Below are 56,813 nucleotides of genomic sequence, written 5' to 3' on the forward strand. Positions count from 1 at the left end.
CACCAGACCCGGGGCGATCCACCGTGATCGGGCACGGTTGTCCGTGGCTCCTGGTTGACTGTGAGCATGGATGCACTCACGATCTTCATCACCGTCCTCGTCCTCCTCATCGGAGCGGTCGCAGGCTTCTTCCTCGGTGCGACAGTGGCGCGTTCGCGCATGGCAGCAGCCCTCGCGCAGGCGCAGACTGCCGAGCGGCTGCACTCCGAGCGCGTCCAGGCCCTGGAGGCCGATGCCGGGATGACGCATGAGCTCGCCGAACTCATGGGTCCCTTGGCCGCCCAGGTGAATCGCCTGCACAGCGATGTCACCGGCTTCGAGCGCGAGCGCACCGACCAGTTCGCCCGTCTCGATGCCCGGCTCGGGCATATGAGCCAGGTCGATGCGCAGCTGCAGGCCTCGACGTCGAACCTGCTGACCGCGCTCAATGCCTCCGGCACCCGCGGGTCGTGGGGTGAGCTGCAGCTCAAACGCGTCGTCGAGGCCGCCGGGATGCTCGAACACGTCGACTTCGACTCCCAGGTCACCGTCCAGGGCCGCAACGGCGAGCGGTTGCGCCCGGATATGGTCGTCCATCTCCCCGGTGACCGGCAGATCGTCATCGACGCCAAGGCCCCGCTCGACCCCGGCCAGGACACCAGTGCCGGCAACGGCTCCGGTCCGGCAGGGCGGCTGCGCTCCCACATCCGCACATTGGCGTCGAAGGCATACTGGAACGCCTTCGACCAGACGCCGGACTTCGTTGTGTGCTTCGTGCCGAATGAGGGTGCGCTCTCGGCTGCGCTTAAGGAGGATCCGCGGCTGTTCGAAGAGGCCTTTGCCGTCAATGTCATCCCCGCCTCCCCTGCCACCCTCGTCGCACTGCTGCGCACAGTCGCATTGGGCTGGCGGCAGTACGAACTCGCCCGCTCAGCCCGTGAGCTGCTGGCAACCGCACAGGAGCTGCACGAGCGCATCGGCACGATGGCCGGCCATCTCGTGCAGCTCGGCAAGTCGATGAACCGCAGTGTGGAGGACTACAACCGGTTCGTCGGCTCAGTTGAGAGCCGCCTGCTCGTCACCGCGCGGCGGCTGACCGACATGGGGGCTGGCGCCACGGAGATCCCGGTCGCCGAACCGCTCGATGCCTATGCCCGCAGTCTGACGGCACCCGAGTTCCAGGAGGTGCAGCGACAGGACACGTGACAGGTCAGCGACGGGCGCGGCGGATGGCCAGAATCGCAAGCAGCCCGGCGATCGCGAGGAACACCGAACCCAGGCCCAGACCGCCGATGCGCACCCACGTCCCGAGCTCCATGCCCAGGTAGGACGGGGCTGCCCCGGCGCCTTCCACCTCGGGCGCGGAGTCGAAGGGCTCGCCTTGGGACTCCCAGGACAGGCGCACCTGGTGCGTTCCCGTGGCAGGGTCGTCGATGAGGGGTGGCTCGATGGTGACGACAATGTAGTAGTCGCCTGCGATCGAGGAGGCTTTGGCGTCGTCGAACTCGACGAACTCGTGGCGCGGGTTGACCGGGTAGCGGGTCGTGAGCGCAGTCGTGCCGCCGCTGTCGGCGATCGAGATGGAGGCATCCGTGCCGGTGCCGTTGGCATCGGGCATATCCGAGGCTGGTGCACCTTCATCACCGGGCCGGGCGACTGCGACCGGGCGCAGGTTCGGGTCGAAGACCCGCAGGGTGAGCGTGTGGTCTGCCGGGCTGGCAGCGCGGGCGCGCAGGCTCAGCTGCTGGCCGGTCGACAGCGGGGCGCGGAAGAACAGCGGCCGGCCGACCTCGGCGTCGACGATGGCGTCGGCTTCGGTGAGTTCGGTGGCGGTGTTGAAGCTCCAGCCGGGACTGAGCGTTTCGGCCTCTCCGCGGGATTCGGGAAGGAACTCAGCGAACGCCGGATTCTCCTCGGGTTCAGGCAGCTGCGACCAGGCAGTCGCTGCCTGGCGCACGTACTGCAGCTCCAGCGGCAGGGTCTGAGGCAGCCCGTCATAGGTCTCGGACCAGGCGACGGAGACGATGAAGCTGCCGCCGCGCTGGAAGCAGGAGTCGTTGGGGTTGTTCCCATCGAGCACTCCAGTGCTGATGGACACCGACACCGGGCCGGTCTCATTGCCGGAGACCCGGCTGCTCTGACTGACCGAGCAGGACGGGTCCGCCGGCGCGGCAACCGTGATCTCCAGCTCCGCAGCACCGAAGGCGTCGCTACCTGCGTCCTCGGGCCGGAGCATGCTCGCTGACACATAACCGGACTCGCCGTCTTCGAGGCTGATCCGGTAGGTGCTGGCCGGATGGTTCTCCCCGAAGTCCACGTCTTCGTAGCTGATCTCATCGGCGTAGCTGCCCGGTTCGATCTCAGCGGCATCATCGACACTGTTGCCGCCGGTGACCTCGGTGCCGCCGGGCTCACCACGCTCAGTGGCGAGTGCCGGGGCCGGCAGGGTCGTCCCGCCTGCCAGGGCGAGCACGGCGACGAGGCCGGCGCTGGCGATGCCTGCTGCCAGCCGCTGTGCCAGCGGTGCGCGTGTCATGCCTGTCCCCTCCTCGGTGCTCCTGGCGGCAGGTGTCCGTCGTCTCAGCTGGCGCCCTGAGCAGGACACGACTGGCCGGCCGGGTTCTGGCTACAGTAGGCACCATGAGTGACACTATCGCAGGCCGGTTCACGCTGCTCGATCCCATCGCCAGCGGTGGTTCGGGCACTGTGTGGATCGCCCGCGATGAGCGCTTCGGCAATCTGTGCGCGGCCAAGGTGCTGCGCCAGCGCGATTCGGGTGACCTGCTGCGCTTCGTGCGCGAGAACACGGTGCGCCTGAATCATCCGCACGTGCTCGCCCCGTATGCGTGGGCGGCTGAGGATGCCCACGTCGTCATCGCGATGCCGCTGGTGACCGGCGGGACGCTGGCTGACATCCTGCGCTCGGGGCGCCGGTTCTCAGCTGCAGCCACGGCCGAGGCGGTCCGCCAGATCCTCGACGGACTCACCGCCGTGCATGCCGCCGGCTGGATCCACCGTGACATCAAACCGGCGAACATCATGATCGATGCTGAGCAGCCGGATCTGCACCTGCTGCTCGCCGACTTCGGCATCGCCGTCGACACGAACGCCCCGCGCCTGACGCAGTCGGGCATTGTCCACGGCACGCCGGGCTTCGTCGCCCCGGAGATCATGATGGGCGGGGACATCTCCCCTGCTCAGGATGTGTGGGCGACCGGGCAGATCGGCAAGCGGATGCTCGGGATGGACGATGACGCCGTCGCCGAGGCGGTGCGCGCCAGCACTGATCCGCTCACCCAGGGCCTCGTCCACCTGCTCGATGACCTCACTGCCGCTGACGCCCGCAAGCGGCCGAGTCCGGAGATCGCGGCGGCAGCACTCAGCCGGCTGGGTCTGCGCGGGCCGTTTCACTTCGCTGATGGCACGCCGTGGCATCCGCAGCGTGAGATCGCTTCACCGGCCCTTCCCCAGAATCCGGCACCCACACTCATTCTCGTGCCCCAGGCCGATCCGACGCAGGTCGACTTCCGGCGCTCCCCTTCAGGTGGGCCACCGCAGCCGGGCAGCCAGCCGGGCAGTCAGCCCGCTGCGCAGGCAGCGCACGCGGCTCCGGTGCTCGGCAGCGGCCCCGCCCCGGGATTCGCACCGACGCAGGTCGATCAGGTGCGCCCAGACAGAGGCAAGCGGAAGCCTGCCAAGGGGCTGGCCGCCTCGGCGGCGGTGTTCGCGTTCATCGGTGCGCTGCTCATCCTCGTGGGGATCTTCGCACCGGGCTATCTCGGCTGAGCCGAGGGCGCAGACGGGTCAGACGATCTCGTGCTGGCGGTCAGCGCCGTCGCGCTTGTTCGAGGTCTTCTGTCCGGCGGCCTTGAGGTCCTTGCGCAGCTCGCGCGGCAGCGAGAACATCAGGTCCTCCTCTGCGGTGCGGACCTCGTCGACCTCGCCGTAGCCGTATTCGGCCAGGAGCTTGAGCACGTCCTCGACCAGTGTCTCCGGAACCGAGGCGCCGGAGGTGACGCCGATGGTGGCGACGTCGTTGAACCACTCCTCGTCGACCTCGCGGGCGAAGTCGACGCGGTAGGCGGCCTTCGCGCCGTGCTCGAGGGCGACTTCGACAAGACGCACGGAGTTCGAGGAGTTCGCCGAGCCGACGACGATGACGAGGTCAGCGTCCGGGGCGATCTTCTTGACCGCGACCTGGCGGTTCTGGGTGGCGTAGCAGATGTCGTCGCTCGGGGGCGCGACGAGCTGCGGGAAGCGCTCCTTGAGGATGTCGACGGTCTCCATCGTCTCGTCGACGCTGAGCGTGGTCTGCGAGATCCACACCATCTTGTCCGATTCCGGGATGTCGAGGGTGCGGGCCTCCTCGGGATTCTGGATGAGGGTGATGTGATCAGGTGCCTCGCCCATCGTGCCCTCGACCTCTTCGTGCCCGGCGTGGCCGACGAGCAGGATCGAGTAGCCGTCGCGGGCGAACCGGATCGCCTCGCGGTGGACCTTGGTCACCAGTGGGCAGGTCGCATCGATGGTGTCGAGGCTGCGTTCGGCGGCCTCAGCGTGGACCTGCGGGGACACGCCGTGAGCGGAGAACACGACACGCGCGCCCTCGGGCACCTCGGAGGTCTCGTCAACGAAGATCGCGCCGCGTTCGGCGAGCGTGTCGACGACGTGGCGGTTGTGCACGATCTCCTTGCGCACGTAGATCGGGGCACCGTAGTGCTCGAGGGCGCGTTCGACGGCGATGACGGCGCGATCGACGCCGGCGCAGTAGCCGCGCGGGGCGGCCAGCAGCACCTTCTTCTCGCCTGCCGGCTGGCGGATCTCAGACGGATCCTTGCGCACACGAGGAACGGACGGGACCGGGAGATTCACTGCAGTAGTCACGTCTCCCATGGTAGGCGGCTTGGCTGAACACCACCACAAAGGCCGCACTGCCCTTCACCTGAGGCGGTGTCCATGCCTCCCGTTAGACTGCACAGCAGTACATGGAAGGAGTCCCCGGCGTGGCACAGCGCATCAGCGGCACCCCCGGCACCCTCGGCCAGAAACCGATCGAGGAGCTGCCGCGCAAGGCAGCCGAGACGACCCCGGACAACCCGTGGCCGCTCAGCCTGCTCAGCCGCAACATCAAAAGCTACATCGACCGGATGTCAGCGGTGTGGATCGAAGCGCAGGTCATCGAGTTCAACCGCCGCGGCAAGGCCAGCTACCTCACCCTGCGCGACACCGATGAGGAGATGTCACTGCCGGTGCAGGTGTTCAGCAGCGTCCTCGACCGGGTCGACACCCCGCTGAGTGAGGGCTCGCGTGTCGTCGTCAACGTCAAGGCGGACTTCTGGCTCAAGGCCGGACGGATGATGATGCGCGCCAATGACATCAGGCCCGTCGGCCTCGGTGAGCTGCTCGCCCGGCTGGAGAAGCTGCGCCGCACCCTGGCTGAGGAGGGGCTCTTCGACCCGGACCTCAAGCAGCCGTTGCCGTTCCTGCCGAACCGGATCGGGCTCATCACCGGCCGCAATTCCGATGCGGAGAAGGACGTGGTGCGCAACGCCCACCTGCGCTGGCCGGCTGCCGAGTTCGAGATCCGCAACACCGCAGTCCAGGGCCCGGATGCCGTCCCGCAGGTGCGTGCCGCCCTGGCTGAGCTCGATGCTGATCCCGCTGTCGATGTCATCGTCATCGCCCGCGGCGGCGGCAGCCTGGAGGATCTGCTGCCGTTTTCAAACGAATCGCTCATCCGCGCCGTGTTCGCCGCCCGCACCCCGGTGGTCTCCGCGATCGGGCATGAGGCCGACCGGCCAATCCTCGACGATGTCGCCGATCTGCGCGCTTCCACCCCGACCGACGCGGCCAAGCGCCTGGTGCCCGATATCCACGAAGAGCGCATGGACTTACTCCAGGCGCGCGCCAGCCTCGACGGCGCGCTCGACCGCCTGCTGCGCAGCGAGCAGGCAGGGCTCGACAGTGTCCGCTCCCGGCCGGTCATGGCCCAGCCGATGACGATGGTGAGTGCGCGTGAGGAGGAGCTCACGGCCCTCATCACCCGCGCCCGGCAGGCCCAGCGCAGCGCGCTGACCCATGGCGCCGCCCAAGTCGAGCACCTGCGCGCCCAGGTGCGCGCGCTCTCACCTTTGAGCACCCTGGAGCGCGGCTACGCCGTCGTGCAGACCGCAGACGGTTCGGCTGTACGTGATGCCGCTGAGCTATCCACCGGCGACGGCGTCCATGTGCGTCTGGCCCGCGGCCGCTTCGACGCCGATGTCACCACCATCCACGCAGACGCACCCGGACCCGACACCCTCGACTGAGATGACCCTCGTGCGGCAGACCGCACCCTGACTGACGAAGCATCCTGAAAGGACCGCAATGGCAGAGAAGAAGACGACCACCGCAGAGGCCACCGCCGAGCACCTCGACGTTTCCGGGCTGTCCTATGAGCAGGCACGCGAAGAGCTCGTCTCCACGGTGCGCTCACTGGAGGCGGGAAACCTGCCGCTGGAGGAGTCGCTGCGACTGTGGGAGCGCGGAGAAGCGCTGGCCGATCACTGCCAGGCGTGGCTTGATGGAGCCCGCAAGAAGCTGGAGCAGGCGCAGGCGGCCCGCGAGGAGAAGGCCGAGGCCTGAACTGAACTCCGTCCGGCAGGTGATGCGGTTTCAGGCCGAGTGCCTCAGCCCTGCTTGCCGGCCTGTTCGACGGCCTGCTTGGCGAAGAACTCATACGTCTGCGGATCGGCACGGCCGATGAGCACCGCGGTGCTGCCATCGAGCTGGCCGACCATCGCCTGCTTGCCGTCAGACCCGTCATAGGAGGTGAAGGTGACACCGTCGATGTCATTGGTGCTGACCTCGACGAAGCCGTCGAGCTCTGATTCCACCCAGCGCTCATCGCCATCGGCCTGGCGCAAGGTCATCCAGCCGCGCTGCGGACCGACCGAGGAGAGATACCAGGTGTCATAGGCAGGTGCACCCATCGGCTTGAACATCGCCTCATTGGCCACCCAGCCCTCCGGCAGCGTCGGCACGACAACCGGGAACTCAGCACGAGTCTTGACCGATTCGGCGATCGTCTCGTAATCGACTTCGCGTTCAAACTGGCCTTCCTTGGGCTCGGGCACGAAGGCCAAGCCGATGAGGACGACGACCAGACAGGCCCCGAGCGCAATGACCATATTGACCCAGTTCGACCTGAGTTTGAGAGCCCGGACGTTCTCGCCGCGGGGTGGTTGCGTCTGTTGCTGTGTCACTGCCTCACCTGATGTCGAACACGATTGTCAGCCGATCCATTGTCCCCCGGCCCGCACCCGGGGACAAAACCGCAGACAGCCCGTTACCCGCGCCTTCTGTGCGCGGCCACTAATGGCACAATGAAGACATGACTGAGACCCCGTCTGAGAATCCGACAGAGGAAAAAGCCCACCACTCCGGAGGCCGGGCAGAGACCCCGCCGGTGGCTGTGACCGATGAATGGTCCCGCCGGCTCCAGCAGGATGAGGGCGGCCCCGACCGCAACCTCGCCCTTGAGCTCGTCCGCGTCACCGAGGCAGCCGCTCTCGCTGCCGCCCCGTGGGTGGGCCGCGGGGACAAGAACGCAGCCGACGGTGCAGCCGTGGCCGCGATGCGCAATGTCATCTCCACCGTCTCGATGACCGGCACCGTCGTCATCGGCGAGGGCGAGAAGGACGAAGCGCCGATGCTGTACAACGGCGAACCCGTCGGCAGCGGCCGGGGGCCGCGCGTCGATGTCGCCGTCGACCCGATCGACGGCACCACCCTGACCGCCAAGGGCATGCCGAATGCCATCTCCGTCATGGCCGTCAGCGAAGGCGGAGCCATGTACGACCCGTCTGCCGTCTTCTACATGGAGAAGCTCGTCACCGGTCCTGAGGCCGCTGACTTCGTCGACCTGCGCCTGCCGGTGGCCGAGAACATCCGCCGTGTGGCCAAGGCCAAGGGCAAAGGCAAGGACAACTCCTCGGTCACCGTCGTCATCCTCGACCGGCCCCGCCACGAGCGCCTCATCGACGAGGTCCGCCAGGCAGGCGCGCGTATCCGCCTCATCAGCGACGGCGACGTCGCCGGCGCCATCGCCGCCTCCCGCCCGGGCACCGGCATCGACATGCTCATGGGCATCGGCGGCACCCCCGAGGGCATCATCACCGCGTGTGCGATCAAGGCGATGGGCGGTGTCATCCAGGGCCGCCTGTGGCCGCAATCCGAGGAGGAGCGGCAGAACGCCGTCGACGCCGGCCTCGACCCCGATGCGGTGCTCAACACCGACGAGCTCGTCACCGGCGACAACACCTACTTCGTCGCCACCGGCATCACCGAAGGCGACCTGCTCGACGGGGTGCGCTACACCGGCCAGCACGTGCTGACCCACTCACTCGTCATGCGCTCGCGCTCCGGCACCGTGCGCACCGTCAACGCCGAGCACAAAATGGCGAAGATGGACTCCTACGTCGAGGCCGCCGAAGAGGCAGCACGCCGGGGGCTGGTCTGATGCCCGAGAGCGAATACAACTCACCGGCCGCCGCGTTCCTCAGACTCATGGACGGCAACGAGCGCTTCGTTGCCGGCACCCCGCAGCACCCGAATCAGGACGCTGTGCGCCGTGAGGACCTCAAGACCGCCCAGGCGCCGTTCGCCACCCTGTTCGGGTGCTCGGACTCGCGCGTGGCCGCCGAGATGATCTTCGACGTCGGCCTCGGCGACATGTTCGTCGTGCGCACCGCCGGCCAGGTCACCGACTCGGTCACCCTCGGCAGCCTCGAATACGGCGTCGAAGTCCTCGGCACACCGCTGCTCGTCGTACTCGGCCACGACAACTGCGGGGCGATCACCGCCACGATCGAGTCCTTCGACTCCGGGCAGACCCCAGACGGGTTCATCTCCGATGTCGTCGCCCGTCTGCTGCCCGCCGTCGTCCACGCCCGCGCCGCCGGGCGCACCGACGTCAACAGCACGGTTGCGCAGAACACCGTCGACACCGTCAAGCGCCTCTACCAGCGCTCGACGATCCTGCGCACCGCCGTCGAAGAGGGCCGGCTCGTCATGCTCGGCCTGACCTACCACCTCGCCGACGGCCGGGTGAAAGTCGTCAGCCGCATGGGATCCCATCCCCCGCGCATCCCGCGCGCCGACCCCGCCCACGCCAGCAACCAGTAACCACCTGCATTCCGCACCTGCCGCCGCCCGGGCGCCCACCGCCTCGGGAACGGCCGACCAGCCCCGCCCAGGGGCGCACATGAGACAAGGAGACACGATGGCACAAGAGTTCCGCATCGAACACGACACCATGGGTGAGGTCAAGGTTCCCGCCGACGCCCTCTACCGCGCCCAGACCCAGCGCGCAGTCGAGAACTTCCCGATCTCGGGCAAAACGCTCGAACGCCAGCACATCGCAGCACTGGCCCAGGTGAAGAAGGCCGCCGCACGCGCCAACGAGGAGCTCGACGTCCTCGACGCGACCCGCTCCAAGGCCATCCAGGCCGCTGCCGATGAGGTCATCGCCGGCGAATACGACGCCCACTTCCCCATCGACGTGTTCCAGACCGGTTCGGGCACCTCCTCGAACATGAACACCAACGAGGTGCTCGCCACCCTGGCGACGAAGGCCCTCGAAGGCGAAGGCGTCGAGGTCCACCCCAACGACCACGTCAACGCCTCGCAGTCCTCCAACGACGTCTTCCCCACCTCGGTCCACGTCGCTGTGACCTCCGCTCTAGTCCACGAGCTCAAGCCGGCGATGGAGAAGCTCGCCGCCAGCATCGAGGCCAAGGCCAAGGAATTCAAGGACATCGTCAAGTCCGGGCGGACCCACCTGATGGACGCCACCCCGGTGACGCTCGGCCAGGAGTTCGGCGGCTACGCCGCGCAGGTCCGCTACGGCATCGAGCGCATCGAGGCCTCGCTGCCGCGCGTGGCCGAGGTCCCACAGGGCGGCACCGCAGTGGGCACCGGCATCAACACCCCCGACGGGTTCTCCTCCCGCGTCGTCGAACTGCTCGCCGAGCAGACCGGTCTGCCGATCACCGAGGCGCGCAACCACTTCGAGGCCCAGGCCAACCGCGACGGACTCATCGAGGTCTCCGGGCAGCTGCGCACGATCGCGTACTCGTACATGAAGATCAACAACGACCTGCGGTGGATGGGCTCGGGACCGAACACCGGCCTGGGCGAGCTGCACATCCCGGACCTGCAGCCCGGCTCGTCGATCATGCCCGGCAAGGTCAACCCGGTCATCTGCGAGGCCGCGATCCAGGCGATGGCCCAGGTCGTCGGCAACGACACGACCGTCGCGCTCTCGAGCACCAACGGCGCCTTCGAGCTCAACGTCGGCATCCCGGTGATGGCCGCCAACCTGCTCGAGTCGATCCGCCTCATCGCCAACATCTCGACTGTCATGGCCGAGAAGATGATCGACGGGCTGACCGCCAATGAGGAGCGCTGCCGATTCCTCGCCGAGGCCTCACCGTCGATCGTCACCCCGCTCAACAAGGTCATCGGCTACGAGGCTGCTGCCAAGATCGCCAAGCACGCCGTGGCCAACAAGATGACCGTCAAGGAGGCCACCATCGACCTCGGCTTCGTCGAGGACGGCTCGATCAGCGAAGAGGACCTCGACAAGGCCCTCGACGTCTCGACGATGATCGGCTCCTACACCTGAGCCGGGAACCCGCATCGACCTGACACCAGACGAGGGCCCGTCTCCCACCGCAATCACCGGTGGGAGACGGGCCCTCGCGTTCGGGTGTGTCGCCTAAGCGACGTAGGAGTCCTCCAGCACTCCGGTGACGAGGTCGGCGATCGCCGAGCGCTCTGCGCGGGTGAGCGTGATGTGGCCGAAGAGCGGGTGTCCCTTGAGCTGTTCGATGACTGCGGCGATGCCGTCATGGCGGCCGACACGCAGGTTGTCGCGCTGGGCGACATCGTGGGCGAGGACGACACGGGAGTTCTGCCCGATGCGTGAGAGTACAGTCAGCAGCACCGTGCGCTCCAGCGACTGGGCCTCATCGACGATGACGAACGCGTCGTGCAGCGACCGGCCGCGGATGTGGGTCAGCGGCAGGATCTCCAGCATGCCGCGGTCGATGACCTCGTCGATGACGTGCTTGGAGACGAGTGCCCCGAGCGTGTCGAAGACCGCCTCGGCCCACGGATTCATCTTCTCCGCCTCGGCACCGGGCAGGTAGCCGAGGTTCTGCCCACCGACGGCATACAGCGGCCTGAAGACCATGATCTTCTTATGCGTGCGCTCCTCCATCACCGCCTGCAGGCCGGCCATGAGCGCCATCGCCGACTTGCCCGTCCCGGCCCGGCCACCCAGGGAGACGATCCCGACATCGGGGTCGAGGAGCATGTCGAGGGCGATGCGCTGCTCAGCCGAGCGGCCGTGCAGGCCGAAGGCATCGCGATCGCCGCGGACGAGTTTGACGGTGTTCGGTGCTGAGACCCGCCCGAGCCCAGACCCGCGCGGTGAGGAGATGACAAGCCCGGTGTTGACGATCTCGTCGGCGACCGCATCGGTGTGCACGACGCCGGAGTCGAACAGCTCGTTCATCTGCGCTTCGTCGAGATCAAGCGTGCTCAGCCCGGTGAAACCGGATTCGGTGGCCTGTTCGGCGAGGTACTCCTCGGTCTTGAGCCCGACCGCTGAGGCCTTGACGCGCATCGGCACGTCCTTGGTGATGACGATGACGTCGTCGCCTTCGGCCTGCAGGTTCCGGGCGACGGCGAGGATGCGGGTGTCGTTCTCGGTGCGGTCGAAGCCCACCGGCATCGTCGAGGCGTCGATGTGGTTGAGTTCGACGCGGATCGATCCGCCGTCGTCGCCGATCGGCAGCGGCTCGTCGAGGCGCCCGAAGTCCTCGCGCAGCTCATCGAGGATGCTGAGTGCGCGCCGGGCGGTGACCCCGAGCTCGGGGTGGTGGCGCTTGGCTTCGAGCTCGCTGACGACGATGAGCGGAATCACCACCTCGTGCTCGGCGAACCGCATCATTGCGTGCGGGTCAGACAGCAGGACCGACGTGTCGAGCACGTACGTGTGGGTGTCGCTTATCGCGGCCATGGGGCTCCCCTATGCATCGTGTGCCGAAGTGCCCCAGCTCAATCCTTCCCCGACGAGTCGAACACTCCGGGTTGGTGTCAGCCAACTGGTTCCAATGTATGAACCCGAAGTCGCCGTTGTGCGCTCCGACACTCCGACGTCTCATGATGCGGAGGTGAATCTCAGATGAATCCGCCTGCCGGATGTCGTCACCGCACCCGAGGCGGTGGCTGGCCCGGCGCGAGAGCCCGAGGCGGCGGCTGGCCCGGCGTGAGAGCTCAGCGCCCGAAGCGGCGGTTGCGGTTGCCGTAGGCGCGCACGGCGCGCAGGAAGTCGGTGCGGCGGAAGTCGGGCCAGTAGGCCTCGCAGAAGTAGAACTCCGAGTACGCCGACTGCCACATCATGAAGCCCGACAGCCGCTGTTCGCCTGAGGAGCGGATGATGAGGTCGGGGTCCGGCTGGCCCTTGGTGTAGAGGTGCTTGGAGATCTCCTCTTCGCTCAGCGCTTCGATGATCTCCTCGATGCTCTCCCCTGCTGCGGCGTGTTCGCGCAGCAGGCACTTGACGGCGTTGACGATCTCCTGCCGGCCGCCGTAGCCGACGGCGACGTTGACGGTCATGCGCTTGTCGCGGCCCTCGGCGTTTGAGCGCTCCTGCGCGTCGGCCAGGCGGGTGCGCAGGGGTTCGGGGATGGTGGCGAGGTCGCCGACGAGCTGGACGGATACGCTCGGCTTGCCGGCGATCTGGTCGACGAGGTCGGAGATGATCTCGGTCAGCGCCGCGACCTCGTCGGCAGACCGGGCGAGGTTCTCCTTCGAAAGCACGTAGAGAGTGACGACCTCGACGCCGAGCTCTTCGCACCAGCCGAGGAATTCGACGATCTTGCCTGCGCCCATCCGGTGTCCGTCAGTGGTGGTCTTGCCGAACTCCTTGGCCCAGCGTCGGTTGCCGTCGGTGATGACCCCGACGTGACGCGGGATCGCGGCAGCGTCATCGCCATGCTCGAGCTGCCGTTTGACCCGGCGGTCGTACAGGCGGTAGAGCCACCCGAGCGGGGATCCGGCCATCGACTCTCCTGAGGTGTTGCGTTGGGTCAGCTGCCCGCAATCGGGGCAGCGCGGCGGTGTCTGACAGGCACTCCCGCGTGCCACCAGCATAACTGTCTGCCCGCGCCGCCCTCGCCTGCTCCCGCCCGGCGAATTCCCAACCGCGGGAACTATCATTGAGGCATGACGTCACGCCTTGCCGAACCTGACCAGCCGCACCGCGATGCTGAGGCGCGCCGTCTTGCATCGAAGCGCACAGCCCAGCCGAACAGTCTCGACCCGAGCCACCCGATGTCACGGGCCTACCGGCTCGCTCTGTCCCGTCGCGGCCGCGCGCTGCGCCACGAACTGGGCAAGCTCGCCGGCCAGGTGCGCCCGTCGTGGCGCGGCTGGATCCACGCAGGCGCCTTCCCGCTCGCCGTGCTCGGCGGCCTGACGCTGGTCATCATCTCCCCGACGATCGTCTCGCGCTTAGGCGGAGCGATCTTCGCGCTCACCGGCATGATGCTCTTCGGCACCTCAGCGCTCTACCATCGCGGCCGTTGGCGGATGCGCATCCGCCTGATCCTGCGCCGCATCGACCACGCCAACATCTTCCTCATCATCGCCGGCACCTACACGCCCTTGGCGATTCTGACCCTGGAGACCCGCCAATGGGTACTCCTGCTGTCGATCATGTGGTCCGGTGCTCTCATCGGCGTGCTGTTCAGGGTGCTGTGGACGACGGCCCCGCGCTGGCTGTTCGTGCCGGTCTACATCGGCATCGGCGTCGCCGGCGTCGGCTACATCCCGGCGATCTGGGAGCACAACCTGGCCGTCGGCATCCTCATCGTCTCCGGCGGCCTGTGCTACATCGCCGGGGCGATCATCTACGCACTCAAGCGGCCGAACCCGCTGCCGCACATTTTCGGCTTCCACGAGATCTTCCACACCTTCACGGTGCTCGGCTACGGCAGCCACCTGGCCGCCCTGCTCATCGCCGCGGTCAACGCCAGCCCCGAACTGCACAGCTGAACAGCCGCTGATGCGAGGTCACGCACCCGCTGCCGAGGCGCGGGTCCCGTTCCCGAGGTGCGGGTCCCGTTCCCGAGGTGGGCTCTGGCGCCGGGGGCACGGGCGGAGTTCAGGTCAGGGGCGTGACGTGTCCTCGCCGGGCATCTCTGCTCCCGGCTCTGCGGTGCCGGTCTCACCGGCGGCCGGCTCCTCGGTGACGAAGGAGTCATTGGCCTCTGCGGTATGGGTCTCCGGCTGGTAGCGGCGCTTCTGGTCCGTGGCCATCGGGATCGGGTACGCGTCCACGGCCCGGTCCTTGGCACGCACCCGGCGCACGCGGCGCAGCGCATCGCGGATGAGAAAGATCGTCACGACTGCCAGGGCGAAGACCGCCAGGAAGCCGATCGTGCCCGGGGTGACGATCGAGGGATCCGGGTAGCGGACGTCCTCGGTCGGGGCGGGGCTGGCAGCCAGCAGCATGAGCATCAGACGTTCTCCTTCTCAGCCGGGGTCTGCCCGGCACTGGGCACCGCTGCGCGGGTTTCGACGTAGGGCTCCAGCAGTCCCGCATCCGGGATGCGGCGGCCGTCGTCGCGGGTGACACCTGCGAACAGGTCGGATTCGAGGAAGTCGCTGCCGCGGTCCAGCGGCTCGCGGCCGGTGTTGTCGATGGCGAGTTCGAACTCCTCGGTCGGCCAGAAGGTCTTGGCGATCTTCCGGGCCTCGGAGAAGAAGCCGCCCTTCGGGTCGATCTGGGTGGCATGCGACAGCAGCGCCCGGTCCGAGCGCTCCAGCATCTGCCCGCATGCGATCCGGGCGGTCAGCCAGCTGTTGCGCTCCCCATCGCGGGAGCGGTACTTCTCCAGCATGTCCGCAAACGGCGAATCATGACCCTCGGCGGTCATCTTCTCGTGGATGGCCAGCCACTTCCGCGGCGAGAGGTCCATGTTGTAGTAGACCTTCTGCACCTGCCACGGCTCCCCGAGCTCGGGGTTGACCGCCGCGTCGGCGGCCTGCTCGACAGCAGTCATCGACACGATGTGGTTCTTGATGTGGTCCGGATGCGGGTAGCCGCCCCGCTCGTCATAGGTGGTGAGCACGTGCGGGCGGAAGCTGCGGATGAGGTGCACGAGCGGACGGGCCGCAACATCGGTGGGCACCTGATAGAACGACCCGTGCGGAGTCTCGGTGGCCGGGTCGCCTTCGGGCAGGCCGGAGTCGACGAACCCGATCCAGCGGTGCTCAGCACCCAGCTCCTCGGCGGCGGCGGCCATCTCATCGCGGCGCAGCCCGGCGATGTCGCGGCGGGCGGCCGGGCTGTTGAGCAGGGCGGGGTTGAGGATGTCGCCGGCTTCACCGCCGGTCATCGTCGCGATCATCACCCGGGCGCCGAGCGAGGTGTACAGCGCGGTGGTGGCAGCGCCCTTCGATGACTCATCATCGGGATGCGCGTGCACGGCGAGCATGCGCAGGCCGTGGAAGGGCCGACCGGACGAAACGGACATAGACGTGGGAACCTCTCACAGGACAGCCCGGGGCACTGCCGCGGGCAGGGTGCGGACTAGACTATAGGTTAGTAGCCCTGACCGCTCGGGACGAATCCGGCCGGCAGAAAGGACCGCATGCCCCAGGACCACCGAGGCACCGGCAGCCCAGCCGGCGCCGTCGGCCGCCGCACCGCCGTCGCCGACCGCTACGGTTCCCGTTCACGCCTGCCGCACAGCCGCGCCCACGCGACCGGCGCCTCGGGTTCGGGGAAGCAGCCGTGGATCATCGCCGCGCTGGGCGCTGCGCTGGCGGTCCTGATCGGTCTGGCCGCCTGGTTCGCCTTCGCCCCGGCCCGTGTGCCCGACACCCCGAAGACCGTCAGCTACGACGTCGTCGATGCTTCGCTGACGGTCACCCGGTTCTCGATCGTGCCCGATGAGTCCCGTGATATCGAATGCGCGGTGCAGGCGACGAACCTGCAGGAAGCGGTCGTCGGGTTCCGCGAGGTCACGATCCCGGCACGCGCCGGGACGTCGACCTCGGACCCCGTGCAGCTCGACGTCGATATTCGCACAACCCAGCTTGCTGCCAGCGGACACGTGGAATCCTGCTGGTATGTGAGTTAGACTAGGCAGTCAATCCGATTCCCGGTCACCTGCGGGTGTCCGGGAATTCTCATTGTCCGGTGTCCGGTTGGGCACGCATCCGCCGCTGACGGCATCCGGTTCGTCTGCGGCATCGTGTTGAGGAGATGAATATGACCGAGGAGACCACAGCCGAAGAGACCTGGCTCAGCCAGGAGGCATTCGACCGGCTGACCGAGGAGCTCGAGCACCTCAGCGGGCCCGGTCGTGCCGAGATCGCCGAGCGCATCGAAGCCGCGCGCGATGAGGGCGACCTGCGCGAGAACGGCGGCTACCACGCCGCTCGCGAGGAGCAGGGCAAGAACGAGGCCCGGATCCGCCAGCTCGAGCACCTGCTGCGCCACGCCAAGGTCGGCGAGGCCGACACCGACACGACGAAGGTGGCCCCCGGCAAGATCGTCGTCGTGAAGATGAACGGCAAGGAGATGCGCTTCCTGCTCGGCTCACGCGAGATCGCGATGGACGACTCGATCAACGTCTTCTCCGAGCAGTCTCCGCTCGGCGCGGCGGTCAACGGCTGCAAGGTCGGCGACGAGGCCAGCTACGAGGCGCCCAACGGCAAGGAGATGACCGTCAAGATCACCGGTGTGGAGGCCTACACCGGCTGAGCCACCCCGGCTGATGCAAAGGGGCGGGCCCGCATGCAGCGGGCCCGCCCCTTCTTCATGTCCGCAGCCGTGCCGCGCCGGGAGGCTCAGTCGTCGGTGCGCCGCTCATTGCCCGCGCCCGAGGCGGTCGACCCGTTGGCCTGGCCGGAGGGCTCGGCGGTCTCGGTCGGGTCGCCCTCGGCGACGTCGGGAGCCAGCGGCGAATCTTCTTCGTCGTGTTCGAGCTGCGGGGAGGTCCTGCCGTCCTCATCGTCGGGTTGGTGTTCCTGTTTGGCCTTGCCGTCTTTGGCGTAGACGTCTTCTCCTGCGAGGTAGAGGACGATCGTGTTGAGCACGGCGATGACCGGCACGGCGAAGAGCGCCCCGACGATGCCGTACAGGGTCGCACCGGCGGCCACCGCGAGCACGACGGCCAGCGGGTGGACGGAGACGGCCTTGCCCATGATGAACGGCTGGAGCACATTGCCCTCCAGCTGCTGGACGGCCAGCACGACGAGCGTCATGATGATCGCCGCGACCAGGCCCTTGGAGACGAGTGCGACGATGACGGCGATGATGCCGGTCACGACCGCACCGACGATCGGCACGAAGGAGCCGAGGAAGACGAGCACCGTGAGCGGGAAGACGAGCGGGATGCCGATGAAGAAGGCACCGATGCCGATGCCGATCGCGTCGACGCCGGCGACGATCACCTGCACCCGGACGTACTGCACGAGCGACTGCCAGCCGCGCAGGCCGGCGCCCTCAGCGCGGCCGCGGGCGCGGCGCGGGAGCATCCCAATGAACCAGGAGAAGATCTTGCGGCCGTCGTAGAGGAAGAAGAAGGCGGTGAACAGGGTGAGGATGAGGCCAGTGAAGAAGCTGCCGACCGACATCGCGGCACCGGCGACGCCGCCGAGGATCTGGCCGGAGCGCTCTTCGAGCATCGCCATGCCCTTGTTCAGGGTGTCGTCGATGGCCACAGAGATCCGCGAGGAGTCGATGCCGAACGGGTTGTGCTGCAGCCAGTCGGCGATCGCGCGGATACCGGCCACGACCTGCCCGGTCAGCTCGCCCATGCCGACGACGATCTGCTGGCCGACAAGCGTCAGCAGGCCGAGCACCAGGACGATGAAGCCGACGAACGTGACACCAGCTGCCGCCCCGCGCTTCCAGCCGTGGCGCATGAGGAAGTTCGACAACGGCGAGATGAGTGCGGTGATGAGCAGCGCGATGAGGGCTGGCAGCAGGATGACGGAGATCTTCGACAGCAGCCAGTAGGCGACGCCGATCGCGGCCAGCACGATGAGGAACCGCCACGACCAGGCGGCGGCCAGGCGCATCGGCAGAGACACGAACGGCTCGTACGCTCCGCGCCCCTTCTCCTCCTCGGTGGGCTCGTGGGCTGGCACCTCGATGTAGGCGGGGACAGGCGGCGACGCGGTGAAGGACCCCGTCGGGGTCTGCGCGGCCTGCTCGCGGCGGGACCGGAATCCCTGCCAGGCGTTGCGCAGCCGCCCGGGGATGCGTTGCTGAGAGTTCTCTGGCATGAGGCCAGCTTAGCGCTTCACCATCTGAATCAGCGCGCATCTGGGCCGAAGCTCTGCCATCGGTTCGAGGCACTAGACTCGTCCGGGACGAGGGAAGGAAGTTCATGCAGCGACGAACCGCGACCGCACTGGGGTTTGGATTGGCCATGCCCACGGCTTTCGCCGCCGGTGTCTACGGACTCATGCGGCTGCAGTCGATGCGGCTGCGCCAGGCCTTCGACGACGACGTCGCCGCGGCCGCTGTCCCCCAGCAGTCCCGGCTCGTCGACCTGAGCGCTCCGCACAGCCGGGCGCTCGAAGACGTCGACGGTGACACCGAGCATCTGCCGGCTCTGGCCGTCATCGGCGACTCCTGGCTGGCCGGCATTGCCGTCGGCCGGCGCCGCCGCACCCCAGCGATGCTCATCGCCCGCGGGCTGGCGGCCCTGACCGGCCGGCCGGTGCGGCTGCGCTCGACCGCGCAGGCCGGTGCGCGAGCCGATGACATCCTCACCCAGGTCAACTCGATCCTGGCCGATCCGCTGCTGCGCCGCTCACGCATCGGCGAACAGCCGCCGCGGTTTGCCGTCATCGCGATGGGCAGCGCCGATGTCATCCACCCGATCACCGGTTCGATCGGCCTGCCGGTGCTCACCACCGCGCTCAACCGGCTGCAGCGCGAAGGCGGTTACACCGTCATCGTGCTCACGTGCCCCAACCTCGGCAGCCTGCCAGGCATCCCGCAGCCGCTGCGCACCCAGCTGCGCCGCTCCTCACGCGTGCTCGCCGGCTCGCAGTGGATGCTCGCCGTCTCCGCCGGGGCGATCCCGATGTCGCTCAACACGGTGCTGTCGGGCACGACGAAGCAGTCCCTCATCCGCTCCGACGGCCGCTTCCCCACCCCGCTCGGCTACGCGCAGCTGGCCACCGCTGTCATCCAGCGCATCACCGTCGACCTCGACCTGCCCCATGATGTCGAGGAGAATCCTGAGACCCGCCCGCACTGGCCGGCGGAGCTGACCGACGGCGACCCGCGTCCTGAGGACGAGGAGACCGAGCCGCAGCAGCCTGCTGCCCCGACTGCTGTGCCCAGTGCTGCCAACCCGAATACCGAGGAGGCCCGCCCGTGAGCGCTGTCATTCTCGCCTCCGGATCCCCGTCGCGGTATGCGACCCTGACGACGGCCGGCATCACCCCGCAGGTCATCGTCTCCCACGTCGACGAGGCGGCCGTCCAGGACCAGCACCCCACTGCCTCGGTCGCGGAGCTGGCCGGCGTGCTCGCCGAGGCCAAGGGCCGTGACGTCCTGGGCCGCATCACCGCACGCAACGCCGGGCTGCTCGCCGGTGCGCCGGATCGGCCGCAGGTGCTCATCGCTGCCGATTCGATACTCGAACTCGACGGCCAGCCGGTCGGCAAGCCCCACACACCTGAGCGCACCCGCGAGGTGTGGCAGCAGATGGGCGGACGCACCGCGCACCTGCACACCGGCCATTTCCTCGCCCGCCTCGACCCGACCGGTGACGGCTGGCAGGTCGCCGGCACACGGGCACAGACGGCGTCGACGACGATCCACACCGCAGCGCTGTCCGATGCGGAGATCGACGCCTACATCGCCACCGCCGAACCTTTCGAGGTCGCCGGCGCGCTGACGATCGACGGTTTCGGCGGCGCCTTCGTCACCGGCATCGAAGGCGATCACCACAACGTCATCGGGCTCAGCCTCCCTTTGGCGCGCACGCTTGTCGGCGAGCTCGGGCTGGCCTGGCATGAGCTGTGGGATGTCAGCGCCGATGCCGCAGGTCACACCGGTGACGACGCGCTCGGTGCCGGTTGAGAATTTCGCCCACCGATTTTGTCGATAGTCCACAACGCTTTGGCACTGGTCTCTAGATTGATACCGTTCACCCGTTTCATGCCCAGGAGACCAGATGACCGAGCCCATGCGGCAGTACTCCGCAACCGTGGAGCACCGCCCCATCGAGCGGGTCTTCATCGCCAACCGCGGTGAGATCGCGCTGCGCATCATCCGCGCCTGTCACGACCTCGGACTCGAAGCCGTCGCCGTGTACACCAAGCCCGATGCCAACGCCGATTTCGTCCGCCTGGCCGACGACGCCTGGGCCCTCGACGGCGCCGGCCCGGCCGAAACGTACCTCAGCATCGAGAAGATGATCGACGCCGCCCAACGCGCCGGCGCCGACGCCATCCACCCCGGCTACGGTTACCTCGCCGAGAGCCCGGACTTCGCGCAGGCGGTGCTCGATGCCGGTCTCGTGTGGGTCGGTCCTCCCCCGCAGGCCATCGACCGGCTCGGTGACAAGTCCGGTGCCCGTGCCGTCGCCGAGGCGGCAGGCGCGCCGATCACGAAGGGCTCCGACGGTGCCGTCGACGACATCGACGACGCGCTGGCGATCGCTGAGAAGATCGGCTACCCGATCGCGGTCAAGGCCGTCTACGGCGGCGGCGGGCGCGGCTTCCGCACGGCGGCCAGCGCGGCCGAGCTGCCCGATGCGCTCGCCGGTGCTTCCCGTGAGGCGCTCTCGGCGTTCGGGCGCGGTGAGTGCCTGCTCGAGCAGCAGATCGTCAATCCGCGCCACATCGAGACCCAGTGCATGGTCGACGGCAACGGCCGCGTGCTCGTCGCCTCGACCCGTGACTGCACGCTACAGCGCCGCAACCAGAAGATCATCGAAGAGGCCCCGGCGCCGTTCCTCACCGACGAGCAGATCGCCACGGTCACTCAGGCCTCGAAGGACATCCTCAGCGAGGTCGGCTACGTCGGCGCCGCGACGTGTGAGTTCCTGCTCGGCGAGGGCGGGACGCTGACCTTCATGGAGGTCAACGCCCGCATCCAGGTCGAGCACACCGTGACCGAAGAGGTCACCGGTGTCGATCTGCTCGCCTGGCAGCTGCGCATCGCCGCCGGCGAGAGCCTGCCTGAGGAGTTCCCGGCTCCGCGCGGTCACTCGATCCAGTTCCGCATCAACGCTGAGGACGCGCGCCTGAACTTCTTCCCGGCCACCGGGCGGATCGGCCGCTACATCGAGCCGGCCGGTCCCGGCGTGCGCGTCGACTCCGGCGTGCACCACGGCATTGAGGTCGGAGTCGACTTCGACCCGATGCTCGCCAAGCTCATCGTCACCGGAGAGGACCGCGCACACGCACTCGCCCGCGCCCGCCGTGCGCTCGGCGAGTACACCCTCGACGGTGTCAAGACGCTGCTGCCGCTGCACCGGCGGCTGGTGAACGAACCGGCCTTCGCCGAGGACTTCAGCGTCTCCACCCACTGGCTGCAGCAGACATACATGCCGACATTCGACGATCCGGAGGATCCCATGGCACAGCAGACGCAGGACGGCAGCGACGTCATCGACATCGTCGTCGAGGTCGAAGGCCACCGGCTGACGGTCAAGGTGCCGGCCGAGCTGGCCCGCCCGGCGCAGGCCGGCGCCCGCCCCCGCAAGGGCCGGCTGCGCCGCCGCGGCTCCAGCCGCACCGACAACGCCTCAGCGCTGACCGCACCGATGCAGGGCACGATCGTGTCCGTCGATGTCGAGCCCGGTGCTGTCGTCGAGACCGGTGACACGCTGGCCGTCATTGAGGCGATGAAGATGGAGCAGCCGCTCAAGGCGTCGCGTCCCGCCACCGTGTCGAAGATCGCCGTCGAGGCCGGCTCGGCCGTCAAGGCCGGCACCGTGCTCATCGAGTTCGAGGACTGAGCCGCGCACAGCCGCAGGTCAGCGGGCCGGCTTCAGGCAGACCTAGACGAAAGTCGTAGTCGACTGCACCAAAGTCCAATTGTGCCGACTCGGTGCGCATGAGATAGTGAGTCTGCCGGTGACGCCAGCTCCCGATCCCCCGAAACACAGCTGCGGGTGCACTCGAATCGAGTGCACCCGCAGTCGTGTATTCAGCCGCCGGTCCTGCCCGGCAGGCACCGGCTGTGCCGGCTGGCTCAGCTGGCGTGGTGATGCAGCTTGCGCGCCGCCTCGGTGATGGAGCCCGACAGCGAGGGGTAGACGGTGAAGCTGGAGGCCAGCTGGTCGACGGTCAGCCGGTTCTCCACGGCCAGGGTGATCGGCAGGATGAGCTCACTGGCCTTCGGACCGACGACAACACCGCCGAGGATCGAACCGGAGCCGCGGCGGGAGAAGATCTTGACGAAGCCGTCGCTGATCTCCTGCATCTTCGCCCGTGCGTTCGTGCTCAGCGGCTGGGTGACGCAGTCGATCTCCTTGCGGTCCTCCTCGAAGTCCTTCTGGGAGAAGCCGACGGTGGCGATCTCCGGGCTGGTGAAGATGTTCGAGGCGACATTGCGCAGCTTGAGGGGAGCAACGGCATCGCCGAGGGCGTGCCACATCGCGATTCGGCCCTGCATCGCGGCCACCGAGGCCAGCGGCATGACCGAGGTGCAGTCACCGGCGGCGTAGATGCCCGGCCGGGAGGTGCGCGAGACGCCGTCGACGACGACGTGCCCGGAGTCCTCCAGCTGCACGCCGGCCGATTCGAGACCGAGGTCCTTGGTGTTCGGGATCGAGCCGACGGCCATGAGGCAGTGGCTGGCATTGACCTTGCGCCCGTCGTCAAGGGTGACGAGCACACCGTCGTCGGTGCGCGTGACCGATTCGGCACGCGAACGGGAGAGCACGTTCATGCCGCGGGAGCGGAACGCCTTCTCCAGCACATCGGCAGCATCCTTGTCCTCGCCGGGCAGCACCCGGTCCCGGGAGGATACGAGCGTGACCTTCGAACCGAGAGCATGGTAGGCGGAGGCGAACTCAGCACCGGTGACACCGGAGCCGACGACGACGAGGTGCTCAGGCAGCTCGTCGAGGTCGTAGAGCTGCGTCCACGTCAGGATCCGCTCACCGTCGGGCTGGGCGCTCGGCAGCTCGCGCGGGTGCGCGCCGACGCAGATGAGGACGACATCGGCTTCGAGTTCGTACTCGTTGCCCTCCTCCTCGACGACGTGGACGGTGTGCCGGCCCGACATCCGGGCCGTTCCCTTGATCGCCTTGACGCCGGCGGCCACAAGCCCGTCGTAGATGTCGGTCGCCTGAGCGTTGGCCAGGTGCTTGATCCGCTTGTTGATGGTGTCGAGGTCGGCGCGGGCGGCGCCGCGTTCGATCGCAGCGGGCTCACCGTCCTCGGTGCCGCGCAGGCGGATGCCCAGCGGCCCGGAGACCTCGATCTGGCCCATGAGCTCGGCGGTGGCGATGAGGGTCTTCGACGGCACGACATCGGTGAGCACCGCAGATCCGCCGCAGCGGTTGCGTTCGATGAGCATGACATCGGCGCCGAGCTGGCCGGCGACGAGTGCGGCCTCGTAGCCGCCGGGACCACCGCCGATGATGACGACGCGGTTCTGGGAGGGATCAAGTACGTTCTTCACAGTCTCATTCTCTCAGCGGCAGGCAAGTCGATGGCATGACAGCGGCGGCGCTGCGGCCGCCCTGTCGTTCGCTTCCCATCCTAGTGGCTGGGCCACCGGCTGCCCTAAGCGGCCTGGCGGCCCGCGGCAGTCTCGACCGCCTCGGGCACGGGCGTGTGGCTCACGCGCAGTGCCCGCAGGGCCCCGAGGATCGCGACGAGGTCGACGCCCTCCTGCAGGATCGCGCCGACGACCGCGGGCAGGTAGCCGAGGGCTGCGACGATCATGAACCCGATCGAGATCGCGATGCCCAGCCAGATGCTCTGCAGCGCGATGCGCACGGTGCGCTGGGAGATCTCGATGACATAGGCGACGTTGGCGATATCGTCCTGGGTGATGACCGCCGAGGCCGATTCGCTGGCCGCACTCGCCCCGCGCGCACCGAGTGCAATGCCGACATCTGCGGCGGCGAGCACCGGGGCGTCGTTGACGCCGTCGCCGACCATGAGCACCGGCCGGTTGCGCATCGAGGCCAGGTGCTCGACCTTCGTCTGCGGGGTGCAGCCAGCTTCGATCTCGTCGATGCCGACCTCACCGGCGATCGCCCGGGCGGTGGCGGCGTTGTCGCCGGTGAGCATCGCGATGTCGGTGACGCCGAGCTCGTGCAGCCGGGCGACGGTGCCGGCGGCGGTGGCGCGCAGCTCATCGGCGAGGATGATGATGCCGGCCAGGTCGCTGCCGTGGGAGACGTAGACGAAGGTCTCCCCGGGTGCCAGCTCGGCCGGTTCGAGGGGGCCTGCGACCTCTTCGATGTAGGTGATCTTGCCGACCCGCACCTCGGTGCCGTCGGCCAGGTGGGCGCGCACGCCGTTGGTCGCTGTCTCGTCGGCGCCTGCCACCTCGGGCAGGGTCAGCCCGCGCTCGGTGGCCACCGCGCCGATCGACTGGGCGAAGGCGTGCAGCGAGAATTGCTCGGCCGCGGCAGCCAGGGCGATGAGCTCGTCTTCGCTGTGTGTGCCGGGGATGACGCGGCGGACCTCAGGGTTGCCGCGGGTGAGCGTGCCGGTCTTGTCGAGGGCGGCGGACTGGACGCGGGCGAGCGTTTCGAGCGCGCCGCCGTTCTTGATGATGACGCCGATCTGCGCAGCCCGGCTCATCCCGCCCATGAACGCGACCGGGGCGGCGATGAGCAGCGGGCAGGGGGTGGCGACGACGAGGACCTCGGCGAACCGGGTGGGGTTGCCGCTGATGAACCAGGCGAAGGCGGCGATCGCCAGGGACACGATCGTGAACGGCACCGCGTAGCGGTCGGCCAGTCGCACCATCGGGGCCTGGGATTCGACGGCCTCGCGCACGAGCTTGACGATCGAGCCGTACTGGGAGTCCGCCGAGGTGGCCGTCGCCTGCATGCGGAAGGCGCGGGTCTCGTTGACCGTGCCCGAGGCGAGGGTGTCCCCGGTCCTGAAGGTCACCGGCAGCGGTTCGCCGGTCATCGCAGACGCGTCGATGGTCGCCGATGCGTCGAGCAGGGTGCCGTCGACCGGCAGCGTCTCATTCGGGCGGACGACGAGGATGTCGCCGATGGCGACCTCGTCGACCCGGATCTGGGTGAGCTGGCCGTCAGCGCCCTCCCGGTTGGCGAACTGCGGGGCGCGGCTGATGAGCGCATCGAGTTCGCGCCCGGCCCGGCCGGCGGCCATCTCCTCGAGCGCTTCGCCGCCGGTGAGCATGAGGACGATGATGAGGCCGGCGACGTATTCGCCGACGAGCACGGTGGCGACCATCGCGACGACGGCCAGGATGTCGAGGCCCCACTTGCCGGCCATGATGTCCTTGACCATGTCCCAGGCGGTGATGAGCACGACGATGCCGATGACGCTCGTCGCCAGGATCTGGGCGGCGCCGGGCAACCCTGAGGCGAGCAGGACGAGCGTCGTCGCCAAGGCGACGACGGCCAGCCCGGCGAGCGGGTAGCGGCGCAGAGCACGGATGAAAGCCATACGGCCATCATGCCCAACGGCGCCGCCGGCGGCTAGGAAGGCGCGGACAACCTTCGTTCGCCGGAAAAGGGGGAGGCTGGTTCAGCCGATCGTCTCGGTGAGCACGTCTGCGGGGCGTACGATGCGGCCCTGTTGTCGGTGCGCGGCTGAGAGTTCGGAGTAGGAGGCGGCGTTGGTGCGGATGTGTTCGATGTTCTCCGCGGTCAGTTCGCGGCGGACCTTCGCCGGCATCCCTGCCACCAGGGAGCCGGAGGGGACCTCCATGCCTTCGAGGACGAGGGCGCCGGCTGCCACGAGGGTCTCGGAGCCGATGACGCATTCGTTGAGCAGGGTTGCGCCCATGCCGATGAGGCAGTCGTCGCCGACGGTGCAGCCGTGCACGAGCGCGCGGTGGCCGACCGACACGCGGGCGCCGACGGTGACCGGTCGGCCGGGATCGGAGTGCATGACGGAGTTGTCCTGCACATTGGTCCCGTCACCGATCGTGATAGGGCTTGATTCGGCGCGCAGCACGGTGCCGTAGTAGATGCTGCTGCCGGCCCCGAGGCGGACGTCGCCGATGAGCGTGACGCCGGGTGCGACGAAGGCAGTGGGGTGGATCTGCGGCTTGAGATCGCCGATGGCAATGATGCGCACGTCGCGCAGGTCGCTGATGTTCTCCATGTCCTCAGCCAAGCAGAACGGTGCGAAGCGGGCAAGGCTGAGGATCGATTTGCGATGCTGCGGCAGACCCCGCAGAATAAAAGATTGTCGGTGATTTCACACTTCGACCCTCTTGTGCTGTCCTGTCTCATATGTGAATCTGGTTGACATAGCGACCACTTGCTGTCGCCAGCCTGCTGTGTGCCGATCTGGGCCCACCAGCTCCCCGGGCTCCGGCGACCTCCGCTCCAGGAAAGGACACCATGGATTGGCGCCATCGCGCGGCTTGCCTCAATGAGGATCCCGAACTCTTCTTCCCCATCGGCAACACCGGCCCTGCGCTCCTGCAGATCGAAGAGGCCAAAAGTGTCTGCCGCCGCTGCGAAGTCGCCGAGATCTGCCTGCAGTGGGCACTCGAATCCGGCCAGGACGCCGGAGTCTGGGGCGGCATGAGCGAAGATGAGCGCCGCGCCCTCAAGCGCCGCGCCGCCCGCGCCCGCCGCGCCGGCTGACGCACTGCCCGCCGGTCAGAACCGGCACCTCGACAGACATGACAGCAGCGCCCGCCGTTCATCTACGGCGGGCGCTGCTGTATGTTCACTCAGCGGTCGCGGCCGAGCGGCACGTCGATGATGACCTCGGTGCCGCCTCCCCGGCGGGCCTGCCAGGTGATCTCCCCACCGAGGTCGGTGGAGACGAGCGTCTTGACGATCTGGGTGCCGAGTCCGCTGCCGGGCCCCTGTTCCTCCGGCAGGCCGACGCCGTCATCGGCGACGGTGACGCGCAGCCGGTTGCCGACGCGTTCGGGTTCGACCCACACGGTGGCCTGCAGGCGCTCATCGGTCTCTGGCTTCTTCAGGTCGAGCGGGAACCCGTGCTCGACGGCATTGGTCACCAGCTCGGTGAGTGCCAGTGCCAGGGACGTCGCATCGACTGAGGAGATCTTGCCGAAGCTGGCGGTGCGCTGCATCGTGATCTCCACGTGCGGGCTGGCGAGCTCGGGGGTGAGTTTGAGGCCCTTGTCGACGATCTCATCGAAGTCGACCTCGCTGTCAAGGCCCTGACTGAGCACATCGTGGACGACGGCGATGATCGACACGCGGCGCGTCGCCTCCTCCAGCGCACCCTTCGCCTCGGCCGACGAGATGCGGCGGGTCTGCAGGCGCAGCAGCGCTGCGACTGTCTGCAGATTGTTCTTCACCCGGTGGTGCATCTCGCGGATCATCGCATCGCGGCCGAGTAGCTGCCGGTCGCGGCGGCGGATCTCGGAGACATCGCGCAGCAGGATCGCCGCACCGATCCGGTTGCCGGAACGAGTGAACGGGATCGCGCGTAAGGTCACGATGACGCTGCCGGATTCGACCTCTGTGCTCCACGGTGCCCGCCCGGTGAGCACCACCGGCAGTGTCTCATCGACTGGCCGGAGCTGCTCGACGAGCCCGGCGACGACCTCGTTGAGGTAGCGGCCCTCCAGTTCGTCATCGTGGCCGAGGCGGTGGAGGACGGAGATGCCGTTGGGCGAGGCATAGCGCACCCGCCCCTCGCGGTTGAGCACGACTATCCCGTCACCGACGCGGGAGTCGCCGTGGTGGCCGGCGGCATCGTCGTCGAGGTTGGGGTAGTCGCCCTCGGCGATCATCGTCAGCAGCATCGAGGCGCACGCCCGGTAGTTGCGCTCCAGCCGCGATGACACGCTGCGGCGCAGCTCCTCGGTGTGCCGGGTGAGCACAGCGATGATCCGGCCCTCGCGCACGACCGGCACCACCTCGGCACCGGCGATCGGAGCGCTGGAATCGTGGATCTCGTCCTGGCCGGGAGCGATGATGATCTCCTGGCTGTCCCACGCCCGCTGCATGAGCTCTGTTTCGATGCCGGCGCTGATGAGCCCGACGACGTCCTCGGGGTAGGCGGTCGCCCCGGTGGTCGGCCGGCAGTGGGCGGCCACCCGGAACCGGCCCGGCGCCTCGGTGGCGGGAACCCACAGCAGCAGGTCGGCGAACGACAAGTCAGCCAGCAGCTGCCAGTCGCCGACGAGCGTGTGGAGCCACTCGAGATCCCGCCCGTCGGTGAAGTCCTCGGTGGCGTCGATGTCGCTGTGCGGGTGCATCGTCTTCTCCCCGGGCTCAGCTCTCCTCTGACTGCCAGACTGTCGAGCGGACGATGCCGCGCATCATGCGCAGCAGCACCGACAGCGGCGTCTGGGTGACGGTGTCGAGCTGGCGGATCTCATCGATCGTCTCGAGCACCTGGCCCAGCGATGCCTCGTTGTTCTCACGCCACTGGGCGATGCGGTGCTGGGCGCGCTCGGCTGGGGTCGCCCCCTCCGCCTCGGTCGCCGAGAGCACGGTGAGCACGACGGCGAAGACGGCCTGGTAGTAGTCATCGCGCATCGCACCGCGAGCCAGCGCCGACCAGCGGTCGGAGCGGTCGAGTTCGCCGATGAGCTGCAGCAGCTCGGCACCGGAGAGCAGGTCGGTGACCTGGTAGTACACCTCGGCGACGTCCTCGCCGTGGATGCTGAGCCGGTTGGCGATCTGGGCGACGTCGAGCAGCGCGAACTCGTCGAGCAGCGCCGCCGCCCGGTAGGCGACCGATTCCGGCACGCCTTCGGCGATGAACGCCTGGGCGTTGGACTCCAGCTCGCGGGCGTCGGTGCCTTCGAGCAGTTGCGGGACCTGCGGGCGCAGCTGTTCGAGGATCGAGCCGTAGCGCTCGATGCCCGAGGGCACGTCGAGGTGCGTCGGCGCCTGGTGGACGAGCCACCGGGAGGCGCGGTCGAGCAGCCGCACGTAGCCGTGCTGGAGTTTGACCTGGACGCTGGAGTCGACGACGTTGTCGAGTGCGCAGATGTCGTCGAAGTGGCTGTCGAGGTCGAAGATCTCGCTGACGACGGTGAAGACGCGGGCGATCTGCGGGATCGTCGCACCGGTCTCCTCGACCATCCGGAAGATGTACGTCAGTCCGCCGCGGTCGACCATCCGGTTGACGAGGCGTGCGGTGGCGATCTGGCGGCGCAGCGGATGCTCGGCGAAGTGCTCGCCGAAGCGCTCGGCGAGGCTGGCCGGGAAGTAGGCGAGCAGGTGCTCGTTGGTCCACTCCTCGTCCGGCACGTCGCTGTCGAGGATCGCATCAGCGGCGTTCATCTTGACGTAGGCCAGCAGCACGGCCAGTTCCGGCGAGGTCAGTCCCCCGCCGGTCGAGGTGCGGTTGGCCAGCTGCTTGGTCGTCGGCAGGAACTCGACGGCCCGGTCGAGGTCGGCGTTGCGCTCCAGGTAGCGCATGAGGCGGCGGTGGGTGCCGGACATGACGTCGGCGCCGTCGCGGGCCTCACCGAGGAGGACGTTCTGGCTGTAGTTGTTCGCCAGCACCTTGTCGGCGACCTCGTCGGTCATCGACAGCAGCACGTCGACGCGCTCATCAGAGCTGAAGGCCCCGTTCTTGATGAGGGTGTCGAGCAGCAGCTTGATGTTGACTTCCTGGTCAGAGGAGTCGACACCGGCGGAGTTGTCGACGGCGTCGGTGTTGATCTTGACGCCGCCGAGTGCCGCCTCGACGCGGCCGAGCTGGGTGGCGCCGAGGTTGCCGCCCTCGCCGACGACGCGCACGCGCAGGTCGGCGCCGTCGACGCGGATCGCGTCGTTGGCCTTGTCGCCGACGTCAGCGGCGGTCTCCTGGGAGGACTTGATGTAGGTGCCGATGCCGCCGTTGTACAGCAGGTCGACCGGTGCGGTCAGGATGCCGCGGATGAGGTCATTGGGCCGGTACTGGCCGGGGCTCATGCCGAGCCGCTTGGCGGCCTGTTCGCTCAGCCGCACCGACTTCGACGAGCGGGGGTAGACGCCGCCGCCGGCGGAGATGAGCTCCGGGTTGTAGTCCTGCCATGAGGAGCGCGGCAGCTCGAAGAGCCGGCGCCGTTCAGCGAACGACTGGGCCGGATCCGGGTCCGGGTCGATGAAGATGTCGCGGTGGTCGAAGGCGGCGACGAGCTTGATGTGCTCGCTGCGCTGCATGCCGTTGCCGAACACGTCACCGCTCATATCGCCGATGCCCACGACGGTGAAGTCATCGGTGGCGGTGTTGACGCTGAGTTCGCGGAAGTGGCGTTCGACGGACTTCCAGGCACCACGGGAGGTGATGGCCATCGCCTTGTGGTCGTAGCCGACCGAGCCGCCGGAGGCGAACGCGTCGCCGAGCCAGAAGCTGCGGCTGGTGGCGATCCCGTTGGCGACGTCGGAGAACCGGGCGGTGCCCTTGTCGGCTGCGACGACGAGGTAGGAGTCGTCGTCATCGTGGATGACGGTCCGCTCGGGGTGGACGACGACATTGCCCTCGGGGGTGTATTCGAGGTTGTCGGTGACGTCGAGCAGGGAGTTGATGAACACCTCGTAGGCGGCCTGTCCGGCTGCCTGCCACGCATCGCGATCCTGTGCCGGGTCCGGCAGCTGCTTCGGCACGAATCCGCCCTTGGCGCCGGTGGGCACGATGAGCGCGTTCTTCACCATCTGCGCCTTGACGAGTCCGAGCACCTCGGTGCGGAAGTCATCGCGGCGATCCGACCAGCGCAGGCCGCCGCGGGCGACCTTGCCGAAGCGCAGGTGCACGCCTTCGACCTCAGGTGAGTACACCCACATCTCGTAGGCCGGCTTGGGCTTGGGTACGAAGTCGAGCTGCGGGGGCAGGATCTTGTACACCGCAGCCCGGGGCAGCGAGCCGTCCTCGGGCTGGAAGACGTTGGTGCGGACGGTCGCGTCGATGAGTGAGAGCACTGCCCGCAGCACACGGTCGGCATCGAGGCTGGTGACCTCCGACAGTGCCTGCTCGATGCGGTGGTGGATCTGGGCGATGTGCTCCTCACGCGTCCCGACGGCCGGGGTCAGGTCCGGGTCGAACTTCGCGTGGAAGTAGCCGAGCAGCAGCGCTGAGAGGTCCGGGTTCGAGGTGAACACGGAGCCGAGGTATTTGTCCGAGTAGGAGAAGCCGGCCTGGCGCAGGTAGTGGGTGAAGGCGCGCAGCACGGCGAGGTCCTGCCACGGCAGGCCGGCGACGATGAGCCGGTCCATGCTGCCGGTCTCGCGCAGGCCCTTCCAGCCGGCGGCGAAGGCCTCTTCGATGCGCTCGAAGTCCTGCGAGGAGATCTCGTCTTCGAACTCGAGTCCGAAGTCGTAGATGTAGCGGCAGCTGCCATCAGGCAGGTCGATCTCGTAGGGCCGTTCGTCGAGGACGGAGGCGCCGAGGTTCGACAGGAACGGCAGGATCTCCGACAGGCCTGCCGGGTTGAGCCGGTAGAACGACAGGCGGGCCTGGTTGCGCGGCACTCCCCTGGGCCGGACCATCTTGACAAGCGGTTCGTCATCGCTGTCGTGTTGCTCGAACAGGGCGATGTCCTCAACAGCGTCCTGCGGGGTGTTGTATTCGATGTAGGACGGCGGGAACGCCTCGGACCAGGTGCGCGCCCGGTCGAGTTCGGCTGCGGTGTGGCGGGCGTTGTGCGGGGCGAGGTACTCCCACACGTCCTCGGACCAGGAGCGCAGCGCGCTGGTGATCCGCTCAGCCACCGTGTCCGCGTCGACCTCCGGGAGGCTGATGTTGCGCGGGACCCGGGCGACGAAGTGCAGCCGGGCGAGCGCCGACTCGCTGAGCAGCACATCGAAATCGACGGTGTCGGCGGCGTAGGCCTCGCGCAGCACCTTCTCCACCCGCAGGCGCGAGTCGGTGTCGTACAGGTCGCGCGGGACGTAGACGAGCACGGAGACGTAGCGAGCGTAGGGGTCGCGGCGGATGAAGACGCGGGATTCGCGCTTCTCCTTGAGGTCGAGGACCTGCATGACGACCTCGAAGATCTCCTCGACATCGGCGTGGAAGAGATCATCGCGCGGGTAGGTCTCCAGGATCGAGAGCAGCTCGTCACCGGAGTGGGTGTCGCGTTCGACGCCGGATTCGCGCAGGATCCAGGCGACCTTCTGCCGGATCACCGGGATGTCGAGGACCGAGGCGTTGTACATCCCCGAGGTGTAGAGGCCGACGAAGCGGCGCTCACCGACGATCGTCCCGTGCTCGTCGTAGGTCTTGACGCCGAGGTAGTCGAGGTAGCTGCGGCGGATGACGTGCGAGCGCGAGTTCGCCTTCGTCAGCACGAGCACGCGCGGCTCTTCGGCGCGGGCGGCGACGTTCTTCGACAGCTGCGAGGACCGGGTCGGGCGCAGCGAGGAGATGCCCATCGCGGTGCCCTCGATCGGGTGCAGGGCGAGTTCCTCGCCGGTGGTGTCGAGCGAGTACTCACGGTAGCCGAGGAACGCGAACCGGCCGGAGAGCCAGTCGAGCAGCTCGGCGGATTCGGCGGCCTCGTCGGCCAGCTCGGGCCGCGGCGGGGTGCTGCGCAGCTGTTCGGCCAGTTCATGGGCGCGGGCGCGCATCTGCTCGCGGTCGGCTTCGGCGGCGATGACGTATTCGAGGACACGGGCGATCTGGGCGCGCAGCTCGTCGAACTGCTCCTCGGGCACCTGGTCGATCTCCAGGTGGACCCAGGATTCCTTCGCCCGGGTCGTCGACGACATCCCCGGGGTGATGGTCGGCAGCGCCGATGTCGAGGTGGTGGTCCGGGACAGTTCGGCCGAGGGCACGATCTGCAGCTGGTCGCCGGCGCGCTCGGTGACGATGATCGGGTGGCGCACTGCGCGGATGTTGTGTCCGGCGCCGGTGAGCTCGGAGATGATCGACGACAGCGTGTAGCGGGTGTCGGGCAGCACGATGTTGATGACGGTGCGGTTGCCGGCGTAGTCGGCATCGCTGGCTGAGAGGTTGGTCAGCGAGACGACGGGGGTGGTGCCGTCGAAGCCGCGGGCGACGTCGTAGTGCCGGGCGGCGGACGCGGCGAGGGCTTTGGGCCCGTAGGTCTCATACTCGGCGTCGCTGATGCGGGGGAAGTACGCGGGGATGAGGTCGGCGGGAGGAATCGATCCCGTCAGGTCTGTCCACGCTTGTGCAATCTCGGTCGAGCGGACCTCGGTCACTATGTCACCTTCTCATTGGTCAGTACATGAGGCGATGGACAGCAGCCTCGCTGCCCGCCTCTACCCTAACCGCGAATGAGGCGGTTTTCATGCCCGCAGCCGGGTCGGCTCGCCAGTACCCGACATGGCAGACTGACACCATGAAGACGATCACCGCACAGCGCCGTTCGACCGCCCCGCTGCACCGTATTCTCGCTCGCCTGGAGTCACGTGAGATATGGGAGCATGCCACCGCCGAGGCGACGGTCACCGGTTCGGTCGCCGAGGGTCTGCAGGTGCGCACTTCGGCTCCGCTGCCGGCTGACGAGGTGCCGGACTCCGCGCGCCGGTTCCTGCCGGAGACCGCGCGCATCGAACAGGACTTCTCACTTCCGGCGACCGCTGCCGATGCGTCCTCAGCGCGGGCTCAGCAGTCGACCGAGGTGCCCGGGGTGCCGGTCGCGGTCAGCGCCGTCATCGACTTCGCTGCCGCCGATCCTGCCGATATCAGCGGTTCGGGCACCGAGATCTCCGTTGTCGCCGAGGTGACCTCGTCGATTCCGCTGTTCGGCTCAGCTGTCGAGGCCGCGATCGCCCCGACCGTCGAACGGCTGCTGGGCGAACGCCTCGAGGAGATCGCCGACCTCTGAGGCGTCGAACCACAGCAGCGGCGAGGACCGCAGCAGCGCAGCAGCCGCCTCCTGATCGTCCGGCAGGGCCGCGACGACTTCGGGGTCGTCGATGTGGAAGCTCACAACCCGGCTCGGGTCGACGCTGAACGGGCCGAAGGCCTCCAGGCCGGCGCCGACGGAGCGAACCTGGGTGCCGAGTACCGGGATGTCGCAGGCGATGACGACGCGGGAGCCGCCGGTGCGCAACGCCTCGTCGAGGCAGGCTTCGGCGGCTGTCATCTGTGCGGTGAATTCGGCTTCTTCACCGGCATCAGAGCGCAGTGCGCGCCCATTGGCGTCAGGGGCGAAGGCGAGCACATCGGTGATCGCCGGCCAGGCGGAGACGAGATGGTGAGAGGTCACGGGGACGTATGCGCGCACATATGAGCTCATGTGGCCATTGTCCTCCGGCGCAGCCGCGGAAGGCGAACCCGACGCGCGGCCGCCGGCTTGGAGCTGCGGTCGCGGCGGCGCAGCTGCGGTTCGGGCAGCCCGGGCAGGGCTGCGGCAAGCTGACCGAGCGCGCGGCTGAGCGGGCTGCGCGGAGAGTGTTCGGTGATCGCCTGCCCGGCCAGCACCGCAGCGTCGACATTCGCTCGGTCATCGGGCAGGTAGTGGCAGCCGTCGAGTCCGAGGAACCGGGACAGTGTCGCGTCGATCGCCGTCTGCGGGTCAGCGCCGACCGCTGAGGCGCGGGCCTTGTTCATGACGATCGTGGCGGTCTCGCGCAGCTCCTCACCGCGCTCGGTCTCCAGCAGCCGCACCAGCCGCTGAATGCCCAGCGGGTCGGCCTGGGCGATGAGCAGCGTGTGGTCGGCGCGGTCGAGGACCGCCCGGGTGGCGGCGTGCCGGTCGTAGTGCGGGTCGGCGAATTCGTCATCGGGGTCGATGCGATCGGTGATGTCGACGATGACGACATCGGCGGTGGCGGCTGCGGCATCGAGGATCGTGCTCAGCAGCGCTGGGCGGACTTCCGGCCAGCGGCTGGCGCGGCTGAGACCGGTGACGAGATGCAGGCGCGGGCTGATCGCCGTCAGGTGCCGGCTGAACAGTTCCGGGGTCAGGACGCCGCTGGCTGCGCGGCGGCACAGTGCTGCCAGCTGCGGGGCATCGTCGACGATGCCGAGCATGGCCGCCTGTCCGGCGGTGACGGTGTCGGCGTCGATGAGGACGACGGAGGTGCCCTGGCTGCTGAGCAGATGCGCAAGTCCGGCAGCTACGGTCGAGCGGCCCGGGGCTGAGCCGGTTCCCCACACGGCGATGACCGGTCCGGGTTCGCGGGTCTGGGCAGCCCGCGGTGGTTCGGCAGGCCTGGGCGGGACGGCCACCGACTGGGCGCAGTCGCGCACCGCGGCGAGGAACACCTCGGGCGGGTCCCACGGGGAGACGTGGCTGCGCACACCCCAGGCGCGGAACTGCTCCTCGTCGTCCCCGAGGCCCAGCAGGCGGGCGCCGGTGCCATGGAGGCGGCGGACCACCTCGGCGTCGAGACCCGGGAATTCGCGGCCGAGCACGACAACAGCGCCCATCCCCGCACTGGCTGCGGCGAGCAGCTCGACCTCATCGGCCGGGCGGCGCACGATCGTGAAATCGGGTGCGTCGCTCAGCCGTGCGGTCACGGTCGGTTCGTGGTCCCGGTCGACGGCGACGATGACGCCGGTGGGCACAGGCGGATGGGCGCTCATCCATGCTCCGGGACTGCCGCGACGGAGATGTGATGCTCACCGGCCAGGGCCGTGAGCACGGCGTCGATGTCCTCGGTGGGGACGAAGACCTCGATCCGGTTGGTGTTCGCACCGGCGAACCCGCCGCTGTCGCGATCGACGGAGATGACGGCGACACTGCTGAGGATGAGCTCGGGTGCTGAGTCTTCGATGCGGGTGTCGGTGCCCCACAGGTCGATCGTCGAACCGGCGTCGACCTGACCGGGCAGTCCGCCTGGCACATCGAGGGCGATGACGCGGCCGGCCAGCTGGTCGGCCGTGCCGACCTGGGAGGCCGGGATGAGTTCGCCGGGGGCGATGCTGGAGAGCACGGTCGCTCCGGCAGGGATCTCTGCGCTGGTCGGCAGGTAGTGCTCCTCCGCCTCGGTCATCCGCACTTCTGTGGCGCTGAGGTCATCGGCGGTGATGGCGTGGCCGGGCACGAGCGGGCGGGAGGCGGTCCAGACGGTCATCGTGTTGGCTGCCTGGTTGACGATGAACCAGGTGCCGAGGATCGAGGCGGCGACGATGAGCGCTCCGATGATGAGCTTGGGGTCGCGCCAGCGCGGTGGGCGCAGCCGTTCGGCGCGCTTGGGTTCGCGGAAGGACATGGAGCTCCTTTGCTCGAGGGGACTGCAGTGGCGGGTCGGTCGGTGCCGGCCCGCCATCTCCGACTACCTTACATATAAGGCGACGCATGGGAACAGGGCTGTGGACAACACCACTGTCCACAAGTCACAGCGAACGCCACGATCTGACAGCAAAGTCGTCTATGATGGAGGCGATCACAACGAGCTGCAGAGCACCGGGCGCGAGCGCCTGCGTGCGCAGCTGCAAAGGAGTGCCGATCATGGTTGCCGAAGTCCGCTTCCTCCCCCTCACCGACGTCGCGGAGATCCTGAATGTCACCGTCACGCAGGCGCGCGCTCTTGTGCGCTCCGGTGAGCTGCGCGCCATCAAGGTCGGTGGCCGCGGGCAGTGGCGGATCGAGAAGGCTGAGCTGGAGGACTACATTCAGCGGATGTACTCCCAGACTCAGCAGGAGATCCGGGAAGGCCGCGTCGACGTCTGAGCGTCAGACGCTGTCACCTGGCGTGAGGTCCTGCACTGCTGCCAGCGCATGCAGCGGCACAAGATCGACGGCGGCTCCGCGGCGGATCTGCAGGTAGTCAGCGCCGACGGCGTCGACCATTCCCTCCAACACCTGGCCGTCGGATCCGCAGAACACCCGGCATTCGCGTCGGCCTTCGCCGAACCTGCGCAGCGGGGAGCGGATCGACAGCCGGGAGATGACGGCATCAGAGCCGTGGGCGACCCGGCGCATGCGCAGATGGTCGACCCGAGCCAGGTTCACCAGCGCCCGTGGGGCGCCGGGCACCCGTCCGCGCAGCAGCACCCACTGCTGCCCCACTGCATCGATGATGCCGTCGAACCATGTGCGCGCGACATGCACCTCGACCGGAGCGCCGACAGCACCGGCGAGCCGGTGGGCGAGACCGTGATCGGCGAACTCTCCTGCGACAAGATCCCCGAGCTCACCCATCCGCTCATGAGCGGTGCGCCCCTGTTCCTCAGCGGCGAGGTCGGCGAAGAGCGCCTCGACGCGATCGGCACCTGAGGTGTCGTCTCCGCGCGGTGATGTCGGCTCAGTCATGAGCCCATGATCGCAGAACAGCGAACGCCGGGCACGGCATCCGCACACACCTCAGCTCAATCTCTGTCATTCGAATCCAGTCGAATCTCAATACTACTTTTTAGTATCTATTGACTTCGTTTGCTGTGCTTTGTCATTCTTATAAGCACATTGATAGGAGTTGAAATGCTGATCTGGCTGACACGGCTGCTGAGCCTCACACACATCGTCGTGACCCTGTGGCTGTGTGCCAGCGCCCCGGAGCTGATGGTGGCGCTCGGTCAAGGTGACATCGGCGCCGGTCTGGTGCTCATCGCCGGCAGTGCAGCAGTCCTCGCCGGTGCGCGTCTCACGTGCGCCACGGTGCTCAGTGGTCTCGCCCATGCGGCTCGGCTGTTCGGTCACGTGGCTGCCGACCGCTGCGCCCAGGCGGCGATTGCGATGAGCCCGGCCAGGTTCCGGCGTGTTGTCGCCGCCTCGTGTGCCGGCCTCATCCTGACAGGCACCGGCTTCGCGACGGCCGCCGCGGCAACACCCGATGCGCCGTCTCCCGGCTGGCCGACCCGCCCTGCAGAGTCGAGCACGACAGCGCCCTCCTCCCCTGGCTGGCCGACCCGGTCGCCGGACTCACCGTCCGCCGGCCCGACTGACAGCCCGGCTCCGCCATCGGAGGAATCGACGTCACCGACTGCCGATGACGAGGACCCGACCACTCCCTATCCGGACGCTCCCACGCAGCAGCCCGGCACCTCGGGAACGGACAACGGCAGGGACTCAGATGATCACAGAACCCCGGCCTCGCCTGACGTTGCAACGGTGAGCGCAGGAGATTCCCTCTGGACGATCGCCGCCGAGCACTACGCCGGGGCCGAGAGCGCAGAGCTCATTGATCGCGTTGATGCGATCCACGACGCCAACCGGCACATCATCGGTGCCGACCCGAACCTCATCATGCCTGGACAGCGATTGGAGATGCCATGACCACGATGATGACCGACGCCGCACCCGGCGAACTGACCCTCACCCGCCCCAGGCCGCGCGCCGAGACTGCACCGAGACAGGCACCGTCGCCAGTTCCGGCTGCCACGCGGCGACCGGAACCCGAGTCCAGCCGCGCAGCGGAGGCCGAGCAACAGGACCTCATCGAAGCGCTGCAGGCGGCCGCGTCGTCACTGTCGGTGGCGATCATCGAGATCTTCGGCGGCACGCGTGCCCCGTCATCGGTCGGCAAATGGGTGGCCCCGGATCTCTTCGAGCGGATCCGCGCGCATGCCGCATACCGGCAGCAGCTGGCCAAGGCGGCACCACCGCGTCCTGCGATGCTCTCTGCTGGCAACCCGCGGGTGTGCCTTGTCGGCCCGCGCGTGGCCGAGGCGGCGGTCGTCGTCAACACCGGCCGGCGCCACCGTGCGGTCGCCCTGCGGTTGGAGCACATCCGCAACCGGTGGCTCGTCACCCAGCTGGAAACCGCCTGAACCGCTGGAGACCGCCTGAGCCAACCGTCGATTCGTCCGTGAATGCTGATGGCGGCCTGCGGCAGCGAATGCTGCCGACAGACCGCCATCACGAGCTGGTGATCAGCGCTTCTTCTTGGCCTTGCGGCGCTCAGCCCGGTTGGCCGGGGCCGGTGCGGAGTCTTCGTCGGCTCCGGCGGCAGAGCCGCCGCTGGTCTGGCCGTTGGAGCGCATGACCTGGGCGTCGCCGGTCTCGCTCGGGGCGGAGAGCTGCATCTTCGGCTTCTTCGGCTTGAGCTCTTCGGCTTCGACCTCGACGAAGTCGTCGCTGGGATCCTCAAGGTCCTCGCCCGGGTTGATGCGGACCTGGACTTCGAGCTTGTTCGTCAGGCGGACAACGTCTTCCTTGATGCCCTCCTGCATGGTGTTGAACATCTCGAAGCCCTCGCGCTGGTACTCGACCAGCGGGTCGCGCTGGGCCATCGCACGCAGGCCGATGCCGTTCTTGAGGTAGTCCATCTCGTAGAGGTGCTCACGCCACCGCTTGTCGATGACCGAGAGCACGACGCGGCGCTCGAGCTCGCGCATCGCCTCCTCGCCGAGCTCCTCCTCGCGCTTGTCGTAAGCGAGGTCGGCGTCGGCGCGGATCTCCTTGAGCATCTTCTCGCGGGTGAGGTTCTCCTTGCCGCCGGCGTCATCGGCCAGGTCTTCAGGAGTGATGGAGGGGTCGTAGAGCTCTTCAAGGGCCTCGAAGAGCTTGTCGATCTCCCACTTCTCCGGCGGTCCGTTCGTCGCACCGGAGACGTAGGCGTCGAGGACGTCATCGCGGAACAGCTGCACCTGCTCGGCCAGGTCCGCGCCGTCGAGCACGCGGCGACGCTCACCGTAGATGACGGTGCGCTGGCGGTTGAGGACGTCATCGTACTTCAGGACGTTCTTGCGCTGCTCGGCGTTGCGCTGCTCGATCTGCGTCTGGGCCGACAGGATGGCGCGGGTGACCATCTTCGACTCCAGCGGCACATCGTCGGGCACATCGGCGATCGACATGATCCGCTCGGCAGCACCGGAGCCGAACAGGCGCATGAGGTCGTCCTGCAGCGACAGGTAGAAGCGGGACTCACCGGGATCGCCCTGACGGCCGGAACGACCGCGCAACTGGTTGTCGATGCGGCGGGACTCATGGCGCTCGGTGCCGAGCACATAGAGGCCACCAGCTTCGCGAACCTCCTCGGCCTCGGACTCGACGCGCTTCTCAGCCGCTGCGAGCACCTCCGGCCACAGCGCCTCGTACTCCTCCTCGTTCTCCTTCGGATCGAGGCCCTTCTCAGCCATCTCGGCAACGGCGATGTGCTCGGCATTGCCGCCGAGCATGATGTCGGTACCGCGGCCGGCCATGTTGGTGGCGACGGTGACCGCACCCTTGCGTCCGGCCAGGGCGACGATCGCAGCCTCACGCTCATGGTTCTTTGCGTTGAGCACTTCGTGGCGCACGCCCTGTTTCGACAGCTGCTTGGAGAGGTATTCGCTCTTCTCCACGCTCGTGGTGCCGATGAGCACCGGCTGGCCGTCGGCGTGGCGTTCGACGATGTCGTCGACGACGGCATCGAACTTCGCTTCGACGGTCTTGTAGACGAGGTCGGACTGGTCGACGCGCTGCATCGGCTTGTTCGTCGGGATCGGGACGACGCCGAGCTTGTAGGTCGACATGAACTCCGCTGCCTCGGTCTCGGCAGTGCCGGTCATGCCGGCGAGCTTGTCGTAGAGGCGGAAGTAGTTCTGCAGGGTGATCGTCGCCAAAGTCTGGTTCTCCGGCTTGACGTCGACGTTCTCCTTGGCCTCGATCGCCTGGTGCAGGCCCTCGTTGTAGCGGCGCCCGCGCAGGATGCGGCCGGTGTGCTCGTCGACGATGAGGATCTCGCCGTCGAGGATGACGTAGTCCTTGTCGCGCTTGAACAGCTCCTTGGCGCGGATGGCGTTGTTGAGGAAGCTGATGAGCGGGGTGTTGTCCGGGTCGTAGAGGTTCTGGATGCCGAGGTAGTTCTCGACCTTCTCGATGCCGGATTCGAGGATGCCGATGGTGCGCTTCTTCTCATCGACCTCGTAGTCGCGCTCAGACTTGAGCCGCTTGACGACATTGGCGAACTCGCCGTACCAGCGGTCAGCATCGCCTTCGGCTGGGCCGGAGATGATGAGCGGGGTGCGCGCCTCGTCGATGAGGATCGAGTCGACCTCATCGACGATGACGAAGTTGTGGCCGCGCTGGACCATCTCCTCAGCACTCCAGGCCATGTTGTCGCGCAGATAGTCGAAGCCGAACTCGTTGTTCGTGCCGTAGGTGATGTCGGCGGCATACTGCTCACGGCGGGCGGTGTTCGACATCTGCGCCATGATGCAGCCGGTCTCCATGCCGAGGAACCGGAACACCCGGCCCATGAGCTCGGACTGGTAGCTGGCGAGGTAGTCGTTGACGGTGACGACGTGGACGCCCTTGCCGGTCAGCGCATTGAGATAGGCCGGCGCGGTGGCGACAAGCGTCTTGCCCTCACCGGTCTTCATCTCAGCGATGTTGCCCAGGTGCAGGGCGCCGCCGCCCATGAGCTGGACATCGAAGTGGCGCATGCCCAGGGTCCGCACAGAGGCTTCGCGGACTGCCGCGAACGCCTCAGGCAGCAGCGAGTCGAGCGTGGCGCCATCGGCAATCCGCTCCTTGAAGCGGTCGGTCTCCTCCCGGATCTCGGCGTCGGTCATCTCCTTGAACTCGTCTTCGAGATTGTTGATCGCCGTGACGTAGGTGCGCAGCTTCTTCAGCGTCCGGCCCTCGCCGGTGCGCAGCAGCTTTTCCAGGAAATTGGCCACGATTCTCCTTGTCACCCACCCGGTGTGCAGGGGGTGTGGTTCTTGCTTCTGACTGTCGTCCGTCCATTAGCTTAGCGCCTGAGAGCTCAACGGCGGCGCAAACCTCAGGCGCTTTCCTGTTCGCTGACGCCGAACACCGTGCGTGTCAGGCCCAGCCAGTGCCGCATCTGCTCCAGTTCGGCCTCCAGCGCCTGCCGGCACGCAGCACGCTGGCCCACCTCAAGCCAGTCCTCCCAGTGCACGGCGTGGACGTTGAGCTCGCCGCGCTGCCGGTCTGCGGCCACGTCGACGCGGCCGACCAGCCGGTCGCCGCACAGGAACGGCAGCACGTAGTAGCCGTAGATGCGCTTATCGGCAGGTGTGTAGATCTCGATGCGGTAGTCGAAGTCGAACAGCCAGCTGATCCGCCGGCGGTTGAACACGAGCGGGTCGAAGGGCGCCAGCAGTGCACAGGCCTCGACCCGCCTCGGGACCGGGGCCTTGTGCCAGCGGTAGGCGCGCTGCCCGGCGACCTCGACCTCGATGAGCTCCCCGGCGCCGGTCAGAGCGGCGATCGCGGCGGCCGTGTCGGCGCGGCCGGCGCGGTAGTAGTCGGCGAAGCAGTCGAGCGTGCCGACGCCCAGCGCCCGGGCGGCGGTGCGCATCGGGGTGAGCATGTCATCGCTGGTGCCGGTGATGCCGCGCGGGATCCGTCCGGTGCCCGGACGCAGCCCGAGGGTGGGGTCGTCGTCGGGGCCGAAGCGCAGCGGCGGCCGGGTCAGTCTCGGGTCGACGTATGAGGGCAGGGCGTAGAGGCGCTCGAAGTGCTGGTTGCGCCCGGCCGCCGAGATCCGCCCGGCGTGGAAGAGCGCCTCGGCCGCCCGCTTCGTGTGGCTGTGGTTCCACCCCCAGTGGTCCTTGGGGCGTTCGGGGATCGCGTGGTCGACGCGCTCAGCCAGCTGCCGGGCGGTCGCCGGTCCGGCCTGCAGCGCGTCTTCGACGTCGTGCATGAGTGCGACGAAGTCCGCGCCGGTGTCCGGGTGCCGCTGGCCGAGGTCGCGGCGGAACCATTCGGCGCGCCTGCGGTGCCAGCCGTTGACGATCTCGATCGGTGCGTAGGCGGCTTCGTGGCTCCAGTATTCGACGCCCATCCGCGGAGCGGAGTTGAAGAGCCGGTCGAGCCGGGTCGTGTCATAGGGCCCGAGCCGGGAGAAGAACGGCAGGTAGTGGGCGCGCACGAGCCGCGCGACCGAGTCGATCTGCACGACGCCGAGGCGTTCGAAGGTGCGTCTGAGGTGCCCGGCGTTGACGGTGAACGGGCGGGGCTTGGAGAAGCCGGAAGCGGCCAGGGCGCATCGCCTGGCCGCTTCCGGGCTGAGTGTCGGAACCCTCATCGGGGTCTCAGCTCTGCTCGATCATCCCTCCGCTGCTGCCGGCTGCTCGGCCGGCGCCTCGGCGGTGTCGTTGAGCGACTCGTCGAGGGTGATGACGCCGTAGCTCCAGCCGCGGCGGCGGTAGACGACCGAGGGCTTGGAGGTCTCCTCATCGATGAAGATGTAGAAGTCGTGGCCGACCATCTCCATCCGGTTGAGGGCCTCCTCGATGCCGATCGGGTTGGCGGGGAAGTTCTTCTCGCGCAGCACCACCGGCGAATCGCCTTCGGACTTGATGCGCCCGTTGGTCTTGTCGGTGCTGGGCTGCTCGGTCTGGCTGTCGTCCTCCTGGCTCGGCGCCAGCGGCTCGATGACTTCGAGCTCGGCGAGCGCCTCGGCGGTCGAGGCCTGGCGGTGTCCGCCCTTGCGGGAGACCTTGCGGCGATCGCGCGCCCGGCGCAGTCGCTCAAGCAGCTTCGCCCAGGCGAGGTCGAGGGCCGCGTAGCGGTCGGATGCGTGTGCCTCCGCGCGGAGCACCGGGCCCTTGGCGATGACGGTGATCTCAACGCGCTCGGCGGTGTCGGGCTGGCTGGTGTTCGCGTCGTGCGTGGCGACGACCTCGGTGCGCAGGGCGCGCGGCGCCAGCTGCTCGACCTTGGAGACCTTGTCCTCGATATGTGACCGGAAACTGTCGGAGATGGTCGTGTGGCGACCTTTGACGACGATGTCCATGGTGACTTCCTTTACACGTCGGGGAGACGGATCGCTCCGTACCCATCCGATCGGATGGGGTTACTCCATTACATACCATCTCAGCGCTCGAGGGAACCACTGCCGGGGGCGAGTGCGATCACAGCTGTTCCACATGGCAGGATGCCGCCGGTGCGCAGCGCGCGTGCCGACTCGGCAAGGGTCGCCCCGGTGGTGCAGATGTCGTCGATGAGGATCGTGGTCGCCTCCGACAGCGCGTGCCGGGCCCGAGGTGTCAGGCGGGTGTCGAGTGCGTGGGAGCCGCGCACGTTGCGGCGCCGGCTGCGGGCGCCGAAGCCGACCTGGTCGCGGTGCCGCCTGACTGTCAGCAGCTCGGCGGTGTGCACCCGCAGCCCGTCGGTGTTCAGCAGATCTGCGGCGGCCGCGCACAGCTGGGCGACGTGGTTGCCGTCGCGTGCCCGGCGCGCCCGCGGTGTGGCCGGGACCGGGACGAGGATGACGAGCCTGCCGGGTGCCGGGGTCTCCTGCAGGCAGGCGGTGAGCGACCGGGCCAGCTGCAGGCCGAGCAGCGGGGCGAGGTCCTTCCGGCCTGATTCCTTGAAGGCCACCAGCGCTGCCCGCAGCACCCCGGTGTAGGGCCCTGCGGCGGTGACAGCTGCGGTGCCGTAGCGCGGCACCGCGGTGATGGTCTCGGTGGCCATCCCGGTCAGGCAGTGTCCGCACACGGAGACGGTGTCGGCCCCGCAGCCCACGCAGGCGCGCGGGATGACGAGCTCGGCGAGCTCATCGGCGGCTGCGGCCGCCCACGCTGTGACCGGGCCCCGTGCCCGAGGTGCGCCCATCGTCCCAGCCTGCCCGGCGCCTCGGGCGCGGGCAAGGGGGCGGCGACGTTTGTGACCTCAGGTCGGCGGCCGTCAGCCCGGCGCTGCCGGGTCGTAGGTCTGGGCGTCGACGAGCTTCTGCCACGAGCCTGCCCCGTAGCTGTAGATCTCGCCGTCAGCGGTGCCGACGCGCACGGAGCGCTGTTCCTCACCGGAGGTGATCTGCGTGCCGCCCTCGATCGAGCCGAGCGAGGTCGAGGGCCCGGAGACCGGCACGGACAGCGGTTCGACGCTCGTGCCCTGTTCGGCGCCGAGCAGGACGAGGGCGTCGTAGCCGAACCAGGAGAAGTCAGTGATCTTCGAGAAGCCCGTCGCCACCTGCAGGGGCGTCGCCGAGGACACCCCGGTCGGGGCGCCCTGGGAGTCCCGGGAGATGCCGACGACCTCCAGACGGGTGTCGTCGCCGTCGCTGCTGAGCACTGCCAGGCGGGTGCCGTCGGGTGAGACGCCGATGCTCGTCACCGTGCGGCCGCCCAGGAACGGGACCGCCACCTCGGTGAGGTCGCTGTTGCGGCTGATGGCCTGGATATTGCCGTCGGAGGCCGTCTCCGCCGCCCACAGCCAGCCCTCCTTGTCGAAGGACAGGCTGGCGTAGCTCTCACCGCGCAGCACCTCCTCGTCGTTGAGACGGTCGGCGAACAGGCGCCGCACAGCCTGCGCGTCGTCGGCGATGTAGGCGTACATCGACTCGTCGAGGGCGATCGCAGGCCGGGCCGCTCCGTCGACGAGCTGCGGGGCCCCGTCGATCGGCTCGATGGTGGTGCCGAGGATGCGCACGAGCCGCCGGTCGGAGATCGCGATCGGGTTGCCGGAGATGTTCAGCGTGGTGGGCACATCGGGCAGGGAGCCGTAGTCGAGTTCGCCGCTCGTGCCGGAGACCCGCGCCGCGGTGATCGACCCGACTTCTTTGAGCGTTGTCTGGATCTGCATCGCGATCCGCCCGTTGGTGCGCTCATCCAGGCCCGAGGCGGTCGCCGACAGTTCGACGCGGGCGACCCCGTCGGAGACGGCAACGGAGCGCGGGTCGAGCTGGGTGCCGTCGGGGATCGCGGAGACGACGGCACCGGTAAGGTAGTCGGCCGGGCCGCCGAGCAGCTCGGTCATGATCTCACTGGCCGTCGCCGGTGAGCGGATGAACCAGCGGGTGTCGGGCACGAGCAGCTCGTAACCCGGTGAGTAGAAGTACAGCGGGTAGGGCTGGAACAGGGTCGAGAAGTTCACGGCGGTGAGCACCATGCCCGCCGGGGCCTGCGAGATCCGCCATTCGCCGTTGACCTGCCGCAGCGTGAAGTCCATATCGACCTGGGTGCCGCGGGCCGATTCGCGGTAGATGCGGCGGTCGTCGAGCACACCGCCGACCGGGATCGTCAGCGACACCGACTGCGAGTCGGTGGTGACCTCGCTCGTCACCGAATCCAGTGTGCGCCCAGGCTGCAGCACAGTGACCGAGGACAGCGGGTTCCACTCGCCGGCGAAGCTGTCGGTGAGGTAGGAGCGGGCGACTTCGAAGTTGTTGCTGTAGCCGGCGCCGGCGGCGAGGAACCCGCGGACGATCTCGTTCGGGCTCTGCCCAGGGACCGGCCCGTCGGGATCGATGCGGGACTGGACGTGCGGGTCATCGCCGCTGACGTCGCGGTGGCCGACCGATCCGTCCTTCGGGATCGAAGCGCAGCCGGAGATGAGGACGACGGCTGCGAGGATGGCGGCGAGCAGGCTACGCGGTCTCATCGCTGGCCTCCTGGGTCTCGACGACGATCGGGATGCTGCCGGTCTGGATGCGCAGCGAACCGTCCGAGGTGGCCGGTCCTGCCACGAGTGCGGTGCCGCCGACGCGTGCATCGGCCGGCGGCAGCGGCAGCGGCGAGGTGGTGATCGACTGGCCCTCCCGGCGCGGGATCGTGAGCCGGAAGCACGAGCCCTCCCCGACCCGGCCCCAGGCCTGCAGCCAGCCGCCGTGCAGGTGAGCGTCCTCCAGTGAGATCGCCAGGCCGAGTCCGGAGCCGCCGAGGGTGCGGCGGCGTGAGGGGTCGGCTCGCCAGAACCGGTCGAAGACGTGCTCGACCTGCTCCTCGGACATGCCCACCCCGTGGTCGCGCACGCTCACGGCCACCGCCTCAGCGTTGGCGGCGACGAACACGTCGATGCGGCGCTGCTCGCCGTGCTCGATGGCGTTGACGATGAGGTTGCGGACCACCCTGTTGATGCGCACCCGGTCGATTTCGGCCATGACGGGCGCGGAGGGAGCGTGGAGGATGATCTCGGTATCGGCGTGATCGGCGACCATCGTCAGCGTGTCAATGACCCCGGAGACCACCTCGCACACATCGGCCGGCTTCGTCACCAGCTGGGCGGCACCGGCATCGTGGCGGGAGATCTCCAGCAGATCATTCAGCAGCGTCTCGAAGCGCTCGACCTGCGAGTTGAGCAGCTCGGCGATGCGGCGATGGGATTCGTCGAGCTCGTCGCGGGACTCGTAGATCACGTTCGATGCCATCTGGATGGTGGTCAGCGGGGTGCGCAGCTCGTGGGACACGTCGGAGACGAACTGGCGCTGCAGCACCGTCAGCTGTTCCATCCGGGTGATCTGGTCCTGCAGCGTGTCGGCCATGTCGTTGAAGCTCTGCGCCAGGGTGGCGAGCTCGTCATTGCCCTGAACCGGCATGCGCTGGTCGAGGTCGCCGTCGGAGAGCTTGCGGGCCACCTCGGAGCCGGTGCGCACCGGGACGACGACGAGCCGGGTGACGATCCACGCGACCGCGCCGACGAGCACCACGAGCACGAGGGCGGCGACGATGAGCACCCGCTGGACGAAGTCGAGCGTGTTCTGCTCCTCCTGCAGGTCGGCGACGACGTAGAGGTCGAACTGGCCGGCAGAGGGCACAGTCACCTGCTGGGCGAGGATGAGGCCCGGTGAGCTGCCGGGCCCGGGCAGTTCGACGGACTGGTAGAGCTGTTCGCCGGCCTGCGCCTGGGACACAGCGTTGCGGAACGCATCCGGCATCGCCGAGGGTGCGATCGCCTCACGCCCAGACATGACCGCGGTCGTCGGCTGGACCTGGGATGAGCGCTCACGCGGTTCCAGCGCGATCGAGCGCAGCGGGGTCGGGGACCGGGAGAGCATCCCGCGCAGCTGGACGTTGAGGCTTTCGGACAGCGCGCTGTCGTCCTCACCTGGGGACAGCGATTCGAGCTCACCGGCATAGCCGGACATCTGCGTCGAGACCGAGGACAGCTTCGCTTCGAACAGGCCGCGGGAGATCTGCTGGGCCATGAAGCTGCCGACGCCGTAGACGGCGATGATGGTGAGCAGGATGGTGAGCACGACGATGCGCAGCTGCAGCGAGCGGGTGAAAGCCGCTGCGAGGAACCGGTAGATCCGCATGAGGCCGCCCCAGGCGCTCCGGCCCAGTCGCACGGCCGATGCGGAGCGACTCACGAAGCCTGGCCCGCCTTGTAGCCGACACCACGGACGGTGACGACGATGTCGGGCTTCTCCGGATCCTTCTCGATCTTCGAGCGCAGCCGCTGGACGTGGACGTTGACGAGCCGGGTGTCAGCGGCGTGCCGATAGCCCCACACCTCCTCGAGCAGGGTCTCGCGCGAGAACACCTGCCAGGGTTTGCGGGCGAGCGCGACGAGCAGGTCGAACTCCAGCGGGGTCAGCGACACCGGTTTGCCGCCCTTCGTCACGGTGTGCCCGGCGACGTCGATCGAGACGTCGCCGACGTTGAGCACCTCGGGCGCGGAGGGCTCTGACATCCGCAGGCGGGCGCGCACGCGCGCGACGAGCTCCTTGGGCTTGAACGGCTTGGGCACGTAGTCATCGGCACCGGATTCGAGTCCGAGGACGACGTCGACGGTGTCGGACTTGGCGGTGAGCATGATGATCGGCACCCCGGACTCCTCACGGATCTCCCGGCACACCTCGAGGCCGTCCTTGCCGGGCAGCATGAGGTCGAGCAGGATGAGGTCGGGCCTGACACTGTGGAAGGCCTCCATCGCACCATCGCCGGTGGCGCAGAAGTGCGGGTCGAAGCCCTCGCTCTTGAGCACAATGCCGATCATCTCCGCCAGCGCGGTGTCATCGTCGATTACCAGGATCCGTGCGTTCATAGCATCCATTGTCACCTATCGGGCTGAGAAGTCAGCGCAGGGGGCGGCAGGTGTCGGCAGGTTCACACGGCGCGCCTGCAGCCCCGGCGCCGAGGCGGTGGTGCAGGTGAGTGCCCGAATGTCGTCTCGGCACCGGGCACGTGTGCATAGAATGGGGCGTGATCTGACCCCGAACCAGGAGGTGCCGTTGTTCGTCACCGACCGCGCCGCCTGGGACGCACAGACCGATTGGGCGACCGGCCGCTGGCACCCGCGCACTGAGACCCGCACCCGCCCGGCCTGGCAGCCGGCCCCGCAGCCGGGCGTACTGTCGAAGCGGCCGATGCGCTTCGCCGAGTCGCTCGATGCCGGGTTCCGGCTGCTGCGCTTCAGCCCCGGGGTCTCCGTCGGCACCGCGATGATCGCGCTGACGCTGTTCCTGCTCGCTGTCGGTGCCGCAGTCGCCGGTCTCATCTGGTTCAGCTTCGGCTATGTCGTCGGCATCGCCGGCAACACCGAGGCTGTCGGCGGGCTGTCCTTCCTCATGCAGTTCGGCGCCTCGGCTGTCTCTCTGCTCTCACTGTGCTTCCTGCACTTCCTCTCCGGGCTTCTCTCGATCCCGGCCCGGCAGGCGTTCTTCACACCGCCCGGCGGCCGCGCCGTCGACGCGCGCGGGCGGTCGACGACGACGCTGCGCCGCACCTGGGGGCTGCTGGCCGGCCAGCGGCTGCGTCTGATAGCCGCCACCGCCCTGCTCGGCGGGGCGCACTTCGCGGCTCTGGCGCTGCTGCTCGCTCCCGGAGTGGTCATCGCGGTGTTCACCGCGCAGGCCGTCGTCGGGTTCCTGCTTGCCGGTCTCGGGGCGCTCGGCTGGGTCGTGTTCACGGTCTTCTTCATGGTCCGCACCGCCTTCGTCGGCTGCGCGATCGCGCTGGAGCGGATGACGATCCGGCAGGCCTTCGCCCGCTCCTGGAAGCTCACCGGCCGCCGCTTCTGGGCCACCGCCGGCACACTGCTGCTGTCGTACTACCTGTCTTCGCAGCTCATTGGCATCATCGTCTTCCCGCTGCTGCTCATCTTCTTCATCGCCGCGCTCATCGTCTCGCTGACCTTCCTCGACTCCACCGATGCCGACACCTTCGCCACCGTGGTGATCGGTGTGCTGACGATCCTCGGGCTCGCTTTCACCGCGGCGGCGACCGCGGTGCTCTACGCCTACCAGTCCGGGGTCATCACCGGCCTGTACTTCGACCGCAGGATGCGCTTCGAAGGCTATGACCTCCTGCTGCTGCGCGAGGCCGAGGAGCTGGATCGCCGCACATGAGCACTCCCCTGACCCCCGATCGCGACGAGGCCCGGCGCTGGGCTGAGAAGAAGCTGTCCGAACCGGAGTACCGCGACGCCGATCTCTCCCCGCTGGAGAAGCTCGGCCGGGCCATCGACCGGTTCTTCGACGGGATCATCGACAGCGTTGCCGCGCTCGACTCGCCGTGGACGCTGCTCATCATCGCCGCGATCATCGTCGGGCTCGTCGTCCTCGTCATCCGGCGGGTCCGCCGCGGCACCAGCGGCGGTGTCGACCTCGCCGCCTTCGACCCCGCCGAGCGAGCCGAGACGATCGACCCGCAGGCCTTCTGGGATGCCGCCCAGACGGCAGCCGGCAAGGGAGACTACACGCTGGCGGTGCAGAACGGGGTGCGGGCGATCTTCGCCCGGTTCGTCGCCGCCGGCCTCATAGATATGACCGCCGCCTCGACCGCTTCGGAACTGGCCGGCGCTGCGGCTGCGGCCTGCCCGCCGGCTGCCGCTGATGCGCATGCCGCCGGTGCCCTGTTCGACGCGGTGACCTTCGGCGAAGCCCACGCCAGTGCCGCCGACTGGCAGGACCTGCTGTCCCGGGCTGAGCGGATCTCCGCCTCGGGACCGGGGTCGGCCCACGCGAGCACCGCCTCGGGACCGGGGTCGGCCCACGCGAGCACCGCCTCGGGTGTGGGAAACCGGGAGGCTGGCGCATGAGCACGAGCCTCGACCTCGCCGTCCGCGGCACCACCGCTCACACCGGGCCGGGCCGGGCTGACCGGCTGCGCAGCGGCTCGCGGGCGGCCGCGCTGTGGGTCACCGCCGCGGCCGTCATCCTGGTGACGGCGATCGGCGGGTTCTTCCTCTCGATCCTGGACGAGGAAACCAGCGCACTGCACCCGGAGTCGGTGCAGCCCTCCGGCACGAAGGCGCTCATGGACATTCTGCGCGAGCGCGGGGTCGAGGTCACGGTCACCGAATCGCGGCAGGAGGCGCGCACCGCCGCCGCGGCGGCAGACACCACGGTGCTCTACATCGACCTCGACGCTGATGGCGAGACCGAGACGCGCAAGGAGATCGGCGAGGCGGTGCGCAGCGGCGGCAACTCGCTTGTGCTGGCCGATCCCGGCTATGACGTCGAGGACTTCACCCCAGCGCTGCGAATGGCCTCCTACTTCGAAAGCGACGTACAGCACGAGCTGCTGCAGCCAGGCTGTCAGGCCCCGGCCGCCGCAGCCGCCGGACAGCTGCGCGGCGCCGATGGCTTCTACTCAGCCGCCCCGGGATACGAGGGAGCAGTCACCACCTGCTATACGTTCCCCGGAGTCCCGCCGGGCGCCGGGGCCTACGCCCGCGCCGAGGCGGACGGTGCCGATGTCACGGTCCTCGGCTCGCAGACGTGGATGACGAACGCCTCGCTCGACGAAGAGGGCCATGCCGCGCTCATGCTGCACACCCTCGGCCAGCATGAGAATCTCGTCGTCTACCTGCCGCAGGCCGGCGACCAGCCCTCGGCCGGCGAAGAGGAGCCGCCGAATGCGCTGACCTTCGTCCCGCCGTGGTTCGGCGTCGCGCTGCTGTGGCTCATCCCCCTCACTGCCGCGCTGCTGTGGTGGCGGATCCGGCGCTTCGGACCGCTGGCCGTCGAGCGGCTGCCGGTCGTCGTCCCGCCGGTCGAGACCGTCCACGGCCGCGCAGCCCTCATGCAGCGGGCGGGTGCCCGCACCGAGTCGCTGCACGCGCTGCGCACCGCCTCCCTGCTGCGCATCGCCGCCCGGCTCGCCCGGCCCTCCCAGGAGCGGCCCGAGCAGCTGTGCGCTGCGATCGCCGCCCACACCGGCCGCGACCTGGCCGAAGTCCGCTACGCCTATCTCGAGGGAGTGCCGGCTCACGACCGGCAGCTCTCAGACATCGCCGTCCTCATCACCGCCATCGAAAGCGAGGTCTCCCCGACATGACCGACATTCCCCACCATCCTCAGCAACCGGAACAGCCTGCTGGTCCGTTCGGGTCGGGCGGCCAGCCGGGCGGGCCTGGCAGCCCGCAGTTCGGGCCCGTCGGCAGCCAGCCGGGGATCCAGCCCGGCCAAGCGCCGCTGCCGCCGCAGCATGCGCCAACCCACGGGCAGATGCCGGGCCAGCTGCATGGCCAGCAGCCCGGCCAGCCGGGGCACGCGTCCGCGCCAGCCCCCGGGCAGCTTCCGGGCCAACCGCACGGACAGGTTCCGGGCCAGCCGCACGGACAGGCGCCCGCCGCCTCGGGCGCGGGACAGCCAGGACTCCATGAGCGGCTGGCGGCCGAGCACCAGCTCGGCGACCGCGACCACGAACTGCGCGAGCGATTCCTCGCCGTCCGCCATGAGGTCGGCAAGGCCGTCGTCGGCCAGCATGAGGCCGTCGACGGGATCCTGCTCGCCCTGCTGTGCCACGGGCACGTGCTGCTCGAAGGTGTGCCCGGCGTGGCGAAGACTCTGCTCGTGCGCGCACTGGCCGAGGCGCTCGAACTGGACTCGACGCGCGTGCAGTTCACCCCCGACCTCATGCCCGGCGACGTCACCGGCTCGATGATCTACGACACCCGCTCCGGGGACTTCGAGTTCCGCGAGGGCCCGGTATTCACCAACCTGCTCATCGCCGACGAGATCAACCGCACCCCGCCGAAGACCCAGTCGGCGCTGCTGGAGGCGATGGAGGAGCGGCAGGTCTCCGTCGACGGGCAGACCCGCCGGCTGCCCCAGCCGTTCCTCGTTGCCGCGACCCAGAACCCGATCGAGCATGACGGCACCTATCCCCTGCCCGAAGCACAGCTCGACCGGTTCCTCTTCAAGCTCATGCTCACGCTGCCCGAGCGCGAGACCGAGCTTGAGATCCTCACCCGCCACGCCCACGGCTTCGACGGCCGGCGCCTGTCCGATGCCGGCATCGAGCGCGTCGCCGACGCCGCGACGATCCTGGAGGCCGGCAAGCGAGTCGGCGGCATCTACGTCGATCCCGAGGTGCTCGGCTACATCGTCGACCTCGTCCAGGCCACCCGCAGTGCCCCGTCGTTCGCGATGGGCATCTCCCCGCGCGGCGGCACCCGGCTGCTGGCCGCCGCCCAGGCGCAGGCGTGGATGTCCGGGCGCGGCTTCGTCACCCCCGATGACGTCAAGACGCTCATCTCGCCGGCCTTCCGCCACCGCGTCATGCTGCGACCGGAGGCGCAGATGGACGGCATCACCGTCGACCAGGTGCTCGCCTCGATCATCGACACCACCCGCGTGCCGCGATGATCATCACCTGGCGCTTCGTCGTCCTCGTCGCTCTGGCGGCGATCCCGGTCATGGTCTTCCCCAGCTGGGGAACCGCCGGAATCGCCCTGGCAGGCGTGATGCTCGTGGCGTTCATCGACTGGCTGGCCACCGCCTCTCCTGCCACGATCCGCCTGCAGCGCACGCCGGGCAGACGGGTGCGGCTGGGGCATGAGACTCATGCGACGCTGACCGTCATCAACGCAGGCACGCGAACCGCCAGCCTGCACATCCGCGACGCCTGGCCACCGTCTGCAGGTGCTGAGGACAACCGGCTGCGGGTGCGGCTGCCTGCCGGCGGGCAGCATGAGCATCTCACGCGGCTGGTGCCCACCCGCCGCGGTGAGCTGCCGGCCGATCTCGTCACCGTCCGGGTGGCATCGCCGCTGCGGCTGTGCTGCCGCCAGCAGTCGGTCGAGGTGCCGGCGGCGATCCGCGTCATGCCGCCGTTCGTCTCTCGCAAGCACCTGCCCTCGAAGCTCGCCCGGCTGCGCGAGCTCGACGGGCGCACCCTGCTCATGACCCGCGGCATGGGCACCGAGTTCGACTCGCTGCGCGAATACGTCCGCGGAGACGACGTCCGCTCGATCGATTGGCGGGCCACCGCCCGCGCCCAGCACCTCATGGTCAAGACGTGGCGGCCCGAACGCGACCGCCGCGTCGTCATCGTCCTCGACTCCTCCCGCCTGGCCGCCCGCCGGATGGGCGACGGCACCGCCTTCGACGCCGCCATGGAGGCCGCCATGCTCCTCGGAGCGCTGGCTTCCGGCGGCGGTGACCGCGTCGACATCCTCGTCGCCGATGCGCGCGTGCGCCGGCACATCGGTCCGATCTCCGGATCCGATCCGCTCGGCATCATGACCAACGACCTCGCCGATGTGTTCCCCGAGCTCATCGACGCCGACTGGAACGAGATCGTCACCCAGACGCTGCGGCTGAGCACGCAGCGGGCCTTCGTCGTCTTCCTCACCGCCCTCGATGAGCGGACCATCGCTCAGGACATGCTGCCGGCTCTGCCGGTGCTGCGCGCCCGGCACCGGCTGGCGATCGCCTCGGTCGCCGATCCCGACCTCGGCGACCTCGCATCCCATGTCTACTCCCCCGCCCAGGTCTACCGCGCCGCAGCCGCCGAGCACGACCTGCTCGCCGCCCGCTCACTCGGCCATGCCCTCTCCGACGCCGGCATCCACACCGTGCACGCCGAGCCCGAGGACCTCGCCCCGCAGCTGGCCGACCTCTACATCTCACTCAAGGCAAGCGGCAAGCTCTAACCGGTCACCGGCACCGAGGTGAGGCACGCCTCGGGCGCGGTTCCTCGCCACCCGGCCCGGCGCCTCGGGCGCGGGATCAGCGGTCTGTGGCGACGATGTCGTAGCCTGCCTTGTCCGAGGACACGTCCCCGCTCAGACCGGCCTTGAGCGCTGGGCGGCCGAAGTAGATCGCGTAGGCGAAGATCGCTGCGGTCAGCAGGATGCCGGTGCCCATGCGGATGACGTTGGGCAGCTCAGATGGGGTGATGAAGCCTTCGATGAGCCCGGAGAGGAACAGGTAGATGATGAGGCCGAGGCCGACGGTGATCGTCGTGCGGGCTTCCCGCGCCAAACGGGTGCGCCGCAGCTCCGGGCCGGGGACGACCCAGGCGACGCAGATGCGCAGGCCGGCAGCGGCGGCGATGAGGATGCCGGTGATCTCGGGGATGCCGTGGGGCAGGATGTAGTAGAAGAAGTCCCCGCCCTTGTCGAACTCGAACATGATCGCCCCGGAGATGCCGACGTTGACGGCGTTGACGATGAGCCCGTAGATGACGTAGAGGCCGGTGATACCCAGCGCCACCCACTGGAGTGCGATCCAGGCGTTGTTCGTCCACACACCGACGGCGAAGACCTCGTTGCGGTGCTCGAAGTAGTACTCCTTGAAGTCGCGTTCGGCCAGCTGGCGGCGCATCTCCTCATCAGCAAGGGCCGGCAGCACGCCGGGCGTGTGGTAGGCCCAAAGCGTCGTGAGCAGGGAGATGCCGACGAAGAAGACGAAGGTGAAGACGAAGAACCAGCGCAGCCGGTACAGCGCCGCCGGCAGCGAGATGGTGAAGAACCGCGCGAGCGCCCCACCCGCGCCGGTCGGCACGCTCGTGAGCTGGGTGCGCGAGCGGTGCACGATATTCGACAGCCGCACCGAGATCTCCGAGTCCGGGGCGACCGTCTGGATGCGCGAGAGGTCCTTCGACGCCGCCCGGTACAGCCGCAGGAACTCCTCGGCCTCGTGGGGATTGAGGGTGTTCTTCTTCGCCAGGCGCGACAGGCGCTCCCATTCGCCAGCGTGGCGTTCGGCGACGAGTGCGGGGTCCATAGGATCCCAGCATAACCGCAAGTGAGGGGTGGCTTGGGTGGGCGGGCCGCAGGCCGTGCCCGAGGTGGTGGCTGAGTTCGATGGGTGGGTTGTCCGTGGCTGCTGGCAGACTGGGGTCAGAGCCCGAAGCAGGCACATGTTTATGTGAGTTGCATGTGAAGACAGTCGAAACTATTGTCACATCATATCGAACACACATAGACTTGAAACCAGAACGATCGCGGTAGATCACAAGGAGGTGACCGCGGTGCTCGTCGAAGACCAGGTCATCACACCCCGCTGCAACGACACGGTGGCCGATACGTCGGATTTCGCTGACTGTCTCTACCGGCTGGAATCTGCCAACCGGGACATCGATGAGCGCCGTATGACTGGGCTGGGGTTCCTCTTCGATGCCTTCCTCGCCCGTACGAGCGCTGATTCGCCTGAGGATGTCTGCCTGCAGGTGGAAGCGGTGCGTGAACTGGCAGCCGATCCCCGTGCGCTGGGCCACCCGGATCGTGACGGGACTGATTTCCGGAACGAGGCTGGCCAGCGGCGGGATGCGTATGCCTGGCTGATCGAACGGGCAGCATCGACGTCACTGATGCACATGGCAGACGCCCTCGACACCACCGTCAAACAGGTCCGGTCACGTGTACAGGTCGCTGCGGCAGGGCTTGTCGGGCTGCCGGCCTTCACGTCACAAGCCCGGGCCGGGGTGATCGGCTATGACAGGTATCTTCACGGCGCGACACGTGCCACGAGTCTGGAGCCTGAGTATCTGGCGGACTTCGATGCCGGGCTGGCACGGATCCGGGTATCGGATATGACCGCGTTCAAGCGCGCTGTCAGCCAACTGATTTCCACTCTTGTCACGCGTGAACAACGCGCCAGGCAGGTCCGGGATCGTCGCACCGTGGAGACCTACTACGAGCCCCACGGACTCGGGATCCTCATCGCTCGCGGACCATCTCATCAGATCGCTCTCTTAGAAGCACGGCTGGCCGGCATGGCACGCTCGGTGATCAAAGGCCTCGGCACACCACTCGGAGTACCTGAGAATCATGAGATCGTCGACCAGCGGGGCATGGGTGAGCTGATGTTCGACTTCCTCACCGGCAGCCAACCCGCAGGCACACTGACCACCAAGCCTGTCGACGGTGACTCCACCCCAGGCCGGGTCGGTGACTCCACCCCAGGCGGGCTCGATGGATGCATCGTAGAAGC

Annotated in this window: 49 protein-coding genes (1 of these 49 running past the window's edge); 24 read left to right on the plus strand and 25 right to left on the minus strand. The window is 68.3% G+C overall.

Annotated features, from left to right (window positions below; translation table 11 throughout):
- Positions 1-66 precede the first annotated feature (66 nt).
- On the plus strand, positions 67-1,185 hold the full coding sequence (locus tag B4E96_RS07550; RefSeq protein WP_286957028.1) for a DNA recombination protein RmuC: 1,119 nt from the start codon (positions 67-69) through the stop codon (positions 1,183-1,185).
- A gap of 4 nt (positions 1,186-1,189) precedes the next feature.
- On the opposite strand, the gene B4E96_RS07555 is transcribed toward B4E96_RS07550, so the two are convergent.
- The gene (locus tag B4E96_RS07555) at positions 1,190-2,515 is read right to left on the minus strand and encodes a hypothetical protein (RefSeq protein WP_286957029.1); all 1,326 of its coding nucleotides are present in this window, start codon (positions 2,513-2,515) and stop codon (positions 1,190-1,192) included.
- A 104-nt stretch (positions 2,516-2,619) separates the two neighbouring features.
- Here B4E96_RS07555 and B4E96_RS07560 point away from each other — a divergent pair, with 104 nt between their 5' ends.
- A complete protein-coding gene (locus tag B4E96_RS07560; protein ID WP_286957030.1) occupies positions 2,620-3,765 on the plus strand; it encodes a serine/threonine protein kinase in 1,146 nt (381 codons plus the stop codon).
- An 18-nt stretch (positions 3,766-3,783) separates the two neighbouring features.
- Here the strand turns inward: B4E96_RS07560 and B4E96_RS07565 are convergent, their stop codons facing one another.
- Positions 3,784-4,872 carry a 4-hydroxy-3-methylbut-2-enyl diphosphate reductase gene (locus tag B4E96_RS07565; protein WP_414632684.1) on the minus strand — a complete coding sequence of 363 codons (1,089 nt, stop codon included), beginning with the start codon at positions 4,870-4,872 and terminating at the stop codon, positions 3,784-3,786.
- Between the two features lie 110 nt (positions 4,873-4,982).
- Here B4E96_RS07565 and xseA point away from each other — a divergent pair, with 110 nt between their 5' ends.
- The gene (gene xseA / locus B4E96_RS07570; protein ID WP_259799147.1) at positions 4,983-6,287 is read left to right on the plus strand and encodes an exodeoxyribonuclease VII large subunit; all 1,305 of its coding nucleotides are present in this window, start codon (positions 4,983-4,985) and stop codon (positions 6,285-6,287) included.
- A gap of 58 nt (positions 6,288-6,345) precedes the next feature.
- Positions 6,346-6,603, plus strand: coding sequence for an exodeoxyribonuclease VII small subunit (locus B4E96_RS07575; RefSeq protein WP_102162901.1), 258 nt, complete (start codon positions 6,346-6,348; stop codon positions 6,601-6,603).
- A 44-nt stretch (positions 6,604-6,647) separates the two neighbouring features.
- Here the strand turns inward: B4E96_RS07575 and B4E96_RS07580 are convergent, their stop codons facing one another.
- Complete coding sequence (locus tag B4E96_RS07580) at positions 6,648-7,223, minus strand: DUF4245 domain-containing protein (RefSeq protein ID WP_286957032.1); 576 nt, start codon at positions 7,221-7,223, stop codon at positions 6,648-6,650.
- A gap of 128 nt (positions 7,224-7,351) precedes the next feature.
- Here B4E96_RS07580 and glpX point away from each other — a divergent pair, with 128 nt between their 5' ends.
- From glpX to B4E96_RS07595, 3 genes are all read left to right on the plus strand, one after another.
- Positions 7,352-8,479: a class II fructose-bisphosphatase gene (gene glpX, locus B4E96_RS07585; RefSeq protein ID WP_286957033.1), complete on the plus strand. Its 1,128-nt coding sequence runs from the start codon at positions 7,352-7,354 to the stop codon at positions 8,477-8,479.
- Positions 8,479-9,144, plus strand: a complete 666-nt coding sequence (locus tag B4E96_RS07590) for a carbonic anhydrase (protein WP_286957034.1) — start codon at positions 8,479-8,481, stop codon at positions 9,142-9,144. The genes glpX and B4E96_RS07590 overlap by 1 nt, the downstream gene beginning before the upstream one ends.
- A 97-nt stretch (positions 9,145-9,241) precedes the next feature.
- Positions 9,242-10,645, plus strand: coding sequence for a class II fumarate hydratase (locus tag B4E96_RS07595; protein WP_217005539.1), 1,404 nt, complete (start codon positions 9,242-9,244; stop codon positions 10,643-10,645).
- A gap of 93 nt (positions 10,646-10,738) precedes the next feature.
- On the opposite strand, the gene B4E96_RS07600 is transcribed toward B4E96_RS07595, so the two are convergent.
- Complete coding sequence (locus tag B4E96_RS07600; RefSeq protein WP_191726523.1) at positions 10,739-12,046, minus strand: PhoH family protein; 1,308 nt, start codon at positions 12,044-12,046, stop codon at positions 10,739-10,741.
- A gap of 257 nt (positions 12,047-12,303) precedes the next feature.
- Positions 12,304-13,092: an isoprenyl transferase gene (locus B4E96_RS07605; protein ID WP_286957036.1), complete on the minus strand. Its 789-nt coding sequence runs from the start codon at positions 13,090-13,092 to the stop codon at positions 12,304-12,306.
- Positions 13,093-13,254: 162 nt separating this feature from the next.
- Between B4E96_RS07605 and trhA the strand changes: the two genes are divergently transcribed.
- A complete protein-coding gene (gene trhA, locus B4E96_RS07610) occupies positions 13,255-14,085 on the plus strand; it encodes a PAQR family membrane homeostasis protein TrhA (protein ID WP_349680647.1) in 831 nt (276 codons plus the stop codon).
- Between the two features lie 114 nt (positions 14,086-14,199).
- Here the strand turns inward: trhA and B4E96_RS07615 are convergent, their stop codons facing one another.
- Together B4E96_RS07615 and mca are read right to left on the minus strand one after the other, a co-directional pair.
- Positions 14,200-14,550 (minus strand): hypothetical protein, encoded by a 351-nt coding sequence (locus B4E96_RS07615; RefSeq protein ID WP_170274723.1) that lies wholly within the window; start codon positions 14,548-14,550, stop codon positions 14,200-14,202.
- Entirely contained in the window at positions 14,550-15,569 is a 1,020-nt protein-coding gene (mca, locus tag B4E96_RS07620) for a mycothiol conjugate amidase Mca (protein WP_170274775.1), read from the minus strand. Before mca ends, B4E96_RS07615 begins: the two co-directional genes overlap by 1 nt.
- A gap of 117 nt (positions 15,570-15,686) precedes the next feature.
- Between mca and B4E96_RS07625 the strand changes: the two genes are divergently transcribed.
- Entirely contained in the window at positions 15,687-16,178 is a 492-nt protein-coding gene (locus tag B4E96_RS07625; protein WP_286957037.1) for a DUF4307 domain-containing protein, read from the plus strand.
- A 131-nt stretch (positions 16,179-16,309) separates the two neighbouring features.
- A complete protein-coding gene (gene greA, locus B4E96_RS07630) occupies positions 16,310-16,804 on the plus strand; it encodes a transcription elongation factor GreA (protein WP_259835109.1) in 495 nt (164 codons plus the stop codon).
- An 86-nt stretch (positions 16,805-16,890) separates the two neighbouring features.
- Here greA and B4E96_RS07635 read toward each other — a convergent pair whose 3' ends face one another.
- Entirely contained in the window at positions 16,891-18,333 is a 1,443-nt protein-coding gene (locus tag B4E96_RS07635) for an AI-2E family transporter (protein ID WP_259836153.1), read from the minus strand.
- Between the two features lie 104 nt (positions 18,334-18,437).
- Here B4E96_RS07635 and B4E96_RS07640 point away from each other — a divergent pair, with 104 nt between their 5' ends.
- From B4E96_RS07640 to B4E96_RS07650, 3 genes are all read left to right on the plus strand, one after another.
- The gene (locus B4E96_RS07640; protein WP_146004404.1) at positions 18,438-19,442 is read left to right on the plus strand and encodes an SGNH/GDSL hydrolase family protein; all 1,005 of its coding nucleotides are present in this window, start codon (positions 18,438-18,440) and stop codon (positions 19,440-19,442) included.
- Entirely contained in the window at positions 19,439-20,149 is a 711-nt protein-coding gene (locus B4E96_RS07645; protein ID WP_286957038.1) for a Maf family protein, read from the plus strand. Before B4E96_RS07640 ends, B4E96_RS07645 begins: the two co-directional genes overlap by 4 nt.
- A gap of 94 nt (positions 20,150-20,243) precedes the next feature.
- The gene (locus B4E96_RS07650; RefSeq protein ID WP_102162887.1) at positions 20,244-22,034 is read left to right on the plus strand and encodes an acetyl/propionyl/methylcrotonyl-CoA carboxylase subunit alpha; all 1,791 of its coding nucleotides are present in this window, start codon (positions 20,244-20,246) and stop codon (positions 22,032-22,034) included.
- A gap of 236 nt (positions 22,035-22,270) precedes the next feature.
- Here B4E96_RS07650 and B4E96_RS07655 read toward each other — a convergent pair whose 3' ends face one another.
- From B4E96_RS07655 to B4E96_RS07665, 3 genes are all read right to left on the minus strand, one after another.
- The gene (locus B4E96_RS07655; RefSeq protein ID WP_102162886.1) at positions 22,271-23,707 is read right to left on the minus strand and encodes an NAD(P)H-quinone dehydrogenase; all 1,437 of its coding nucleotides are present in this window, start codon (positions 23,705-23,707) and stop codon (positions 22,271-22,273) included.
- Between the two features lie 104 nt (positions 23,708-23,811).
- The gene (locus B4E96_RS07660; protein ID WP_286957039.1) at positions 23,812-25,686 is read right to left on the minus strand and encodes a heavy metal translocating P-type ATPase; all 1,875 of its coding nucleotides are present in this window, start codon (positions 25,684-25,686) and stop codon (positions 23,812-23,814) included.
- A gap of 81 nt (positions 25,687-25,767) precedes the next feature.
- The gene (locus B4E96_RS07665; RefSeq protein WP_286957040.1) at positions 25,768-26,349 is read right to left on the minus strand and encodes a gamma carbonic anhydrase family protein; all 582 of its coding nucleotides are present in this window, start codon (positions 26,347-26,349) and stop codon (positions 25,768-25,770) included.
- A gap of 242 nt (positions 26,350-26,591) precedes the next feature.
- Here B4E96_RS07665 and B4E96_RS07670 point away from each other — a divergent pair, with 242 nt between their 5' ends.
- Positions 26,592-26,840 carry a WhiB family transcriptional regulator gene (locus B4E96_RS07670; RefSeq protein ID WP_102162883.1) on the plus strand — a complete coding sequence of 83 codons (249 nt, stop codon included), beginning with the start codon at positions 26,592-26,594 and terminating at the stop codon, positions 26,838-26,840.
- An 89-nt stretch (positions 26,841-26,929) separates the two neighbouring features.
- Here the strand turns inward: B4E96_RS07670 and B4E96_RS07675 are convergent, their stop codons facing one another.
- Both B4E96_RS07675 and B4E96_RS07680 read right to left on the minus strand, forming a co-directional pair.
- Positions 26,930-28,435 carry a sensor histidine kinase gene (locus B4E96_RS07675; RefSeq protein WP_286957041.1) on the minus strand — a complete coding sequence of 502 codons (1,506 nt, stop codon included), beginning with the start codon at positions 28,433-28,435 and terminating at the stop codon, positions 26,930-26,932.
- 16 nt (positions 28,436-28,451) lie between these two features.
- Positions 28,452-33,338: an NAD-glutamate dehydrogenase gene (locus tag B4E96_RS07680; RefSeq protein ID WP_286957042.1), complete on the minus strand. Its 4,887-nt coding sequence runs from the start codon at positions 33,336-33,338 to the stop codon at positions 28,452-28,454.
- A 140-nt stretch (positions 33,339-33,478) separates the two neighbouring features.
- On the opposite strand from B4E96_RS07680, the gene B4E96_RS07685 reads away from it, so the two are divergent.
- Complete coding sequence (locus tag B4E96_RS07685; protein ID WP_286957043.1) at positions 33,479-33,967, plus strand: DUF2505 domain-containing protein; 489 nt, start codon at positions 33,479-33,481, stop codon at positions 33,965-33,967.
- On the opposite strand, the gene B4E96_RS07690 is transcribed toward B4E96_RS07685, so the two are convergent.
- From B4E96_RS07690 to B4E96_RS07700, 3 genes are read right to left on the minus strand one after another with little or no spacing between them, the layout of a single operon-like run.
- Entirely contained in the window at positions 33,890-34,381 is a 492-nt protein-coding gene (locus B4E96_RS07690; RefSeq protein WP_146004403.1) for a DUF6912 family protein, read from the minus strand. The genes B4E96_RS07685 and B4E96_RS07690 overlap by 78 nt on opposite strands.
- Positions 34,378-35,673, minus strand: a complete 1,296-nt coding sequence (locus tag B4E96_RS07695; RefSeq protein WP_102162878.1) for an AAA family ATPase — start codon at positions 35,671-35,673, stop codon at positions 34,378-34,380. The genes B4E96_RS07690 and B4E96_RS07695 overlap by 4 nt, the downstream gene beginning before the upstream one ends.
- Entirely contained in the window at positions 35,670-36,302 is a 633-nt protein-coding gene (locus tag B4E96_RS07700) for an SAF domain-containing protein (RefSeq protein WP_170274765.1), read from the minus strand. Before B4E96_RS07700 ends, B4E96_RS07695 begins: the two co-directional genes overlap by 4 nt.
- Positions 36,303-36,541: 239 nt before the next feature.
- On the opposite strand from B4E96_RS07700, the gene B4E96_RS07705 reads away from it, so the two are divergent.
- A complete protein-coding gene (locus B4E96_RS07705; protein WP_102162876.1) occupies positions 36,542-36,763 on the plus strand; it encodes a helix-turn-helix domain-containing protein in 222 nt (73 codons plus the stop codon).
- 3 nt (positions 36,764-36,766) lie between these two features.
- Here B4E96_RS07705 and B4E96_RS07710 read toward each other — a convergent pair whose 3' ends face one another.
- Positions 36,767-37,345 carry a hypothetical protein gene (locus B4E96_RS07710; RefSeq protein ID WP_102162875.1) on the minus strand — a complete coding sequence of 193 codons (579 nt, stop codon included), beginning with the start codon at positions 37,343-37,345 and terminating at the stop codon, positions 36,767-36,769.
- Between the two features lie 165 nt (positions 37,346-37,510).
- Here B4E96_RS07710 and B4E96_RS07715 point away from each other — a divergent pair, with 165 nt between their 5' ends.
- Positions 37,511-38,305: a LysM peptidoglycan-binding domain-containing protein gene (locus B4E96_RS07715; RefSeq protein WP_286957045.1), complete on the plus strand. Its 795-nt coding sequence runs from the start codon at positions 37,511-37,513 to the stop codon at positions 38,303-38,305.
- The gene (locus tag B4E96_RS07720; RefSeq protein WP_102162873.1) at positions 38,302-38,799 is read left to right on the plus strand and encodes an Rv3235 family protein; all 498 of its coding nucleotides are present in this window, start codon (positions 38,302-38,304) and stop codon (positions 38,797-38,799) included. The genes B4E96_RS07715 and B4E96_RS07720 overlap by 4 nt, the downstream gene beginning before the upstream one ends.
- A 102-nt stretch (positions 38,800-38,901) precedes the next feature.
- Here B4E96_RS07720 and secA read toward each other — a convergent pair whose 3' ends face one another.
- From secA to mtrA, 7 genes are all read right to left on the minus strand, one after another.
- Positions 38,902-41,634, minus strand: a complete 2,733-nt coding sequence (gene secA / locus B4E96_RS07725; protein WP_286957047.1) for a preprotein translocase subunit SecA — start codon at positions 41,632-41,634, stop codon at positions 38,902-38,904.
- Between the two features lie 104 nt (positions 41,635-41,738).
- Positions 41,739-43,007: a winged helix-turn-helix domain-containing protein gene (locus B4E96_RS07730; RefSeq protein ID WP_286957048.1), complete on the minus strand. Its 1,269-nt coding sequence runs from the start codon at positions 43,005-43,007 to the stop codon at positions 41,739-41,741.
- A 21-nt stretch (positions 43,008-43,028) separates the two neighbouring features.
- Positions 43,029-43,718, minus strand: coding sequence for a ribosome hibernation-promoting factor, HPF/YfiA family (gene hpf / locus B4E96_RS07735; RefSeq protein ID WP_102162870.1), 690 nt, complete (start codon positions 43,716-43,718; stop codon positions 43,029-43,031).
- A gap of 80 nt (positions 43,719-43,798) precedes the next feature.
- The gene (locus B4E96_RS07740; protein WP_170274761.1) at positions 43,799-44,539 is read right to left on the minus strand and encodes a ComF family protein; all 741 of its coding nucleotides are present in this window, start codon (positions 44,537-44,539) and stop codon (positions 43,799-43,801) included.
- Between the two features lie 72 nt (positions 44,540-44,611).
- The gene (locus tag B4E96_RS07745; protein WP_286957050.1) at positions 44,612-46,306 is read right to left on the minus strand and encodes an LpqB family beta-propeller domain-containing protein; all 1,695 of its coding nucleotides are present in this window, start codon (positions 46,304-46,306) and stop codon (positions 44,612-44,614) included.
- Complete coding sequence (mtrB, locus tag B4E96_RS07750) at positions 46,293-48,014, minus strand: MtrAB system histidine kinase MtrB (protein WP_286957051.1); 1,722 nt, start codon at positions 48,012-48,014, stop codon at positions 46,293-46,295. The genes B4E96_RS07745 and mtrB overlap by 14 nt, the downstream gene beginning before the upstream one ends.
- Positions 48,011-48,691, minus strand: a complete 681-nt coding sequence (mtrA, locus tag B4E96_RS07755) for an MtrAB system response regulator MtrA (protein ID WP_102162867.1) — start codon at positions 48,689-48,691, stop codon at positions 48,011-48,013. The genes mtrB and mtrA overlap by 4 nt, the downstream gene beginning before the upstream one ends.
- A 187-nt stretch (positions 48,692-48,878) precedes the next feature.
- Between mtrA and B4E96_RS07760 the strand changes: the two genes are divergently transcribed.
- The 5 genes from B4E96_RS07760 (at position 48,879) to B4E96_RS07780 (ending at position 54,529) form a co-directional block, all read left to right on the plus strand.
- Positions 48,879-49,994 carry a hypothetical protein gene (locus B4E96_RS07760; RefSeq protein WP_286957052.1) on the plus strand — a complete coding sequence of 372 codons (1,116 nt, stop codon included), beginning with the start codon at positions 48,879-48,881 and terminating at the stop codon, positions 49,992-49,994.
- Positions 49,991-50,686 carry a DUF4129 domain-containing protein gene (locus B4E96_RS07765; protein ID WP_286957053.1) on the plus strand — a complete coding sequence of 232 codons (696 nt, stop codon included), beginning with the start codon at positions 49,991-49,993 and terminating at the stop codon, positions 50,684-50,686. The genes B4E96_RS07760 and B4E96_RS07765 overlap by 4 nt, the downstream gene beginning before the upstream one ends.
- Entirely contained in the window at positions 50,683-51,927 is a 1,245-nt protein-coding gene (locus B4E96_RS07770; RefSeq protein ID WP_286957054.1) for a DUF4350 domain-containing protein, read from the plus strand. Before B4E96_RS07765 ends, B4E96_RS07770 begins: the two co-directional genes overlap by 4 nt.
- A gap of 170 nt (positions 51,928-52,097) precedes the next feature.
- Positions 52,098-53,240 carry an AAA family ATPase gene (locus B4E96_RS07775; RefSeq protein WP_414632685.1) on the plus strand — a complete coding sequence of 381 codons (1,143 nt, stop codon included), beginning with the start codon at positions 52,098-52,100 and terminating at the stop codon, positions 53,238-53,240.
- On the plus strand, positions 53,237-54,529 hold the full coding sequence (locus B4E96_RS07780) for a DUF58 domain-containing protein (protein ID WP_286957055.1): 1,293 nt from the start codon (positions 53,237-53,239) through the stop codon (positions 54,527-54,529). The genes B4E96_RS07775 and B4E96_RS07780 overlap by 4 nt, the downstream gene beginning before the upstream one ends.
- A 76-nt stretch (positions 54,530-54,605) precedes the next feature.
- On the opposite strand, the gene B4E96_RS07785 is transcribed toward B4E96_RS07780, so the two are convergent.
- Positions 54,606-55,604 (minus strand): stage II sporulation protein M, encoded by a 999-nt coding sequence (locus B4E96_RS07785; RefSeq protein ID WP_286957056.1) that lies wholly within the window; start codon positions 55,602-55,604, stop codon positions 54,606-54,608.
- A gap of 247 nt (positions 55,605-55,851) precedes the next feature.
- On the opposite strand from B4E96_RS07785, the gene B4E96_RS07790 reads away from it, so the two are divergent.
- The coding region annotated (locus B4E96_RS07790; RefSeq protein WP_286957057.1) for an HNH endonuclease signature motif containing protein crosses the window boundary (this coding region is incomplete at its 3' end): on the plus strand, positions 55,852-56,813 show 962 of its 1,522 nt. The annotated region continues 560 nt past the right edge of the window.

The sequence above is a fragment of the Brevibacterium sp. UBA7493 genome, assembly GCF_002479565.1.
Taxonomy (GTDB): domain Bacteria; phylum Actinomycetota; class Actinomycetes; order Actinomycetales; family Brevibacteriaceae; genus Brevibacterium; species Brevibacterium luteolum.

Coding starts and splice junctions, on each gene's coding strand:
- B4E96_RS07625 (WP_286957037.1), top strand. CDS start 15,687: ATGCCCCAGGACCACCGAGGCACCGGCAGCCCAGCCGGCGCCGTCGGC.
- B4E96_RS07685 (WP_286957043.1), top strand. CDS start 33,479: ATGAAGACGATCACCGCACAGCGCCGTTCGACCGCCCCGCTGCACCGT.
- B4E96_RS07675 (WP_286957041.1), bottom strand. CDS start 28,435: ATGCACCCGCACAGCGACATCGACGCCACCGAGGACTTCACCGACGGG.
- B4E96_RS07705 (WP_102162876.1), top strand. CDS start 36,542: ATGGTTGCCGAAGTCCGCTTCCTCCCCCTCACCGACGTCGCGGAGATC.
- B4E96_RS07690 (WP_146004403.1), bottom strand. CDS start 34,381: ATGAGCTCATATGTGCGCGCATACGTCCCCGTGACCTCTCACCATCTC.
- B4E96_RS07695 (WP_102162878.1), bottom strand. CDS start 35,673: ATGAGCGCCCATCCGCCTGTGCCCACCGGCGTCATCGTCGCCGTCGAC.
- B4E96_RS07595 (WP_217005539.1), top strand. CDS start 9,242: ATGGCACAAGAGTTCCGCATCGAACACGACACCATGGGTGAGGTCAAG.
- mca (WP_170274775.1), bottom strand. CDS start 15,569: ATGTCCGTTTCGTCCGGTCGGCCCTTCCACGGCCTGCGCATGCTCGCC.
- B4E96_RS07575 (WP_102162901.1), top strand. CDS start 6,346: ATGGCAGAGAAGAAGACGACCACCGCAGAGGCCACCGCCGAGCACCTC.
- glpX (WP_286957033.1), top strand. CDS start 7,352: ATGACTGAGACCCCGTCTGAGAATCCGACAGAGGAAAAAGCCCACCAC.
- B4E96_RS07765 (WP_286957053.1), top strand. CDS start 49,991: ATGAGCACTCCCCTGACCCCCGATCGCGACGAGGCCCGGCGCTGGGCT.
- B4E96_RS07600 (WP_191726523.1), bottom strand. CDS start 12,046: ATGGCCGCGATAAGCGACACCCACACGTACGTGCTCGACACGTCGGTC.
- mtrA (WP_102162867.1), bottom strand. CDS start 48,691: ATGAACGCACGGATCCTGGTAATCGACGATGACACCGCGCTGGCGGAG.
- B4E96_RS07605 (WP_286957036.1), bottom strand. CDS start 13,092: ATGGCCGGATCCCCGCTCGGGTGGCTCTACCGCCTGTACGACCGCCGG.
- hpf (WP_102162870.1), bottom strand. CDS start 43,718: ATGGACATCGTCGTCAAAGGTCGCCACACGACCATCTCCGACAGTTTC.
- B4E96_RS07670 (WP_102162883.1), top strand. CDS start 26,592: ATGGATTGGCGCCATCGCGCGGCTTGCCTCAATGAGGATCCCGAACTC.
- B4E96_RS07740 (WP_170274761.1), bottom strand. CDS start 44,539: ATGGGCGCACCTCGGGCACGGGGCCCGGTCACAGCGTGGGCGGCCGCA.
- B4E96_RS07615 (WP_170274723.1), bottom strand. CDS start 14,550: ATGCTCATGCTGCTGGCTGCCAGCCCCGCCCCGACCGAGGACGTCCGC.
- B4E96_RS07715 (WP_286957045.1), top strand. CDS start 37,511: ATGCTGATCTGGCTGACACGGCTGCTGAGCCTCACACACATCGTCGTG.
- B4E96_RS07770 (WP_286957054.1), top strand. CDS start 50,683: ATGAGCACGAGCCTCGACCTCGCCGTCCGCGGCACCACCGCTCACACC.
- B4E96_RS07565 (WP_414632684.1), bottom strand. CDS start 4,872: ATGGGAGACGTGACTACTGCAGTGAATCTCCCGGTCCCGTCCGTTCCT.
- B4E96_RS07775 (WP_414632685.1), top strand. CDS start 52,098: ATGCCGGGCCAGCTGCATGGCCAGCAGCCCGGCCAGCCGGGGCACGCG.
- B4E96_RS07650 (WP_102162887.1), top strand. CDS start 20,244: ATGACCGAGCCCATGCGGCAGTACTCCGCAACCGTGGAGCACCGCCCC.
- B4E96_RS07550 (WP_286957028.1), top strand. CDS start 67: ATGGATGCACTCACGATCTTCATCACCGTCCTCGTCCTCCTCATCGGA.
- B4E96_RS07730 (WP_286957048.1), bottom strand. CDS start 43,007: ATGAGGGTTCCGACACTCAGCCCGGAAGCGGCCAGGCGATGCGCCCTG.
- trhA (WP_349680647.1), top strand. CDS start 13,255: ATGACGTCACGCCTTGCCGAACCTGACCAGCCGCACCGCGATGCTGAG.
- B4E96_RS07560 (WP_286957030.1), top strand. CDS start 2,620: ATGAGTGACACTATCGCAGGCCGGTTCACGCTGCTCGATCCCATCGCC.
- B4E96_RS07745 (WP_286957050.1), bottom strand. CDS start 46,306: ATGAGACCGCGTAGCCTGCTCGCCGCCATCCTCGCAGCCGTCGTCCTC.
- B4E96_RS07710 (WP_102162875.1), bottom strand. CDS start 37,345: ATGACTGAGCCGACATCACCGCGCGGAGACGACACCTCAGGTGCCGAT.
- B4E96_RS07665 (WP_286957040.1), bottom strand. CDS start 26,349: ATGGAGAACATCAGCGACCTGCGCGACGTGCGCATCATTGCCATCGGC.
- B4E96_RS07660 (WP_286957039.1), bottom strand. CDS start 25,686: ATGGCTTTCATCCGTGCTCTGCGCCGCTACCCGCTCGCCGGGCTGGCC.
- greA (WP_259835109.1), top strand. CDS start 16,310: ATGACCGAGGAGACCACAGCCGAAGAGACCTGGCTCAGCCAGGAGGCA.
- B4E96_RS07785 (WP_286957056.1), bottom strand. CDS start 55,604: ATGGACCCCGCACTCGTCGCCGAACGCCACGCTGGCGAATGGGAGCGC.
- B4E96_RS07590 (WP_286957034.1), top strand. CDS start 8,479: ATGCCCGAGAGCGAATACAACTCACCGGCCGCCGCGTTCCTCAGACTC.
- B4E96_RS07635 (WP_259836153.1), bottom strand. CDS start 18,333: ATGCCAGAGAACTCTCAGCAACGCATCCCCGGGCGGCTGCGCAACGCC.
- B4E96_RS07720 (WP_102162873.1), top strand. CDS start 38,302: ATGACCACGATGATGACCGACGCCGCACCCGGCGAACTGACCCTCACC.
- B4E96_RS07700 (WP_170274765.1), bottom strand. CDS start 36,302: ATGTCCTTCCGCGAACCCAAGCGCGCCGAACGGCTGCGCCCACCGCGC.
- B4E96_RS07555 (WP_286957029.1), bottom strand. CDS start 2,515: ATGACACGCGCACCGCTGGCACAGCGGCTGGCAGCAGGCATCGCCAGC.
- B4E96_RS07640 (WP_146004404.1), top strand. CDS start 18,438: ATGCAGCGACGAACCGCGACCGCACTGGGGTTTGGATTGGCCATGCCC.
- B4E96_RS07780 (WP_286957055.1), top strand. CDS start 53,237: ATGATCATCACCTGGCGCTTCGTCGTCCTCGTCGCTCTGGCGGCGATC.